The organism is Pseudomonas sp. NBRC 111124, assembly GCF_001320245.1.
GTDB lineage: Bacteria > Pseudomonadota > Gammaproteobacteria > Pseudomonadales > Pseudomonadaceae > Aquipseudomonas.
Genome location: NZ_BCBA01000007.1, coordinates 111,939 through 168,669, shown reverse-complemented (window position 1 = coordinate 168,669; position 56,731 = coordinate 111,939). Strand labels below are relative to the sequence as shown.

53 protein-coding genes and 1 pseudogene (1 of these 54 running past the window's edge) are annotated in these 56,731 nt (G+C 56.0%); 21 read left to right on the top strand and 33 right to left on the bottom strand.

Annotation, left to right across the window (positions count from 1 at the left end; all coding sequences use genetic code 11):
• A protein-coding gene (locus APH28_RS04420) for a heavy metal translocating P-type ATPase (protein ID WP_010951452.1) crosses the window boundary here: on the top strand, positions 1-1,287 show its 3' portion. It extends 711 nt beyond the left edge of the window; only the last 1,287 of its 1,998 coding nucleotides appear in the window; the start codon falls outside the window, past its left edge; its stop codon occupies positions 1,285-1,287.
• A gap of 92 nt (positions 1,288-1,379) precedes the next feature.
• Here the strand turns inward: APH28_RS04420 and APH28_RS04415 are convergent, their stop codons facing one another.
• The 4 genes from APH28_RS04415 to APH28_RS04400 form a co-directional block, all read right to left on the bottom strand.
• Complete coding sequence (locus APH28_RS04415; RefSeq protein ID WP_010951451.1) at positions 1,380-1,604, bottom strand: hypothetical protein; 225 nt, start codon at positions 1,602-1,604, stop codon at positions 1,380-1,382.
• Positions 1,605-1,731: 127 nt separating this feature from the next.
• Entirely contained in the window at positions 1,732-2,757 is a 1,026-nt protein-coding gene (locus tag APH28_RS04410; RefSeq protein WP_011953109.1) for a hypothetical protein, read from the bottom strand.
• Between the two features lie 298 nt (positions 2,758-3,055).
• Positions 3,056-4,363, bottom strand: coding sequence for an OprO/OprP family phosphate-selective porin (locus APH28_RS04405; RefSeq protein WP_009395904.1), 1,308 nt, complete (start codon positions 4,361-4,363; stop codon positions 3,056-3,058).
• Positions 4,364-4,573: 210 nt separating this feature from the next.
• Complete coding sequence (locus tag APH28_RS04400; RefSeq protein ID WP_011953108.1) at positions 4,574-5,542, bottom strand: LysR family transcriptional regulator; 969 nt, start codon at positions 5,540-5,542, stop codon at positions 4,574-4,576.
• Positions 5,543-5,799: 257 nt separating this feature from the next.
• On the opposite strand from APH28_RS04400, the gene APH28_RS27795 reads away from it, so the two are divergent.
• Genes APH28_RS27795 through APH28_RS04390 form a run of 3 tightly spaced genes read left to right on the top strand, consistent with a single transcriptional unit; the run spans position 5,800 to position 8,616 of the window.
• Positions 5,800-6,219: a GtrA family protein gene (locus tag APH28_RS27795; protein WP_010951446.1), complete on the top strand. Its 420-nt coding sequence runs from the start codon at positions 5,800-5,802 to the stop codon at positions 6,217-6,219.
• Complete coding sequence (locus APH28_RS04395) at positions 6,185-7,168, top strand: glycosyltransferase family 2 protein (RefSeq protein WP_010951445.1); 984 nt, start codon at positions 6,185-6,187, stop codon at positions 7,166-7,168. Before APH28_RS27795 ends, APH28_RS04395 begins: the two co-directional genes overlap by 35 nt.
• A complete protein-coding gene (locus tag APH28_RS04390; protein ID WP_010951444.1) occupies positions 7,162-8,616 on the top strand; it encodes a phospholipid carrier-dependent glycosyltransferase in 1,455 nt (484 codons plus the stop codon). Before APH28_RS04395 ends, APH28_RS04390 begins: the two co-directional genes overlap by 7 nt.
• A gap of 82 nt (positions 8,617-8,698) precedes the next feature.
• Here the strand turns inward: APH28_RS04390 and APH28_RS04385 are convergent, their stop codons facing one another.
• Positions 8,699-8,920: a hypothetical protein gene (locus APH28_RS04385; protein WP_010951443.1), complete on the bottom strand. Its 222-nt coding sequence runs from the start codon at positions 8,918-8,920 to the stop codon at positions 8,699-8,701.
• A gap of 266 nt (positions 8,921-9,186) precedes the next feature.
• On the opposite strand from APH28_RS04385, the gene APH28_RS04380 reads away from it, so the two are divergent.
• The gene (locus APH28_RS04380) at positions 9,187-9,774 is read left to right on the top strand and encodes a hypothetical protein (RefSeq protein ID WP_010951442.1); all 588 of its coding nucleotides are present in this window, start codon (positions 9,187-9,189) and stop codon (positions 9,772-9,774) included.
• A 57-nt stretch (positions 9,775-9,831) separates the two neighbouring features.
• On the opposite strand, the gene APH28_RS04375 is transcribed toward APH28_RS04380, so the two are convergent.
• Positions 9,832-11,250, bottom strand: coding sequence for a heavy metal sensor histidine kinase (locus APH28_RS04375; protein ID WP_011953107.1), 1,419 nt, complete (start codon positions 11,248-11,250; stop codon positions 9,832-9,834).
• Complete coding sequence (locus APH28_RS04370) at positions 11,247-11,921, bottom strand: heavy metal response regulator transcription factor (protein ID WP_003253457.1); 675 nt, start codon at positions 11,919-11,921, stop codon at positions 11,247-11,249. The genes APH28_RS04375 and APH28_RS04370 overlap by 4 nt, the downstream gene beginning before the upstream one ends.
• A gap of 689 nt (positions 11,922-12,610) precedes the next feature.
• On the opposite strand from APH28_RS04370, the gene APH28_RS04365 reads away from it, so the two are divergent.
• Positions 12,611-12,937: a DUF2790 domain-containing protein gene (locus APH28_RS04365; RefSeq protein ID WP_011953106.1), complete on the top strand. Its 327-nt coding sequence runs from the start codon at positions 12,611-12,613 to the stop codon at positions 12,935-12,937.
• 32 nt (positions 12,938-12,969) lie between these two features.
• On the opposite strand, the gene APH28_RS04360 is transcribed toward APH28_RS04365, so the two are convergent.
• From APH28_RS04360 to APH28_RS27790, 3 genes are all read right to left on the bottom strand, one after another.
• Positions 12,970-13,320 carry a DUF3147 family protein gene (locus APH28_RS04360; RefSeq protein ID WP_011953105.1) on the bottom strand — a complete coding sequence of 117 codons (351 nt, stop codon included), beginning with the start codon at positions 13,318-13,320 and terminating at the stop codon, positions 12,970-12,972.
• A gap of 157 nt (positions 13,321-13,477) precedes the next feature.
• Entirely contained in the window at positions 13,478-14,383 is a 906-nt protein-coding gene (locus APH28_RS04355) for a cation diffusion facilitator family transporter (protein ID WP_010951438.1), read from the bottom strand.
• 54 nt (positions 14,384-14,437) lie between these two features.
• Complete coding sequence (locus tag APH28_RS27790) at positions 14,438-14,776, bottom strand: zinc ribbon domain-containing protein (protein WP_071890582.1); 339 nt, start codon at positions 14,774-14,776, stop codon at positions 14,438-14,440.
• A 490-nt stretch (positions 14,777-15,266) separates the two neighbouring features.
• On the opposite strand from APH28_RS27790, the gene APH28_RS04345 reads away from it, so the two are divergent.
• Both APH28_RS04345 and APH28_RS29100 read left to right on the top strand, forming a co-directional pair.
• Positions 15,267-16,964: a phosphoethanolamine transferase gene (locus tag APH28_RS04345; protein WP_003298414.1), complete on the top strand. Its 1,698-nt coding sequence runs from the start codon at positions 15,267-15,269 to the stop codon at positions 16,962-16,964.
• 122 nt (positions 16,965-17,086) lie between these two features.
• A complete protein-coding gene (locus APH28_RS29100) occupies positions 17,087-17,215 on the top strand; it encodes a hypothetical protein (RefSeq protein WP_003253468.1) in 129 nt (42 codons plus the stop codon).
• Positions 17,216-17,358: 143 nt separating this feature from the next.
• On the opposite strand, the gene APH28_RS04340 is transcribed toward APH28_RS29100, so the two are convergent.
• From APH28_RS04340 to APH28_RS29090, 7 genes and pseudogenes are all read right to left on the bottom strand, one after another.
• The gene (locus tag APH28_RS04340) at positions 17,359-17,565 is read right to left on the bottom strand and encodes a hypothetical protein (RefSeq protein WP_011953104.1); all 207 of its coding nucleotides are present in this window, start codon (positions 17,563-17,565) and stop codon (positions 17,359-17,361) included.
• Positions 17,566-17,579: 14 nt separating this feature from the next.
• A complete protein-coding gene (locus tag APH28_RS04335) occupies positions 17,580-17,789 on the bottom strand; it encodes a hypothetical protein (RefSeq protein WP_015268418.1) in 210 nt (69 codons plus the stop codon).
• A gap of 220 nt (positions 17,790-18,009) precedes the next feature.
• Positions 18,010-18,933: a hypothetical protein gene (locus APH28_RS04330; protein ID WP_011953102.1), complete on the bottom strand. Its 924-nt coding sequence runs from the start codon at positions 18,931-18,933 to the stop codon at positions 18,010-18,012.
• Positions 18,934-19,243: 310 nt separating this feature from the next.
• On the bottom strand, positions 19,244-19,477 hold the full coding sequence (locus tag APH28_RS04325; RefSeq protein WP_156867445.1) for a hypothetical protein: 234 nt from the start codon (positions 19,475-19,477) through the stop codon (positions 19,244-19,246).
• A 417-nt stretch (positions 19,478-19,894) separates the two neighbouring features.
• Entirely contained in the window at positions 19,895-20,149 is a 255-nt protein-coding gene (locus APH28_RS29420; protein WP_128337688.1) for an STAS-like domain-containing protein, read from the bottom strand.
• 174 nt (positions 20,150-20,323) lie between these two features.
• Positions 20,324-21,343, bottom strand: a complete 1,020-nt coding sequence (locus tag APH28_RS28980) for an ATP-binding protein (protein ID WP_015268415.1) — start codon at positions 21,341-21,343, stop codon at positions 20,324-20,326.
• Between the two features lie 422 nt (positions 21,344-21,765).
• A pseudogene (locus APH28_RS29090) lies at positions 21,766-22,101 on the bottom strand (helix-turn-helix transcriptional regulator); the annotation flags it as partial.
• A 47-nt stretch (positions 22,102-22,148) separates the two neighbouring features.
• Between APH28_RS29090 and APH28_RS28815 the strand changes: the two are divergent.
• The 7 genes from APH28_RS28815 to APH28_RS04280 all read left to right on the top strand — a co-directional run bounded on the left by APH28_RS28815 (position 22,149) and on the right by APH28_RS04280 (position 28,244).
• Positions 22,149-22,307, top strand: a complete 159-nt coding sequence (locus APH28_RS28815; protein ID WP_011953098.1) for a hypothetical protein — start codon at positions 22,149-22,151, stop codon at positions 22,305-22,307.
• A 43-nt stretch (positions 22,308-22,350) separates the two neighbouring features.
• A complete protein-coding gene (locus tag APH28_RS04305; RefSeq protein WP_012269848.1) occupies positions 22,351-24,867 on the top strand; it encodes a heavy metal translocating P-type ATPase in 2,517 nt (838 codons plus the stop codon).
• A gap of 337 nt (positions 24,868-25,204) precedes the next feature.
• Complete coding sequence (locus APH28_RS04300; protein WP_004575963.1) at positions 25,205-25,405, top strand: heavy-metal-associated domain-containing protein; 201 nt, start codon at positions 25,205-25,207, stop codon at positions 25,403-25,405.
• 265 nt (positions 25,406-25,670) lie between these two features.
• Positions 25,671-26,693, top strand: a complete 1,023-nt coding sequence (locus APH28_RS04295) for a cytochrome D1 domain-containing protein (protein ID WP_011953096.1) — start codon at positions 25,671-25,673, stop codon at positions 26,691-26,693.
• Positions 26,694-26,831: 138 nt separating this feature from the next.
• On the top strand, positions 26,832-27,287 hold the full coding sequence (locus APH28_RS04290; RefSeq protein ID WP_011953095.1) for a hypothetical protein: 456 nt from the start codon (positions 26,832-26,834) through the stop codon (positions 27,285-27,287).
• Between the two features lie 25 nt (positions 27,288-27,312).
• Entirely contained in the window at positions 27,313-27,588 is a 276-nt protein-coding gene (locus tag APH28_RS27780; RefSeq protein ID WP_011953094.1) for a DUF2933 domain-containing protein, read from the top strand.
• Positions 27,585-28,244: an isoprenylcysteine carboxylmethyltransferase family protein gene (locus tag APH28_RS04280; protein WP_011953093.1), complete on the top strand. Its 660-nt coding sequence runs from the start codon at positions 27,585-27,587 to the stop codon at positions 28,242-28,244. Before APH28_RS27780 ends, APH28_RS04280 begins: the two co-directional genes overlap by 4 nt.
• 414 nt (positions 28,245-28,658) lie before the next feature.
• On the opposite strand, the gene APH28_RS04275 is transcribed toward APH28_RS04280, so the two are convergent.
• The 6 genes from APH28_RS04275 to APH28_RS04250 form a co-directional block, all read right to left on the bottom strand.
• Positions 28,659-29,006: a copper-binding protein gene (locus APH28_RS04275; RefSeq protein WP_011953092.1), complete on the bottom strand. Its 348-nt coding sequence runs from the start codon at positions 29,004-29,006 to the stop codon at positions 28,659-28,661.
• Positions 29,003-32,161: an efflux RND transporter permease subunit gene (locus APH28_RS04270; RefSeq protein ID WP_011953091.1), complete on the bottom strand. Its 3,159-nt coding sequence runs from the start codon at positions 32,159-32,161 to the stop codon at positions 29,003-29,005. Before APH28_RS04270 ends, APH28_RS04275 begins: the two co-directional genes overlap by 4 nt.
• Positions 32,158-33,624 (bottom strand): efflux RND transporter periplasmic adaptor subunit, encoded by a 1,467-nt coding sequence (locus APH28_RS04265; protein WP_011953090.1) that lies wholly within the window; start codon positions 33,622-33,624, stop codon positions 32,158-32,160. Before APH28_RS04265 ends, APH28_RS04270 begins: the two co-directional genes overlap by 4 nt.
• Positions 33,621-34,874 carry a TolC family protein gene (locus tag APH28_RS04260; protein ID WP_011953089.1) on the bottom strand — a complete coding sequence of 418 codons (1,254 nt, stop codon included), beginning with the start codon at positions 34,872-34,874 and terminating at the stop codon, positions 33,621-33,623. The genes APH28_RS04265 and APH28_RS04260 overlap by 4 nt, the downstream gene beginning before the upstream one ends.
• A 470-nt stretch (positions 34,875-35,344) precedes the next feature.
• Positions 35,345-36,751 (bottom strand): heavy metal sensor histidine kinase, encoded by a 1,407-nt coding sequence (locus APH28_RS04255; protein ID WP_011953087.1) that lies wholly within the window; start codon positions 36,749-36,751, stop codon positions 35,345-35,347.
• Positions 36,751-37,428 (bottom strand): heavy metal response regulator transcription factor, encoded by a 678-nt coding sequence (locus APH28_RS04250; protein ID WP_011953086.1) that lies wholly within the window; start codon positions 37,426-37,428, stop codon positions 36,751-36,753. The genes APH28_RS04255 and APH28_RS04250 overlap by 1 nt, the downstream gene beginning before the upstream one ends.
• Before the next feature lie 166 nt (positions 37,429-37,594).
• On the opposite strand from APH28_RS04250, the gene APH28_RS04245 reads away from it, so the two are divergent.
• The 6 genes from APH28_RS04245 to APH28_RS04220 all read left to right on the top strand — a co-directional run bounded on the left by APH28_RS04245 (position 37,595) and on the right by APH28_RS04220 (position 42,571).
• Positions 37,595-37,801 (top strand): co-regulatory protein PtrA N-terminal domain-containing protein, encoded by a 207-nt coding sequence (locus tag APH28_RS04245; protein ID WP_011953085.1) that lies wholly within the window; start codon positions 37,595-37,597, stop codon positions 37,799-37,801.
• 182 nt (positions 37,802-37,983) lie between these two features.
• Positions 37,984-39,894 (top strand): copper resistance system multicopper oxidase, encoded by a 1,911-nt coding sequence (locus APH28_RS04240; protein WP_023377932.1) that lies wholly within the window; start codon positions 37,984-37,986, stop codon positions 39,892-39,894.
• Between the two features lie 14 nt (positions 39,895-39,908).
• Complete coding sequence (locus APH28_RS04235) at positions 39,909-40,232, top strand: hypothetical protein (RefSeq protein WP_012269845.1); 324 nt, start codon at positions 39,909-39,911, stop codon at positions 40,230-40,232.
• Entirely contained in the window at positions 40,222-41,337 is a 1,116-nt protein-coding gene (locus tag APH28_RS04230; RefSeq protein ID WP_011953082.1) for a copper resistance protein B, read from the top strand. The genes APH28_RS04235 and APH28_RS04230 overlap by 11 nt, the downstream gene beginning before the upstream one ends.
• Before the next feature lie 9 nt (positions 41,338-41,346).
• Complete coding sequence (locus tag APH28_RS04225; RefSeq protein ID WP_011953081.1) at positions 41,347-42,126, top strand: cytochrome c; 780 nt, start codon at positions 41,347-41,349, stop codon at positions 42,124-42,126.
• Positions 42,116-42,571 carry a DUF411 domain-containing protein gene (locus APH28_RS04220; protein WP_011953080.1) on the top strand — a complete coding sequence of 152 codons (456 nt, stop codon included), beginning with the start codon at positions 42,116-42,118 and terminating at the stop codon, positions 42,569-42,571. The genes APH28_RS04225 and APH28_RS04220 overlap by 11 nt, the downstream gene beginning before the upstream one ends.
• 97 nt (positions 42,572-42,668) lie before the next feature.
• Here the strand turns inward: APH28_RS04220 and APH28_RS04215 are convergent, their stop codons facing one another.
• The 10 genes from APH28_RS04215 to dnaA all read right to left on the bottom strand — a co-directional run bounded on the left by APH28_RS04215 (position 42,669) and on the right by dnaA (position 56,378).
• Positions 42,669-43,001: a DUF2790 domain-containing protein gene (locus tag APH28_RS04215; protein ID WP_011953079.1), complete on the bottom strand. Its 333-nt coding sequence runs from the start codon at positions 42,999-43,001 to the stop codon at positions 42,669-42,671.
• Positions 43,002-43,372: 371 nt separating this feature from the next.
• Positions 43,373-43,732 (bottom strand): histone-like nucleoid-structuring protein, MvaT/MvaU family, encoded by a 360-nt coding sequence (locus tag APH28_RS04210; protein WP_010951431.1) that lies wholly within the window; start codon positions 43,730-43,732, stop codon positions 43,373-43,375.
• 56 nt (positions 43,733-43,788) lie between these two features.
• Positions 43,789-45,705 (bottom strand): TniQ family protein, encoded by a 1,917-nt coding sequence (locus APH28_RS04205; protein WP_010951430.1) that lies wholly within the window; start codon positions 45,703-45,705, stop codon positions 43,789-43,791.
• A gap of 75 nt (positions 45,706-45,780) precedes the next feature.
• Entirely contained in the window at positions 45,781-46,740 is a 960-nt protein-coding gene (locus APH28_RS04200; protein ID WP_010951429.1) for a TniB family NTP-binding protein, read from the bottom strand.
• Positions 46,737-48,695, bottom strand: a complete 1,959-nt coding sequence (locus APH28_RS04195) for a DDE-type integrase/transposase/recombinase (RefSeq protein ID WP_011953078.1) — start codon at positions 48,693-48,695, stop codon at positions 46,737-46,739. Before APH28_RS04195 ends, APH28_RS04200 begins: the two co-directional genes overlap by 4 nt.
• Positions 48,676-49,314 (bottom strand): TnsA endonuclease N-terminal domain-containing protein, encoded by a 639-nt coding sequence (locus APH28_RS04190; protein WP_011953077.1) that lies wholly within the window; start codon positions 49,312-49,314, stop codon positions 48,676-48,678. The genes APH28_RS04195 and APH28_RS04190 overlap by 20 nt, the downstream gene beginning before the upstream one ends.
• An 837-nt stretch (positions 49,315-50,151) precedes the next feature.
• Complete coding sequence (gene gyrB / locus APH28_RS04185) at positions 50,152-52,572, bottom strand: DNA topoisomerase (ATP-hydrolyzing) subunit B (RefSeq protein ID WP_060507770.1); 2,421 nt, start codon at positions 52,570-52,572, stop codon at positions 50,152-50,154.
• 4 nt (positions 52,573-52,576) lie between these two features.
• Positions 52,577-53,680 (bottom strand): DNA replication/repair protein RecF, encoded by a 1,104-nt coding sequence (gene recF, locus APH28_RS04180; protein WP_060507769.1) that lies wholly within the window; start codon positions 53,678-53,680, stop codon positions 52,577-52,579.
• A gap of 15 nt (positions 53,681-53,695) precedes the next feature.
• Complete coding sequence (dnaN, locus tag APH28_RS04175) at positions 53,696-54,799, bottom strand: DNA polymerase III subunit beta (RefSeq protein WP_060507768.1); 1,104 nt, start codon at positions 54,797-54,799, stop codon at positions 53,696-53,698.
• 40 nt (positions 54,800-54,839) lie between these two features.
• Positions 54,840-56,378 (bottom strand): chromosomal replication initiator protein DnaA, encoded by a 1,539-nt coding sequence (gene dnaA, locus APH28_RS04170; protein ID WP_060507767.1) that lies wholly within the window; start codon positions 56,376-56,378, stop codon positions 54,840-54,842.
• Positions 56,379-56,731: the final 353 nt, after the last annotated feature.

Genomic DNA, 56,731 nt, shown 5'->3' with positions numbered 1-56,731 from the left:
ACCCGGCGCTCTACGGAGAGTACCTTGGCGCGGGTCATCAAGATGGTCAGTGAAGCCGAAGTCAGGAAGTCACCGACCCAGCGATTCACGGACCGCTTCCAACGCATATTCGTCCCGTTGGTTTTACTGCTGGTAGTCGGGCTGCTATTTGCCGGCATTTTCCTTGACGAGCCGTTCCGTGACTCGTTCTACCGGGCGATGGCCGTACTGGTTGCAGCCAGCCCCTGCGCGCTCGCGATCGCTACACCAAGCGCCATTCTCTCTGGCATCGCCAGGGCAGCCCGAGGTGGCGTGCTGATCAAGGGCGGTGCGCCACTTGAAGAGCTTGGATCATTGAATGCCATGGCATTCGACAAGACCGGTACCCTGACCGAAGGGCGCCCACGTATCACCGATGTAATACCCATAGGCGGCACGCAGATCGAGGATCTGCTAAACGTCGCCATCGCTGTGGAGTCGATGAGCGACCATCCGCTGGCTGCGGCAATTGTGCGTGACGGTGAAGAGATGATTGGCACACGGCGCCGATTCCAAGCCAAGAACATGAGCAACATGATTGGCCGCGGCGTGCGTGCTGAGCTTGATGGGCAGTTCGTCTGGATTGGCAAGGTCGAGATGTTCGGTACCAATGGTATTCCCGCACTCAGCAAGGCAGCCCTGGAGGCTGCGGAGCGTCTACGTCAGTCAGGCCGTACCACCATGGTGGTACGGCGTGCTGACAAGGATCTGGGCGCTATCGGGCTATTGGACACACCCCGGGAGGGGGCCAAAGAGGCACTCCAGAAGCTTAGAGAGATGGGCATCGAACGCATGGTCATGATTTCTGGAGACCACAACCGCGTTGCAGAGGCTGTAGCCAAACAAGTTGGCTTAGATGAAGCGTGGGGAGACCTGATGCCGGAAGACAAGGTCAAGGCCATCAAAAACCTGCGCCTTAGCGCCAAGGTGGCCATGGTGGGTGACGGCGTCAATGATGCCCCTGCCATGGCCAGTTCGAGCGTTGGTATCGCAATGGGGGCTGCTGGATCTGATGTTGCCCTGGAAACGGCTGATATCGCGCTTATGGCTGACGACATCAGGCAACTCCCATTTGCGGTGGGGCTGAGCCGTCACACGCGATCGATCATCCACCAGAATCTGTTCGTCAGCTTGGGGATTGTGGCCATCCTGGTTCCGTCCACCATCATGGGCTTGAGCATTGGTGCCGCTGTTGCGATCCATGAGGGCTCCACACTGTTGGTCGTCTTCAACGCCTTGCGCCTGTTGGCCTACCGCAGAAGCACCTGATCCCTGAGCTTCAATCATGAAGCTAAGCAGGGAAATGACCTGAAGTAGAAGTACGGGTCGTGCGCGATCAGCGCACGACCCGTACTTTTCTCTCACTCGTCGATCCCGATGCGCTTGAGGCTTTCAAGGGCCTTTCCGCACTCAGGTGAGCCATGCCGTAAGCCGCAGGCCAATGCAGCTTTGAGGCTCATGACACCGGCTACGAAACCGACTTGATTGCCGACTCCGTGTCCGTCCGCAAATCCCTGATCATACGCAATCTCGACAAGCGCATTGATCGCCGCCAGGGTGTCCTGTTTGTTTTTACTCTTTTGCATATCTACTCCGCGAGCATTCAGCTCATATCGCTCGGTTAGGTGGCGGCGCCTTCAGGTTTGGGGTGAGCGAATCCCGCTCCCATAGCCAATCCCTAACGGGGGGCTCAGCCCGCCACCGTAAGGAAAATCAGCTATTGAGAGCAGATGACTCGTTTTGGTCACCCGTGCTGCTCGCCTCACCGCATTGGCACTGAGTGGGTACATCCGGGTAGTCGCTGTGATTCTCAATGAACAGCGTTCGGCAGGTTTCGCACCCATAGATCCGGGGCAGGGATTTAAGGCCGCTCGGAAGCACGTCACTCAGAGGCTCGTTATGCCAAGGAGCCCCGTCAAGGATTCTTGAACGCAGGATGTTTCCCAGGCGCCAGGTGTCACTTTGTGCGCGCCAGGACCACATCGGCGCAGAAAGCGAATACTGGATGAAGGTCTCTTGTGACTGCCTGGATAGCGGGTACTTGGGGCGGGTCCAGCCGGAATCGATGATGCTGAACCCCATGCCCATTTCTGCGCTCGGGTGGGTCTTTTCACCAAAGAAACGGTCATGCGTCGCTGGAGCCGTCGCATGATGGTCAGTCGGTGGGAATACCCACAGATAACACTCATCCCGGTTGACCATGCTGATGAGCTCGCTTGGCCCCCGCATGGGGGAATTTGCAGCCAGGGCGAAGCGATCCTTCCACGACATTTTGGGAGGCGGCGCAATACCAGCAGCGATGGCCAACGTGGCAGTCTTGGGGACGAAGCGATCGCCTAGCTCGTTCAGATCCAGGTTCTTGCAGAGAGCCTTGAAGGCCTTTTTGCGAGTCTTCGAGCTGAAGGAGGGGTCAAGGAGCAGGCGAACCTGGTTCACGCCGATTCCCGCAGTTCGTAGCACCTCAATGACTTCTTCAGCCACACCGACTGCTTGAAGATCGGTCAATCCTAAGCACGTTTTCGCCCGCTCGACCGCCGCGTAGAGGTTGTACTGCCGTGTCTCGTTGTCACGACAGACCTGAATTGGCAGCTTGTCTTGGATGGCAACTTGCGGTGCAACGGAGCCGATGGCCGCGTGGAACAGCTGGTGGAGGTGCAGATGAGAGTACGGGCGGCCAGAAGCCGAGAACGAGGCGTGCAGCTGAGCAGCGAGAGGTTGAAGCAGCTTTTTTGCAGACATGACTATCCCCTAATGAGCGACGTTGGGGTAGCTGCGCTTGTAGGGCCGTTAGACGCGAAGCTGGACGTCGAATCAGGTTCAATCATGAATAGGAGTCAGGTTTGATTTGCTTGCACGGCCACCATGCAAAGCCCGACGCGGCAATCACATCAGATTCGCCGAGCTTTGGCAAGAGCGGTCATCGGTAAGCGAAAGCAGGTAGGAGGAGGGCGCTCCATGCTTGATCACCTCCAGAAACAGGAAAGCCGGAAGCACGTTGAGCGCTTCCGGCTTTCTCACGTCAGACTGATGAGAGGGATCAGAAGACGTATTGCAGGCGGGTCACGATGGCATTGCCGCTGTCGTCGCCCACGGTGTTCTCGTTGTTGTCGGTGCGCACGTTGATGTAGTTGGCACTGACTTTCACCGCCTCGTTGACGTACCAGTTCACACCCACCGTGTGGCTCTTGGCCTTGCGCTCGTTCGATTGGTCCGCCGCGGTGACCAGGTTGCCGTCTTCGACCTTGATATCGTCAAAGCGGTAGAAGACTTCCCAGGCCCCCAGTTCCTTGTTCTCTGGTTTGATAGTGTCGAACTTGGCACCATCGAGCTTGTAGATACGCGGCTCGCCGGTCAGGGTGTAAGCCATCTGGGCGTAGTAACCGGAGGCCTTCATGTCGTTGTTGGCCTGGTCAGCTTTCAGCTTGCGGCGAAGGTATTCCGCTTGAACCGAGAACGGGCCGGTGGCCCAGGCACCTTCGAGACCCCAGACCGAGTCGTCCTTCCACAGGCCATCTTGTGCAGCAGCACCGCCAAACAGCATGCGGTTGCCGTTGGTGCCGGCATCGCCGCCGCCATTGGTATCTACACCGCGGACGCCCAGACGCGAACGAATCCGGGTATCGACCGCACTGTTTTTGAGGTCGCGGTAAGCGTACTGAGCACCGACGTGCAGGACGTTGCCATCACTGTGCAGCGGTGCGAACACGCCACGTACGTTGTAGCGCTTGGTGCTGTCGCCATCCGAGTTGTTATTGGTTTCGCTGAAAACGCTACCGGAAACATAAGCCATGTCAGCGATGGTGCTGGTGGCTTGAACACCCATGCCGGCGTTGTCGTTGATCCAGTCCGCCAGGTCGTACGAGAGGTTCCGCTCCATGGCGGTGGTCCACTTCGAACTGGTGGCTTTCTCAAGACCGAAGTCGGTGTAGAAACGGCCAAAGCGCAGTTGCACCGGCTTGAAACCCGTGTAGGTCAGGCTGGCTTCGTCGAAGTAGCCGTCGGAGTCGTTGCCCGTGTTGCGGGAAAGGTCGTAGTTGAGCTGATACTTCCAGTCGCGGTACAGCACGCCACCGAGCTCAAGGTAGGCGCGACGGAAGTAGCCTGCGTCAGCGGTATCGCCATTCTTGGTGAAGACACCATCGAAACGGCCGTAGTCGGCCTGAACTCGGCCGCCCAGTTTGAAACTGAATTCCTTGTCAGAAGTCGATACTTCAAGACCGCCCTTGGTCTTCAGAACGATGTCAGCTCCGTCAGTGGTTACTGTTCCGGAGAATGCTTGCGAGGAAAATGTGCCTATTATTGCGGCAGCCAACAGCTTTTCCCGCATGTTCGAAGAACGGATCATTGCTTGCCTCTCGTATGTTAAGTGCTTAGCTACCGACGTTATATTTCGCCCTGCGCCGGCCTAAATTTATCTTGCAGATGGGAGCAGGCCACGGTTGTCACCCGCTGTAACAAGATGCCTTTGTTCTAAGCACTCTGACTAGGTTGCAAGCGAATATGACAGTTGTGTTTCTGTAGTGTTAACGGAGGAGTTTGAAACCTAACAAAACTGTTACCGAACAAGCCAGTCCTTCTTATCAAAGAAGCTCTTCTTGATCAATCTTCGAATTTCCAAAACCTGCGGATTGCGGACAAGCTTCGTTTTGATAACAAGATAGACATCTTTCTCCTCCAGGTCGTCCAGGAAACCCGGCACGGGTAGGATATTTCTCTCCAGTTTTCGGCTGTAGTCGGGCAGCACTCCAATACACGCACCGCCAACGACAAGGCCTCGTGATAGGTTGTAGCTCTTGACCCGAGTGGTACCGCCCTGATGCTCAGCCATTATCGATGCCCACTTTCGTGAGCCCGCCAAGATCTCTTCATCCCAAGGGACAACGAGCATGAAGTTGTGCAAATCCAAGCTCTCCACTGGAAGGGTGACGCTTCTTGAATAGCGGCTGGAAATGAACAGGGCGTGCCCAATCCGGCCAAGCCTTTCAAACCTATACGTAGGATGGCGATCAAGCGCGCCTTTATCATCTGGGCTCACCAAAGCGATACCCACATCGACTTCACACTCAGAAAGCATCTGCGTTGTGCATTCTGAATGGATTTCCAGCTGCATTTCGGCATGATCACGCACGTAGGCGACTAGATCGCGGTTTACGATGTCGTTCAGCACTGGCTCTGTGATCGCGATGGTAAGCCTGGGGACTTCCTTTTCACCGGACTTGCCAAGGCCGTCTGGGCCGAAGAGCTGGCACAGGTAATGGCTGACCCTCTCGCCTGTGCGGGTCAGGGCAAGCTTGTTGTGTTTGTAGACAAACACGGGAGCACCAATGTGCTCTTCCAGTTTCTCCAAGCGTTTCCGCAGGCCTACCACTGGCACATTGAGCCCTCGGGCAGCCTGTTTGAAACTGGCACAACGTGCTGTTGCGAAAAACTCTACGGCCAGCTGATCATCAATTGGCAAATCATCCAATATGTCAGGGCTGTAAGGAACAACGCTGCTTGTATATGTTTCATTTTGTGTAACCATTAGGTCCCCCTTAATTCGGGGAATCTATCTCAATGCCACCCGGTGTTTCCTTATCTTGTCAACATTGTAATCCACGGGTCATGCATGCGTTATCGGAAGGCTTTTATTTCGAAAGCGTAATTTTCAGGCAATCCCTCTGATATTGTAGCGTGCTAGCCTAGTGCGCCGACTTGTTACTTACCATATATAGATTCGGCTAATTACGCATTTACATTTAGTTCACTATTTTTTCACCTTTGCCTCCATAGGCTTTGGGCATGGAAAATCAAACCCCACCTCTTACTACCTTACTGATTCGTTATCTGGGGATCGGCTTCATAGCAACGGGAGTCCATTATGCGGTGTTCCTATTGCTGGTTACGACAGAATTCGTTACTCCGTTACTGGCCAGTATCTGTGGCGGCATGGTTGGCGCAATCGCGAGCTTCATTGGAAATAGGGCGCTCTGTTTTGTGGCAGATGGCTCTCGTAAGTTTCAGCCTGTCAGGTTTGCACTGGTCGCGTTAACCACAAACTTCGGCAATGGCGTGGGTATGTGGTTCCTCATCAAGTCGAATCTGTCACCGCTCATCTCCCAAGTCGTAGTGACCTTAAGCCTCACTGCACTTGGATTCATTGCACATCGTTTTTGGACATTCAATCATGCAGACATTACATCGCTTTCCCGAGCGCCCTGATCCCTTGTTAACCATCGTGGTCCCTTGCTTCCAGGAAGAGGAAACCATCCCCGAGTTCCACCAGCGAATCACCCGCGTGGTGAAGCGCTTACCCGTCTCCTGCGAAATCCTCTATGTCGACGACGGCAGTAATGACCGGACGGCCGACATTCTTCGCCACTATCAGGATGGGTCATCTGTACGTTGCCTGTCCCTGAGTCGCAACTTCGGCAAAGAGGCTGCACTGAGCGCCGGGATAGACCATGCCCGTGGCAGTGCGCTGATCTTCATTGATGTCGACCTGCAGGATCCACCAGAGCTCATCGCGGCCATGGTGGACTACTGGCAACGCGGCTACGACGTGGTGAACATGCAGCGCAACCTGAGAATCGGTGATTCGTGGTTCAAGCGCATGAGTGCCCGGGCTTACTACTGGGTCATGCAGCGCCTGGTGGAGAAGGTGGACATGCCGGCCGATGTCAGCGATTTCCGATTGATTGGGCCTGCGCCGCTGGCAGCCCTGCGGGCCCTGGATGAACGCTCCAGGATTCTCAAAGGCATGATCGGCTGGGTAGGCTTTCGTACCATCGAACTCCCCTACAATCGCACTGTTCGCCATGCCGGGAGCACCAAATGGAATGCAGCTGGCCTGTTCAATCTGGCCATCGAGAGCATCGTCAGCTTCTCTCGCAAACCACTGCGCATTTTCAGCCTCATCAGTTTCGGTCTTTTCGTCTCCAGCATCTGCTACATGCTTGCGTCGCTTGTGGCAGGCAGTTTCGACATCCATCACCTGATCGTCGGAATGGCTTCATTCATGTGCGTCGGTGTCGCCATGGTGGGGGAGTACCTGGGCGTGACACTCGCGGAAGTGAAGCGCCGGCCTCTCTATTTCCTGAAGCACAGCAACAAGGCAGATCCCGTGTCACTCCACCCTTCGATGGCTTCGATCGAGGGTAAGAAATGCTGAACCTGAAGAACGAGAGGACGCTGTGGTGGGTCCTGGGTTCGATTTTGCTATTGCGTTTGGTGGGGCTGGGCATCTACCCGCTGATGGACACATCTGAGGCCCGTTACGCTGAAATGGCTCGCAAGATGGTCGAGTTGAATGACTGGATCACGCCCATGTTCGACTACGGGGTACCGTTCTGGGGCAAGCCTCCGTTGTCCTTCTGGACCCAGGCCGCGAGCATGACGGTCTTCGGCGTTAACGAGTTCGCTGCGCGCTTCCCAGCGTGGCTACTCCACCTGGCAAGCTGTTTCATCATCATCAAACTCGGCACGCAGCAGATTTCTCGTAACGCCGGCATCTGGGCTGCCATTATTTTTTCCAGCACCACACTTGGCCTGGTCTCCAGCGGTGTTGTGCTGACTGACCCTGTTTTGTCGTTCTCGATTCTGCTGGCCAGCTACGGTTTCTGGCGTTGGATGAAGTGCGCCAGCAAGGCGGATGCCTACCTGATGTTCGCAGGTCTCGGGCTGGGCTTGCTTGCCAAAGGGCCGCTGACCCTGGTGCTTATGGGGGCGCCGGCATTCGCCTGGTTCGTTATCTACAAGGAATGGGGACGGGTACTGAGGCTTCCCTGGATTAGCGGCCTTGTACTCATGTTCGGTATATCCGTGCCATGGTATGTCGCGGCCGAGATGAAAACGCCCGGCTTCATGGAGTACTTCTTCGTTGGTGAGCACTGGAGCCGCTACGTCGTCAGTAACTGGGCAGGGGACCTCTATGGTAGTGCTCATGCCAAGCCGTACGGCAGCATCTGGATCCAGCTCGGATTGTCGCTACTGCCATGGGCCTTGTTTCTACCACTGTTGATCCGCAAGCGTGGATCGATGCAGCGCTTCAAAGCCTACCTCTGGCTGTGGGCCTTGGCGACACCGGTCTTCTTCACATTTGCAGGCAACATTCTGTGGACCTACCTGCTACCCGCGCTGCCAGCGTGGGCATTGCTGCTGTCTGCACGGGTCAGCGAAGTTGGCCCGAAGACCACCTGGGCTGCCGCTGCGAGCGCATTGGTGTTGCCAATCATCGGTGCGGGCATCATCTACGCCGGGGTACTAGAGGAGCGCCCTCAGAATCAGCGGGATGTGGTTCAAGCCTGGCTCAATGTGCAGTCTGCTCATTCCGCTCCCCTGATCTATCCTGGCCGCCGCTCATACTCGTCGGAGTTTTACAGCAGCGGGAAGTCCGAGAACATCAAGGATCCTGCCAAGTGGCCGCGGGATGGCTCGTTCTATCTGTCCAGGCGCTTGCGAGACAGCAAGGATGGTCTGCCCGCTGATCTAGCTTGCACATCGATCACCGAAGCGAACGCCAGCCAGCTCCTGCTGTGCCATTGGAAACGCCCCGCACAAGGTGCCGAGGGTCTGGCCGGAGAAAGCAATGCGGAAACGCCTCGCAAGAACGAAGGCTAAATTCCAAGCACAAAAAAGCCAGGTTTTACCCTGGCTTTTTTGTCGATTTCTTTCGTCATTTGAAGTCCTATTTAACCGCCGATTAATTGTCGGCTTGTTCCTTACCATCCTTGCTTTCTTTCTTTTGCTCTTGAGCGACTTGTTGTTTGTTCTGGTCCGAAGAGTCATCGCTCCATAGGCGAGCCTGTTCGGTTCGGAAGTTCTCGTTGAACTGTTTCGTTCGCTCGAAGCCGCCTTCAGCGTAAGCGGTACCCATGAGACCCAGCAGCAGGCTGCCAATAGCGATAGATTTGACAAATTTCATTGTGAACCTCGGTTCATACTAGGCCAACCTGATTAGCGGCCTTTGTTGGTTTGTAGTTTAGGAACGCGAAGCTAACGACAAGGTGAGTCAATAATTACAATTCCGTAATTTTGGCTGCAGATAGGATGCGTTAAATCTTCAAATCTGGAAGGATCATGTCTATCTCGGCACTGTCGAGGGCGACTTCGAATTTTCTCTTAAATTACAATTTTGATATCTAGCGCGTTAATTCAGCGCGGCGTTGTTGGCCGCCCTAGGAGATAGCCATGAATGACATAGAGCCCTGGGCAGTTGCTATCGGTGACTTTCGCCGCTGCACTGAAAAACTCACTGTCCAGCTCGATGAGCTGACCTCGCAGACGCGCACCTCCAGCGCTGTTCTGGAGAGGTCGAACGAACTGGTGGAGCAGGTGGACGCTGTCGGCCGGCAGATTCAGGAGGAGGTGCGAAAGGCGGAGAAGGCTTGGTCGAACGCGGAGGAGGTTGCCTTGCGCGCCGCTGCATCAGCGTATTCAGCTGCATGCCGCGGAGTCGACACCGCCATCCAGCCACTGATCTCGGAGCTTACAGCAGCGACAAAGGCGGCGGACGCCTCTATCCAGGAGCTCAAGCGGGCACCGGTGCTGGCCAAGCGTTATGTGATGGTGGTCGCCACGGCGTTCTTCATTCTGGCGCTGATCTGTGTCTACTCGACCATGCGCCTGATCGATGCCGCCGGCAGCGTAAGTGCTCAAGAGAAAGTGAATGCTCAGTACTTCTCACACCTGTGGAAAAACGCCAATCCTGACGAACAGAAGATTATTAAGTCGGTGATTCTGCGGTCGCCCATGGACCCTGTGGTCCTTCGGCACTGATGCATTGAGGCAAACAAAAGGCCCGTCGATTGACGGGCCTAATCGTGTCTGCGCAATTTAAGCGGCGGTCATTGCCGGCTGCATTTGCTGGGCTTCCGGAAAGTGAAGGTGGAACCAGGTGAAGTTTTCTTCGGTCACCTCCACGCTCGCCGATCCCTGGTGCAGACTCATGATCGACTGCACAATGGCCAAGCCAAGACCGGTACCGCCTTCGCTCCGTGCTCGGCTCTTGTCCACACGGTAGAACCGCTCAAACAAGTGCGCGTGGTGTTCCTTGGCAATACCACGGCCGGGGTTGCCGACACTCAACGTCGTACCGCTCGCACTATGCTGCACCTTAACGTAGACCGTGCGGCCGCGAGGGCAGTAACGGATCGCGTTCGAGACCAGATTCGAGACGGCACGTTGAACCATCAGGCGATTCCCGCGCACCACGTCATCACTGCCGGAGATCTGCAGCTGAATCTCGCCTTCTTCTGCTGAAATGCTGAAGAGCTCGCACACTCGCTGAACCTCGTCGACCAAGGAGACGGATTCGAACTCCACCATTGATGCTGGATGACTGACCTGGGCCAAGAACAGCATGTCGGAAACCATGCGGCTCATGCGGTCCAGCTCTTCTGTGCACGACTCCAGAACCTCCCGGTACTCGGAAAGCGATCGTTCTCTGGTCAAGGCAACCTGGGCCTTGCCCATCAGGTTGGAAAGCGGTGCTCGAAGTTCGTGAGCAAGGTCGTCAGAAAACTGCGAGAGCTGCTGAACCCCATCATCCAGGCGAGCCAGCATGATGTTGATGCCGTCGGCGAGCATTTTGAGTTCTGCCGGCATCCCATCAGTTGGAAGGCGATGGTCGAGGCTCTCGGTTGAGATTTTCGAGGCGATCTTGAGGAACTTGGTCAGTGGTAGCAGGCCTCTGCGCACAGTCCACCAGCCAATGGCCAAGATCAGTGCGAGGATGACGGGGGACATCATCAAGGCCCAGGTCAGCAACGCATCGAGCAGCGCCTCACTGGATGACTGGTCCATGGTCATATAGACGCTGACCTCTGTTCCATCGCCCAAACGCATGATTCGAGAAGCACTCAGCAGAGGACGGTCCTGCGTATCACGCCATTCGTGCTCTTTGGGCTGGGCCGCCGGCTGAAACTTGTGCACCTCCAGATTGACCTGTTTCGAGCCAATCGAGAGCAGGGGAGTCTGATTCTGTGAGGTATCGAATATGCTCACATACAGGTTGTTGTGGCCCATGACCAAATCGACAAGCTGATGCGCATCCGCGTTGACGCCGGAGATGTCCGGGATGGTGGACAGGTTGTGAGCCATCCCCGCCATCTTTACTTCCAGGTCTGCTCTGGCATTTCTTTCCAGAGCCTTGCCTACCATCAGATAGCCAAAGGTGGCGAACAGAAGCAGCAACGCTGCGCTCATCAACCCAACTTTTAACCCCAGCTTTGCAGCCAGGCTGAATGGCCTCATGCGCGTTCCTCAAAAACGTACCCAACGCCACGAAGCGTGTGAATGAGCTTGGTTTCAAACGGGTCATCGATCTTCGAGCGCAAGCGCCGGATGGCTACATCGATGACATTGGTGTCGCAATCGAAATTCATATCCCAGACCAACGAGATGATCTGAGAGCGAGTCAGCGCTTCGCCCGTTCGGCTCATGAGCAGGTGCAGAAGCGCAAATTCCTTGGTGGTGAGATCGATGCGTGTGCCACCGCGGAAGACGCGATGGCGGACGGAGTCGAGTTCCAGATCGGCAATTTTCAGCGAGCTCTTCTCGACTAACTCATCACCACGGCGTTGCAGCGAACGGATGCGAGCAAGCAGCTCAGGGAATTCGAATGGCTTCACAAGGTAGTCATCCGCGCCGCCGTCCAAGCCCTTGAGCTTGTCATTGATGCGTCCGCGGGCGGTCAGCATGATGATGCGGACCCGGCTGGTCTTACGGATGGTTTCCAGCAGGTCCCAGCCGTCGATACCCGGGAGGTTCACGTCCAGGAGGACCAACGAATAGACATTAGTGTTGAACAAGTGCAGAGCATCTACACCGTTGTGCACGATATCTACGACATACCCGCTTTCGGATAGGCCCTGCTGAAGATATTCGGCAGTTTTAATTTCGTCTTCCACAACTAGAACGCGCATAACTTATCTCAAGGTGTGAGGAAGGAGTTGGCCTAATCCGCCAAGATTATGGTTGCAGGCTGTTCGAAAGTTTGGCTGAGGGTATGGCATGTGGTAGTCGCTACCTCTGTCCATACGCCGGGTCACCTGAGGACGCTTGAATCTTAACGCGAAGAAGCTGGCCGCGGCGAAATCCTACAAATTTGTAATGTAGCCGCAAGATTTCTGACAGTCATGCAGGCTCCACCCCTAAGCATAGCGGATTCTGGGGCCTGCGGCGGTGTATGACAGATTCGCCTGGCAGGTGGAATCGGCCAGGACAGGCAGCATTTCGGTCGTTAGCTTGCAAGGACTGGTACTGGCCTTGGATCGAGGGCGCCACGCAGGCAGACCCCATGCACGGCCGCAAACCGCAGCGCCTTTCTGCAAATTAGTTCACGTGGCGGCTCGATATTCTCTCGAATAATTATCTTACAATCTATTACATGTCCAAATTGTAATTGCCCGATCATCTTGGTGTTAGCCTCCTTTGCTAGTTTAAGGGCAGCGGAAGAGGCATCGCTGCTTTGGAAATTGTCTCATTTCAAAGCAGCTTGGCAAGAGCACCGAGCAGTTGTTCGCGCCAGTGCATTCACCTGTAAACCATACGCTCCTTTGGTAGGTGAATTTTAGCGCCCCCCTACGGGCGCTTTTTTATTAAGGGACTTCTTATGAACACTACTGTATCAGCGATCGCCGTGTTTTTGCTCTTTACATCACTAACAGCCAATGCCCAAAGCGGTATGGAGATCAATAAACGCATCGAGCGTACTGCTAGAGAGGCTACAGCGGATTATGCTCAACGCGTAAAAAAGCCCATGCCTCAACTAGAAGACTACGCCTATGGCATGGACCTGGACGTTGGTAAGTTGGTGTATGTATCACCCAGTGTGCGGTACTGCGGTAATGTAAGAAGCATGATGACCTACGAAGACTCGAAAGGCGAACTGCACATGGTTCGCTACCTGGTGAAGGGCGAGTGTGTTAATAGCCGTTAAGACTCATCAAGATGATCCCTGCGGCCACCGGATCATAGAAGCTCAATGCCGAACCGGCGCAGCAGTATGGCGAAGCCTCCGAAGCTGGCCATTGTGATGAGGATGCTGCTGATCAGTGTCGGCCAAAAGCCGAGCTTAGGTAGCAGCAATGGAAAAGCAATAAACATCGGTAGGGTCGGAAGCACGTACCAGAACGTGTACCAAGCATGGTTGGAGATCTTCTCCATGCTCTGGTTCTCTAAATAGAGCCAGACCAACGTCACGACCGTGACCAAGGGTAGGGCGGCGACCAAGCCGCCCAGCTTGTCGCTGCGTTTCGCCAGCTCTGACACGAGAATCACTATACCGGCAGTGAGTAGGTACTTCGTGATGATCCAGGCCATCGCTGAGCCTTCTGGAGGTTGTTGACGAGGGCAGGCGAAGCCATTCACCAACCCCCTTGAAGCGCTCCTGCCGTTTACGGCATCCCTCACCGCATTTTTTTTGCAACATCACCCTCAGCCAGGAGGGTGATGTGTTTGCATGGTGTTTACCGATCGGTCAGTGCGAGGGTGAGGGAACGCTCTCGTGGAAAGCTGCCCGCTCGATCTGGATGGTGCAGTGATGGATTTCGAATGCATCGCTGACAGCATCCACGACGGCCGCCAACACAGCATCCCCATCTGCAGAATCCCGAACCACTACGTGCGACGTCATCACGTTACTGCCACTGCTGACAGCCCACACGTGCAAGTCATGAACGTCCGTCACGCCATCTACTCCGAGGATGGTGGCCTCGATTGCCGTAACGTCGAGCCCCCTCGGGACACCCTCCATGAGGATCCCCAGGCTTTCGCGAAGCAACTGCCACGTCCGCGGCAGAACCCAAAGGCCGATCGCCACAGCGACAATCGTGTCGACCCAGGTCCAGCCGGTGAAGCGGATGATAAGTGCCGCGATGATTACGCCAAGCGAGCCGAGCATGTCGCTCCAAACTTCGAGGTAGGCTCCTTTGACGTTGAGGCTTTCGTTGCTCGCAGATGCCAGAAGGCGCATCGAAATTAGGTTGATGATCAGGCCGGCGATTGCGATCCACATCATCGCTCCGGTAGCGATCTCCGCCGGCATGAAGAAGCGCTGGTAGGCCTCATACAAGATGTACATCGCCACCAGGAAGAGCAGCACGGCGTTGAACGTCGAAGCCAGAATTTCCAGGCGCGCATAGCCGAAGGTTCTTTTCTGATCCGCCGGCCGCTTGGCTATCTGAAGTGCAATCAGTGAGATCGCCAAGGCGGCAGTATCTGTGAACATGTGAGATGCGTCCGACAGCAGCGCCAGGCTGCCGGTAATCCACGCACCGATCACTTCTGCAATCATGAAGCTGCCAGTCAAGCCGAGCGCCATGATTAGCTTCTTCTGATGCCCCTCGCGTACTGCAGCGCTGCCATGGTCATGATTTGAACCCACGTATTTCTCCTTGCGCAGGGTTGTGGTCTCGTTGGCCTTCCTGTCTACCTAGCCTTAGAGCGTCGCTTGGCCACAGTGACTGCAAAATCTTGCTCCTGCACTCAGCAGCGAGCCGCAGGCGGTGCAACCACTCGATAGCGGTGTTCCGCAGTTTAGACAAAAGCGTGCTGACGGATCGTTGGCCGTCCGGCACTGCCTGCAGCCCTGCAGATCTTTGATGGGGGCAGGAGTGGGAGGGCGCCCGCCGTCATACACCTGATTACCGCCGTCGCAGCCCTGCTGCCGGCCATGGCGATCATATTGCTCGGCCCCATGTCCCCCGCTGTGGTGCTTGCCTCCACCGTGGTTTCCACGGCCATGGTGCCCGCCCAGGATGTTTTTGAAAAAGCTCATGGTATTCGCCCCTCATTGATGGGTGACATATTAACGAGCAAAAGTTGAAAATAATATTCTGCTCGCGAGAAAGACTTGTAAGTTGAATTGAAAGTTCAAAATTAGCCTACGACAAAACGAAACCGTTTTGTTTGTGAAATTAAATTTATCTAGCTGAGCGGAGCATTGCTTTTGGTGGGTAGTATCCCCCTAATTTTGATCATAGCGTGATCAATGACAATCAAAACAGCAGTAATTGGATTTCTGTCAGCATTGTAATCCCGAGGTCATCGTGTCGTTATCAGGTCCCGGAAATAATGCGCTCAGCGAGATTCATTTCTCTTTTTATCCCTATGCCTCACACATACTAAGCGTCCCCAACGCCTAGGGGCCTAAGGCCTCTGACGCTCCGCACATTGCGCAATCGCTCAGCATCTGTCGACGGTTTGCCTTGTAGCTCCCGCTAACTCCATAGCTACCGCCATGGATAAGCAGCTTCCAGAGTTTGATAATGACACCTTCCAAATCCATTGTTCACACCCTGTTAAGCAAATGGATCTTTGCTATTCGCAATGCGCGGCAGAAAGGCATCAGTACTAATTTGCTAATCGGCCTGGTGACTTTTTGGTTACTGCTATTCGCGAACGCTGAGCTCTGGAACGTGCTCTGGAAGCTGGTATTCAAAACCGATGAAGTGAACTGGCAGCTAGCGGCTAGCCTCCCAGTCATAGTATTCGCATGGGTGTTTACCGTTCTGAGCTTGCTGTCATGGGGGCGGCTGGCCAAACCCATACTGTGCCTGGTACTGATCAGCGCGTCTTTTGCGAGTTACTTCATGAATGCCTACGGCATCGTGATCGATTACACAATGTTCACCAACGTTGTGGAGACCGACGTCGCTGAGGCAACCGAGCTGCTGAATTGGAAGCTCGGTCTTTGGGTCGCAATGGTTGGGGTGTTGCCCGTCTACCTGATTGCCCGGGTTCCCCTCCGGCGCAAGCCTTGGGCCAAAGCTTTGGTCAGCAGGTTCATTGCTCTGTCGCTCGCTCTGTTGACCTTATCTGGCATCGCGTTGAGTCAGTACCAGTCGTATGCCTCCTTGCTGCGCAACAATCGGGAGATCCGGCTGATTCTGGTACCTACCAACTTGTTTGCGGCTGGCCATGGGTACCTGAAGCGTCAGCTGGCCTCACCTAAAACGCTGACGGCCATTGGTACTGATGCGGTAGTTAATCGACAGGGTGCGGCTCGTAAACCCAGGCTGCTGGTACTGGCAGTAGGAGAGACCGCTCGCTCCGCCAACTTCTCCCTCAACGGCTACTCCCGTGAAACGAATCCGGAACTAGAAAAGCGAAATGTCATTAGCTTCACGAACGTGAGCTCCTGCGGTACCGCTACCGCGGTCTCGCTGCCATGCATGTTCCTGGACGTGGGTAAGGCCCAGTACAAAGATGGCTTGGCCAAGAGCCGAGAAGGGCTGCTCGACGTGCTTCAACGCGCTGGCATCAGTGTCATGTGGACTGACAACAACTCGGGGTGCAAAGGGGTCTGCGACAGGGTTCCCAACCACAAGGCTGCCTCTCACGCGGATTCCCAACTGTGCACCAGCGAGGAGTGTAAGGACGGGGTGCTGCTCACGGAGATGCAAGACTTCATCAAGCGCCAGGAAGGCGATGCTGTCCTGGTGCTCCACTACAAAGGCAGTCACGGCCCGGCCTACTACAAGCGCTACCCCTCGCAATTCAAGAAATTCGCACCGGTGTGCGAGACCAACGAGCTCGACAAATGTAAGCAGGAGGAGGTGGTCAATGCCTACGACAACTCAATCCTCTACACCGATTATGTGACTGCAAATCTCATCGATATCCTGGCGGCCAACACCAAGTTCGACACTGCGCTGATGTACGTTTCGGACCACGGCGAATCGCTGGGGGAGGGTGGGCTCTATCTACACGGGCTGCCTTACGCGATGGCTCCTGACGAGCAAACAAAGGTGCCGTTGGTACTTTGGATGTCTGACTCGCTCGCGAAGAGCGAAAAGGTCAACGTGGGTTGTTTGAAAGCTCAAACCACGTCACCGCTGAGCCACGACAACCTGTTCCACACCGTGCTCGGCATGATGAACGTCCAGACGTCTTCGTATCGCTCAGCGCTGGATTTCACTGCCCCTTGTAAGCCCTTTGTCGGAGGCTCTTATTCTGGCCTCTGAATGTTCGATGTGGACCGGATCATCGGCCAGGCGGTTCTGCACCAGCCTGCTTTGACAGCTGAGAGAAGCTGGACTAATTACATAGCTGCATTCAACAACCCAAGCGGAAAAGGAAGTTTTGCATGAGCATCAAGCCAGGCCCAAAGCGCACCAATGAAGATGGCACTCCGGACAAAAGGCAGCGAGTCACCCCTGAAAAGCAGAAGGACCATCCGGACCTGAAACCCCACAAGCACAAAAAGGGGGAGTAAGAAAAAAGCAGCTCTCGGGAGCTGCTTTTTTTTTGGGGCTGTGTGCAAACCCTCCCGACCGTCTCGCTGATCAATCGGACCGCGTCGTGAGTCTTCCGCTTGGCTTGATGGATTCTGAAGCTACCTCCGGATCGGTTATCCCTTCAGTGCGGACGACGAGACTGATATCCCAGAGCGTTGAGCTGATACTCGCTGACAGCCCGAAATTGTGATTCTGCGATTTGACGCAGGCGCTCAACCTCTTCGGCAGATGAGCCAGAAGCCTGCGCCTCGTGGTATTGCTTCATCGCATCCACTGCGTCGGTATACATGGGGTGGTCGGGGAGAAGAGCTGGTATCTTTTTCGTCATGTAGCGGCAGGTCCTCACTGGATAGTCGACGGTGGTTTACCTGCTTTGAGGAGCTGAAAATCAATGACCGCCTGATAGAGCGAATCTGCCAATAGGTGAAGACGCTGTACCTCAAGGTCTGGCAATCCAGCAGCCTCCGCTTCGTGGGCCTGTCGGATAGCTTCAAGCGCTTGCCTCATCAGTGGCTCACCAGCCTCGACCATTCCAATGAATGTGCGCTTCACAACATTTTGCTCCACTCAGCTGAAGATGAATTATAGGACACCGCGGCGTGGCAAGGCCCCGAGCAGCACAGGTGTTCGACGTCCGGCTGAACGAACCAATGAGGAGCGCGCTGGCCTGGGGAGTGGCCAGGGCGCGTGTCATAGCTACGTTGTAAACCACTTTTTTCACTGTAAACCACTGTGGTTTACAGTGAAAAAAAGTGGTTTACAGCAGGCCTCCTCAGGCCTGAGTCAGCTCCAGCAGATCGCCCAGTTCCTCCCGGGCCATCTTCACTCTATCCATTCTGCGATAAGGATGATCAACCGGCATCCGGATAAGAGATTCGAACCAAGCCGAATCGAATTTGATGACTTCCTTGTGAATGTGCTCAAGCTCACCTCCGCGAGGCTGTGACACTACAAACTCCATGCTTTCAACCAAGCCAGACGCTTCACTGTCTTTGACGATTCGATGGCGGATGAAACTCATTTTGAGATCAAAATATGCCGCCTTCGAACCAGGCACCTTCTTCGATTCCAGCCGACCAGTGCTGCTGATTTCCGCCCCCGGCACCTCAGCGGCAATAGCTTTCACCAGCTCAGCATTTCCACTGACCTTCTGGCCAAACAGGCGGGTGGCGTCCGACATGTAAGCAAAGATCCATGGCACATTGCGAAGCGTCGCGCCGGTATAGAGGTAGCCACGCTCTCCCTTGTAACGCTGCAGCATGCCTCTCAACGCGTTCTCGGAAAGGACCAGTTGGGTCTCTTTCTCCAGGATGTAAACCACGCGATCGAACTGTTCGATCAATAGCTTGAGAATCTTCCGCGGGACGCCGTCAAACCTGGTTTTTCGTTCTGTTTTCTTATGCTGGCGAGGCTTGAAGTACGGGCAATCGTTACGGGCCTCACTATCAAATGGAGCGATGCCGCGAATGCTCTTAGTAGCATGTTTCCCGAATGGGTTCTTCACGTTAGGCGGTAGCTCATACAGCCCAACCAGCTGGACAGGGTTGTCGCATGCCGGGCATACAGCAAACTGAGCTAGCTTGCCCGCACTTCCAGGCTGGTACCACGGATCTCTGCGGAAGGTCTCGGCCTCGAAACCTTCCTTGTCGATGATCTTGCTTTCTGTGTCTTCGATGCGGAGCTTATAGACATCCATCTTTGCTGAAACCGTATCAATAGAGGGTTTCTGGATGGTAACGAGCGAGGATAGGCAGCAGTAGGCCTAACTGACCCTTTTGGTGGTCACCCACTGGTTTGAGGCCAGCCCAAAGCATGCCTGATCGACCTGGGCGGGCCCTAGAAACAACTAACCCCCTGATGCGCAGTACAGGTCTGGGACCTGCCCGAGGCGTGGGGGCTATTCTTGGAGCGACAGTGACACCGGCTCCGGAGAAAATCAATTGGTTTGTAGAGCAGCCGGTCAGCTAAGGTCAAACCCAGATCCTAAAGGGGAGGCCGATAGCAGCTCAGTCAGCATCATCGGCACCTTCTTCATCTTCATCGGTATCCCCAACACTGAGCCAGTCGTGAAGGTTGTACCGCACGAAGTCTTCCGCATCGAGCATGGTAAAGTCTTGTAGCACCGTGACGTCTGCTCCACCGAAGTACAGCCCATCGTTGAGATTTCTGGCCACCCCGAGCACTTCATTCAGCTGGTCGTGCAGCTCATTTGCGCGCCTGGCGTGCTCTCGTTTGGTCAAAAACCGGAACACCACCTCGTAGGGCTCAGGGGTGGTATTACCCGCTTTGCTTCAAGCCGCAGGAGTTGCAGGTCCGTTGCAGCTTGATGGTTTTACTTAAGGAGCCAAGCCAGCTCTCCAATCCGCAGATGCTGTGCACATTTTTTTGCACATATCTCACGCCACGATACCCCAGTAGATTCAGGCTTTTCGCAGCCTTTGCATAGGTGAGTCGCGATGGATTTCTACACATCTCAATGAGGAAACCTAAGCTCCGTTTTCCACGTATTCCTCCGCTACAGAACGCTTTTCTGCGGTGTGTCCCCTGACATTCGCTTTTCAGGGCGAGCTATGGGGGCCACTCAAGACGGCTATCTTTTGCCTGGCACCAATGAAAAGGCCCTCAATATTGAGGGCCTTAAATTCAATGCGGATCCGTCACGCGGGCATTTTTTGCAGCTGTCGAACTCGATCATGGACCACAAATTTAATGATTCCTTTGACATCGTTGGTGCAGTTTTCAAAGGCAAGGCGCGATACCACCTGGCGACCCTCCTTCAGAATCAGCGCCCCGATCAACTCGTCGACGAAGGACTGAGTGACATCGTTCCCAGCGAAATCTATGACAACGCTCTCACCACTGCTGAGCGAGCGTTCGATTTCGGTACGGTAGGGGATCGCTGAAGCTCGCATTCCGTACGTTCGGATAGAACTATCCCTACTTAATCGAATTTGAGTTTGCATGTCGTAACCCCTTGTATTGCATAATCCTTTTTTGCAGCCCGAGAGTTTCAGTTGACGCTGAATCTCCCATTTACCGCTCCTTGCATGATCGACTCTAGCCCTCGAGCTATCAAAAAGCCAGAGCTAGCGGAAATTCAGATCTAGGTCGAGATCGTCGTCAACCTGTCCTGCATCGTCCTTCGGCAGCAAGTCACTGATCGAAATGGTGGGCAGCAGCTCACGGGTACAGCTAAACGCGATCGATACACCATTCCACAGCGCATCATGCAGCTCCTGAGACTGCCGACGCTTTGTGTCATGTATGCCATTGCCGCTCACGATGATCAAACCACCGCCCGCCGCGTCTGCAATTTTTGCGGTAGTTGTTAACCCGATACCTTGGTTCTCGCTACCCAGGATCTGGGCCATCGCACCCCGGTTGCAGCTCACTCGCGGTTTGAGTGCCGCCTCGATCGCGTGCAAATGCGTGCGGTCATGAAGCTCAGGGTGATTCCTCAGTGTCGCGAGAAACCCACACCCATTATCGACGATGGCCATGCGTACAAGGTTCAATTTTGGATAAAACTGACAGGTCAGCCAAACGGCGGCGTCACCACGTCCCTCTCTGCGGGCGTGAGTAAGCGAGTTTTCCAATAGCTCCTTGAGCGAATACTCCAGAGGGCCCCGGTAGGAGTCAAACTCATTCCGTCCCGTGTGCTCGTCGACTGGGGCATCCGGGTCCGATTGAGTCAACCTTCCCGTAATAGCTCTAGCGAGGCGAGAGGCTGCAGCCTCTGCTTGATGGTGTTCGCTGATTTTGGTGATTTCCACCAACGAGGTGCTTCGGTCGTTTCGACGTCCTACCCCCGATAGATCTACACCCTCTACATCAATGTCCTTGAAAAAATCCATCCTGGCCAGGTAGGAGGTCAGGTCTCTGCTCAAAAACTGCATCGAAACTCGCTTCTGGACCAACTGGTTTTCAAACAACGCTCGCAGCGTGGCCATCCCTAACGGATCGATATACGAGAGGTTGCTAGCGTCTAAAACGATGTCACCAGGGCAGTTAATGATTTCTGCGCACACAGAAAACAGGTCATGGGGCGATCTTGAGCCAAGCCCCCAAGGAAGAACGATCGCGTTTTCAATATCGATGGCCTGCATGCAATTCCCTGGCAACGGAGCTAACCCTTTCGGATAGATATAGGGCTCGATAGTAGCCCATTGCCTGCCGGGTAAGCACTCACCTATTTTTTGACGAGTAGTGCCGGCATAGAATTGGCGCGCGGCAGTAGCGGCCTGTGGATGGTGGATCGCGCTCGCCTTGGGCTCAACACGCACGAAGAAAACACGGCCAACGCCCTGCCACGGGTCAGCCATTCAAGCAAAGATGGCCAGATCAAAGCCTTGTGCGAGAGCACTGGAGCAGGTTTGTGAGTCCGCCGAGCAGTTTCATCTCCGACGTCTGCTGTGGCAAAGGCAAAGCTGGAAGGGGAACAGCGAAGAGTGACCCGATCAGCGCTGTACCGCACCGCATGTATCAGGTCTGGGGCTTGAGCTGTTAGATCGCATAAGGCTACCTTGGCCGGCAACTGGAGAACGAACTGCTCCTCGTCTTCCAATGCGTTGGCGTGGAAGTAACTGAGGAAGTACTCGCTTTGACGGAACTGGTCAGAAGCGATCTCCTCCAGGCGTTACAGCCCACTGGGCAGGCCTTCCTGACAGGCCTGGTAGAAGGGGTCGAGCAAGTATAGGCCGTCCAGGCAGGAAAGCATGGACGGCGTTCCCCACCGGGAGCCGGCGTCGTACTCCTCCAGCGGCTTGGGCACTCCCTCGCCGGGGTACAAGGCAGCCAGCGCATTGTCGAAGGGCAACCACTGGTGCAGCAGCAGGATCAGCAACCTCCAGAAATGATCTATGCCATGACGCTACACCACAACAATAATCGACACGCTTACAGGAGCATTGATTGGCGTCACAGCTGTTCAAGGAGATGTTGTCTAGGCTGGACAATACGGCAGCGGCCGATATTTCCCACCCAGCTTGGGAGTTGATCATGATGGAGCCCATCGCCGTGGTACAGATCTGGCAATACCTTTTTGGCGGACTAAAGGCGGTATTGCACTGATCATGCTGGCCATATTTGGCCTGTTTTATGTGGCTCGTGCACTATGGCCACCTGTCACAGGCACTACAGTTATTTAATTTTGTTGCTCTGTCCGCTGACGCAACTCTTCGGGCACAACCATGGCGGGTATTCTCACCAGAAGGGTGAAAACTCGTCCAAACCGGACAACAAAGGGAACTACTTCATGCACACCGAATCGTGCCAGCATGACCATGACCATGACCACTCGCACCCGTATGAGCAACCGGATGGTAGTCAGCGCGATTTGGTATGCGGTATGACGGTGCCACCGGATAGTCGCTACTTCGAGCTATACGAGGGAAGGACATACCGCTTCTGCAGTGAAAAGTGCCTGACGAAATTCCGCGCAGCGCCTGTGCATTATCTTAGCCCTCCCCAGGACCAAGAACACGCGGGCCATCTCCACTCGGCTGCCCCGCAGCCAAGCAACGCGGCGGACGCCGAATACACTTGCCCGATGCATCCCCAAATCCGCCAGCGTGGGCCGGGCAGTTGCCCAATCTGTGGCATGGCCCTAGAGCCGGTAATACCGGAGCTTGAGGAAGACGAGAACCCGGAACTCAAGGACTTCTCCCGCCGCTTCTGGTGGACCTTGCCCCTGACGGTCATCGTGACCGTGTTGGCCATGACTGCCCACCAACTCCAATTGCTGCATGGTGCCACACAGAATTGGGTGGAGTTGATTCTGGCCACTCCCGTGACACTATGGGCTGGCTGGCCGTTTTTCGTGCGTGGGGTCGCATCGATTCGTAATCGCAGCCCGAATATGTGGACCCTGATAGGTTTGGGAACGGCTGCGGCGTACCTATACAGCGTTGCGGCCACAGTGTTCCCGCAGGTTTTCCCGACGACTTTCATGCAGGATGGCCGCATCGGTGTCTACTTCGAAGCGGCTGCAGTCATCATCTCATTAACGTTGCTCGGCCAAATGCTCGAGCTCAAGGCGCGCTCACAAACCTCCGCCGCCATCAAGTCGCTCCTGGGTCTTGCCCCCAAGACGGCCCGTCGCATCGGGGCCGATGGTCAGGAGGAAGATATTCCGCTCACCCACGTGCATACGGGCGACCACCTGCGCGTTCGCCCTGGCGAGAAGGTGCCGGTCGACGGGGTGGTCCTGGAAGGCGAAAGTGCTATCGATGAATCCATGCTGACAGGCGAGCCCGTGCCAGTGATGAAGAAAGCTGGGGATGCACTCATCGGTGCCACGCTGAATACCCACGGCAGCCTTGTGATGGCGGCGCAGAAGGTCGGCGCCGAGACAGTGCTCTCGCAAATCGTGCAGATGGTCGCGCGGGCTCAGCGCTCGAAAGCCCCGATGCAGCGGATGGCGGACACCGTGGCCGGCTATTTCGTCATGGGGGTGATTCTGGTCGCGCTGGTCACGCTCTTCGGCTGGGGGCTTTTCGGACCGGAGCCTGGCTGGGTCTTCGGCCTGATCAATGCGGTCGCGGTCCTGATCATTGCCTGCCCCTGCGCGCTCGGCCTAGCCACTCCCATGTCGATCATGGTCGCTACCGGGAAGGCTGCCAGCAGTGGCGTGCTCTTCCGAGACGCCAGTGCTATCGAGAACCTCTGCAAGATCGACACGCTGATCGTCGACAAGACCGGGACCCTCACCGAGGGCCGGCCAGTGTTTCATAGCGTGGTCGGTACCGGGCAGTTCATGCCACCCGAAGTCTTGCGCCTTGCCGCCAGCCTGGACCAAGGCAGCGAGCATCCGCTGGCACATGCGATTGTCGATCATGCGCGAGCGCATGGACACAGCTTGTCCAAGCCAGAGGCGTTTGAGTCGGGCTCTGGGATCGGTGTACGTGGCCAGGTGAACGGCAAACGGCTGCAGCTTGGCAACACGACCTTGATGGAAGAGGCTGGCCTCGACACCAGTCCGTTGCGAGACCGCGCCGAGCAGCTGCGTCTGGAAGGCATGAGTATCATGTACTTGGCCGTCGATGGCGTGCTCGCTGGCCTGCTAGCGGTGTCCGATCCGGTCAAACCCACCTCCAAGGAGGCGGTAACCCGGCTACAGGCAGAAGATGTGAAGGTCATCATGGCCACCGGCGACGGCCTGACTACGGCACGTGCGGTCGCGAAACAACTCGGCATCGAGGAAGTCCACGGAGAAGTGAAACCCGAGGACAAGGAGCAACTGGTGGCGCTCCTGCAGGGCGATAAGCGCCGGGTTGCCATGGCAGGAGATGGGATCAACGATGCCCCTGCGCTGGCCCGGGCTGATGTCGGGATCGCCATGGGAACTGGCACCGATGTTGCCATGAACAGCTCCCAGTTGACGCTGGTCAAGGGCGACCTGATGGGCATCCTGCGGGCCAGAACACTATCCGTGGCCACGGTGAAGAACATGCGTCAAAACTTGGGCTTCGCATTCTTCTACAACGCTATGGGCATACCGCTGGCGGCAGGTTTGTTCTACCCGCTTACCGGCCATCTATTGTCACCGATGATTGCGGCATTGGCCATGAGCGTAAGTTCGGCTTCCGTGGTATTCAACGCACTGCGGCTGAAGCGCGTAGTCACAGACTGAAATGGGCACACCGCAACCTATGAGAGGAAGTTCCGCCATCAGCGTTTCAACGCCTGATCCATATGACTGACTGTCTAGGGCTTTGGCCTTAGCGGGTATGTCCGCGAGTTCGGCGCCAATCTGGTCCTGATGGAGGACATCGGGCAACTGCGACGTCCGCCATCTTCTGCCAAGATCGTAAGGGACAATTGTGATGCAGCAGGGGCCGCCGCCAGAGGAGTTGGACAAGATTTCAGGGCGAAGATAAATCCTTTGACCGGGCCTTGACCTTGTCATCGTGTCAAGGTTGAAGCTGTAAATGCGGCGAGAAAAGCCGTACCAGCATGAGAGGCCCGCTATGTTCGTTTTGGAAGTTTCCGGTATGGGATGTGGCAGTTGTGTCAACAAGATCACCAAGGCCATCCAGGCTGCCGATGGCGACGCGAAGGTGATCGTTGATCGTGCTGCCGGTACAGTGAGTGTCCAAAGCAACATCGAGGCGGAACGCGTCGGTGCACTGGTCCAGGCGCTTGGTTACCCAACCAAAGTCAGTCGCTAAGTCTCGTTACCGCTCAGATGGCAAGCCGCCGTGCCATGTTTCATGGCGCGGTTTCTTCATATACAGCCTGATGTCGACTGACTCCGGGTCGGGATAGCCAGCAATACTCCCCAAGAAATGGACGGCCTTCGATCACCCAGTGCCGAGTCAAGCTGTGGACGTTGACGCTGATCAAGAAAATGCTTCGCGATTGGTGTTTATCTTGAGTAAATGTATAGGCCAGCCTGGCTCACATACCCCGGCCCCTCGTTGGAGCTCATTCACAATGATGACTGCCAAGCGGTTTAGTTCTATGGCCTTGGGGATATCCCTGCTCATCCCTCTGGGGCTGGTCATGGCAAACCCTACGGGTAACGTCTACACGGCCAATGAACGGTCCGCTTCCATTAGCCAGGTAAATCTTGCGACAGGTGATGTGAGCACGGTCGCCTTGCCGATCGCACCCCACAACCTACAGGTTTCGCCCGACGGCAGCTTGCTTCTGGTTGTTGGAGTGGCTGGACATGCGGGGCATTCGAGCGGTGAAAAGCCCGGTGGGCAGTTGCTGGTGTTCAGTACCAGCGCGCTGGACAGGCCACCGTTCAGCTTCCCGGCAGGCGATCACCCGGCTCATGTGGTCACCGACGTCACCGGGCTGCGAGCTTTTGTGACCGATTCCGCTGCCAACCAGGTGCGAGTATTTGACCTTGAGCAGCGAATCGAGTTGCCCGGTATTCCAACTGGGCGTTATCCCCATGGGCTGCGCTTGAGCCCTGATGGCCGGACACTCTATATCGCGAACATGAAGAGCGACAGCGTATCGCTTATCGATGTCGTCACACTCAAAGAAACCGCGCAGATTCCCGTGGGCAAAGGCCCTGTCCAGGTCGGCTTTGCCCCTGACGGTCGCCTGGCATTCGTCTCGCTCAGTGCGACAAATCAGCTTGGCATCATCGACACGGCCAGACGCAAGGTGATCAGCAAGGTTGATGTCGGCCGCACGCCAATCCAGATGATGGCCACCGTTGACGGTCGCCAGGTCTATGTCGCGAATCAGGGCAGTGGCCAGAATCCGGACGACCGAGTCTCCATCGTAGATCTCCAGACGCGTAGCAGCCTGGGCACCGTGACCACCGGCAAGGGTGCCCATGGTGTGGCCATCAGCAGCGACGGCGCTTATGTGTTTGTCAGCAATATTGAAGCGGGCACCGTATCTGTCATCGATACGAGCAGCCGAAAGGTCGTTGCTACCCATAAGGTTGGCGCCGGGCCAAACGGGATCAGCTTCGAGCCGCCGAGTGCCCAATAATAGCCCGTCGGTGTACAACCCGAGCACGACGCGAAAAATGAGCATTCACGCCGGCGCAGTAATTTGCTTGTCGTGCCAGGTGAGGCCTAGCGCCCAGACCAAGGCATCCGGCTTTAAAACAGTGCTAAGGAGATGATGATGAACAACGTTCGAAATTTACTGATCGGACTTTGTTTGGCCGCAGCGTCCGTGGGCGCCATGGCGCAAAACACCGATGAACACTCGACACATCACCCGGCCGATGCGCCAAGCGCGGCGGCTACCGAGAAGACGCCTTCTCAGCCAATGGACAAAGGGCAAATGGCGGCGATGGACCAGCAAATGAAGGCCATGCAAGCCATGCACGAAAAGATGGCTGCAGCCAAAACGCCGGAAGCCCGTCAGGCGTTGATGGCCGAGCATATGGCGCTGATGAAAAATGGCATGGCCATGATGAAGTCCATGGAGGGTGGCATGCCTGAAATGGGGGGCATGCATGGCGGCATGGGCGGGGATATGGCCGCCCGCCACCAGATGATGGAAAAGCGCATGGACATGATGGAGTCGATGATGCAGATGATGATGGACCGCATGCCATCTGCTGCATCGAAGTAACCCATCTCCTTTCCCAGGAGTCGCTATGAACCCTCACTTCGATGAAAACGGCTCACCACACAGTTTCTGGCGTTCACGCTATGCAATCGGCCTGGTGGTAATCGGTGGGATCGCCGTCTACTTCCTGCTCACCGAGCACCTTGCCCATGTCGTTGGAGCCCTGCCTTATCTGTTGTTGCTCGCCTGTCCGCTGATGCATGTCTTCATGCATCGAGGACATGGGGGACACCATCACCAGGGCCAGAGCAAACCGGCCCCCTCCGATAAGGCTGATATCCATAAGCCGGGAGATCCATCATGAATCATGGTGAAAGCGCGTATGGCCTCTGGTCGCTGGTTTTCATCAACTCCGCGATCTTCATCATGTTTGCCTTCAGTTTCTTCAAGCCGGCAACGGCGAGAGACTGGAGGAGCTTCGGTGCATTCTCGGCCTTCATCGTTGCCCTGTTTGTGGAAATGTATGGCTTCCCCCTGACGATCTATCTGTTGTCAGGCTGGTTGCAGGCCAGGTTCCCCAACCTCGATCTGCTTTCCCACGAATCCGGCCATCTGTGGTCGACGTTGCTCGGTGACCAGGGCAACCCACACTTCAGTGTTTTGCACATTGCCAGTTACCTATTCCTGGGTTTCGGCTTCTATTTGCTTTCTGCCGCCTGGAACGTGCTATATCACGCGCAACGCCGCCGTTCACTTGCAACGGTCGGGCCCTATGGCTGGATCAGACATCCGCAGTACGTGGCATTTGTGCTGATTCTTCTGGGCTTTCTCCTTCAGTGGCCGACGCTGCTGACGCTGGCAATGTTCCCGGTGTTGCTGGTGATGTACGGGCGTTTGGCGGTTTCCGAAGAGCGGGAAATGCACAAGCAGTTTGGCGCTGCCTACGAAGCTTATACCCGCGTTACGCCTAGGTTCGTTCCGCACCTGCGCGAAAGGTTGGGTGGGGGTCATAGAGGCTGAAGCGTAGGACGAAGGAGCTACATGCCAGGAGGGTTTCAGCGGCAGTGTTTCTAGCGGGAATAGGGTATCCAAAGTCTGTTTGCTCGGATAACACTCTGAGTTGTCGCGGGTTTTCTTGTCGACAAGCTCGGTGGAATCCTTGTTGGCGTTCGGATAACTCAGGCAGTTGGATGACTTTGCGATGCCCTGTCCGCTTTCGACCCATATAGATCGTGATGCACGAAGATCTCTGCTCAAACGTCAGCTACTACTCTGATCTGAATGCATCCCGGCTACAGAGCGCAAAGACCAACTAGCGTCCCGAGGCACAGAGCTGAAGGCGGCGCGGTCAGGAATTGCGGCAGCACTTTTTCCAAAGTTTGGCTAAATGACCCTGCCTATCAGCTCTAATAGGCAGGGTTAGAAGTCAATCCGTCACTGCTTGCGAATGCCTACGATCGTCGCTGTGCCCCCATTCATTCGGAAATCGAAGCTGACCTTGTCGCCTACCTTGAGTCCCTTGAGTTGCTGCTCGGTAGCGCTGAAGCCCATGGTCATTGCCGGCCATTTCAGGGCTGATACTGGTCCATGCGCCAAGGTAACTTTACCTGGTTCCAAAGCTTTGATGGTTCCCTCAGCCGATGCAGTCGGAGCCGCCTGGCTGCCTTGGGTCTCGTTGCCTTCCATGGGCATATTCTTCATATCCGTGCCATACATGTCTTGGGCCTGCACCGCCGCCGCAACGGCGAACACCAGGCCAGCGCTGATCAGTAGCTTCTTCATCGGGTTACTCCTGTTTGGGGGTTATCGTGTACAGCGAGTCCGCGGCGCCTGACGAGCCAGTAAGCCGCAGGGATTACAAATAGTGAGAGCAAAGGCGCGGTGAGCATGCCGCCGACCATGGGTACAGCGATCCGGCTCATGACTTCGCTGCCGGTACCGCTACTCCAGAGGATTGGCATCAAGCCTGCGACGATCACTGCTACGGTCATGGCTTTGGGGCGGATGCGCTGCACGGCCCCTTCGCGGATAGCATCCAGAAGCGCAGGTTGCCCCTGCGTACCGTTGCCGTTTCGTTCAGTCCAGGCATTGTTGAGGTAGATCAGCATGATGACTCCAAACTCTGCTGCGACCCCAGCCAAGGCGATAAAACCGACACCCGTGGCCACCGACAGGTTGTAGCCCATCATGTACAGCAGCCATACGCCGCCGGTTAGCGCAAATGGCAAGGTAGCCATGATCAGCAGCGCTTCACCGAGGCGGCCAAACGTGAGGTAGAGAAGGACGAAAATAATGGCCAGCGTCGCCGGTACTACCCATGCTAAGCGCGCATTGGCGCGCTCCAGGTATTCGAACTGCCCGGAATAGCTCAAGCTTATGCCAGGATCGAGCTTCACCTGCTGATCGACTAGCCGGCGCAGGTCGGCAACGACGGAGGACAGGTCCCGTCTCCGCACGTCGATATACACCCAGCCCGAGGGGCGCGCGTTTTCACTCTTGAGCATGGGTGGACCGTCCGCAATACGCACCCGTGCCACGGTTCCCAGTGTGATTCGCCCCCCTTGGCTGGTGTAAATCGGTAGCTGCCGCAGGGCATCAACAGAGTCACGCCACTCCCGTGGGTACCGAACACTGATGGGATATCGCGCCAGGCCTTCTACGGTTTCGCCGATGTTTTCGCCCCCAACGGCGCCGGCAACAATCGCTTGGACATCAGCAATGTTCAGGCCGTAACGCGCTGCGAATTGGCGGTCGATATCCAGATCGATGTAGCGTCCACCGGTTAATCGCTCGGCGAGGGCGGAAGTCACCCCTGGAACCGTTTTGGCCACCTTCTCGATAGCCAGAGTCACCCGGTCGATCTCATTCAAATTGCTGCCGGCAACCTTTACGCCGATCGGGCTTTTGATACCGGTTGCGAGCATGTCGATACGGTTTCGAATCGGTGGGATCCAGATATTGGTTAGCCCAGGTACCTGCACGGTACGGTCCAGCTCTTCGATCAGCTTCTCAGTGGTCATCCCTGCTCGCCACTGATCCTTCGGTTTAAGTCGGACAGTCGTCTCGAACATCTCCAGCGGGGCCGGGTCGGTCGCTGATTCAGCCCGGCCCGCTTTACCGAAGACACTGGCGACCTCCGGTACCGTTCGGATCAGCCGGTCCGTACGTTGCAAAAGCTCAGAGGCTTTCTGCGCCGAAAGACCTGGCAGGGCAGTCGGCATGTACAGCAAATCGCCTTCATCCAGTGGCGGCAAGAATTCGCCGCCGAGCTGGCTCAGGGGCCAGACACTGCTGAGCAAAATCAACAGTGCACCCGCCAACGTGAGCTTTGGCCGGCGTAGAACGATCTCCAATGCTGGGCGATAGAGCCGTATCAGGGTTCGATTGAGTGGGTTGCGCTCTTCTGCCGGTAAACGACCCCGAATCCAGTACCCCATCAGCACGGGTACCAGGGTAACCGAAAGGCCCGCTGCTGCTGCCATTGCATAAGTCTTGGTGAATGCGAGGGGCGCAAACAGCCTTCCCTCCTGAGCCTGCAAGGTGAATACCGGTATGAAGGACAGCGTAATGATCATGAGGCTGAAGAACAGCGCAGGCCCGACCTCGACTGCTGCCTCAGTCATCACTTTCCAATGATCTTCGCCACGCAACGACTTTCCAGGGTGCCACGTATGCCAAGCCTCAACCCGTTTGTGCGCGTTCTCAATCATCACCACAGCGGCGTCCACCATCGCACCGATTGCAATGGCTATGCCCCCAAGCGACATGATGTTGGCGTTGATGCCCTGGTGGCGCATGACGATCAGGGCAATGAGGACACCAACCGGAAGCGAGACGATGGCGACCAACGATGAGCGCAGATGCCAAAGAAATGCAGCGCACACCAGTGCGACCACGATGAACTCTTCAATCAGCTTCTGGCTCAGATTTTCCACAGCACGATCGATCAACTGGCTACGGTCGTAGGTAGTGACCAGCTCGACCCCGGCAGGCAGGCTTTTTTCCAGCGATTCAAGCTTGGATTTGACGTGAGCGATGGCATCTTTCGCATTCTTGCCACTGCGCAGAATTACTACGCCGCCCACCGCTTCGCCCTGTCCATCAAGCTCGCCGATGCCGCGACGTGCCTCAGGGCCCAGCTGTACAGTGGCTACATCGCCCAGTGTTACGGGTATACCCTTCGCAGCCAGGCGCAGGGGAATGGCTCGGAAATCATCGAGTGACTTCAGATAGCCGGAAGCCCTTACCATGAACTCAGCTTCGCCTTGTTCGAGCACGCCGCCACCGGTTTCCTGATTGGCCTTGGCGATGGCGTCCGAAACCTCAACTTGAGTGATTCCCAAGCTGGCCATGCGCAGCGGATCGAGCACTACCTGGTACTGCTTGACCATCCCGCCTATCGTCGCCACTTCGGCAACGTCCGGAAGAGTTTTCAACTCGAAGCGCAGGAACCAGTCCTGAAGGCTGCGCAGCTGTGCCAGGTCATGGGTACCACTGCGGTCCACCAGCGCATACTGGTAGATCCAGCCTACACCAGTGGCATCGGGTCCGAGCACTGGCTTAGCGGACGCCGGTAATCGAGACTGAACCTGGCTTAGGTATTCGAGCACCCTGGACCGCGCCCAATAGAGATCTGTGCCGTCCTCAAACAACACATATACGAAGCTGTCTCCAAATGCTGAAAAGCCCCGCACTGTCTTGGCTCCGGGTACGGAAAGCATTGTGGTGGTCAGGGGATATGTCACCTGATTTTCCACGATCTGCGGTGCCTGCCCTGGGTAGGAGGTGCGGATAATCACCTGCACATCTGACAGGTCAGGCAACGCGTCGATCGGCAAACTGCGCAGAGAGAAAACGCCCCAAGCTACGGCAAACAGTGTTGCCAGCAGGACCAGGACGCGGTTGCCAACCGACCAACGAATCAGGTTCGCGATCATGGCTGGTTCTCCTGCTGGGTTATTTGCTCGATGACCATGCCTTCATCGCGCTCGCGCACTCCAAACCGGATGCGTTCGCCAACCTTGAGTCCGGCAATCAAGCGGGGATCTGCCACAGGGAAAGTCATCGTCATACCAGGCATGCCCAGCGTCACGAACGGTCCATGAGCGATGGTCAGCTGATTACCTTCTATTTGAACGATGCGCCCATTGGCCTGATGTAGAGCCGGCTGTACAGGTTGCGCAAGTGGAGCATCGCCAGCAGTAACGGCCTCGATACCTTTCAAGCTCGCTTCGGAGTCCAGCAGAAACTGCCCGGACGCCACAACGCGCTGGCCCGCCTGAAGGCCTCGCAGCACGACCACCTGGCCAGCACTTTCCTGGCCGAGCACTACTTCCACCGGCCGGAATCGACCTCCGTCTTCTGACACCATTACGAGATCGCGTTTCCCCGTCCGAATGATCGCCTCGGCTGGCACCAGTAGGCTGTCATCCTGTTGCCCGGACGGATGGAGGGAAACCTGCGCGGTCATGCCTGGGCGCAACCGGCCGCCGGGGTTGGGCAGTTCTATACGAAGCCGCAAGGTGCGGCTTTGCAGATCCGCATCAGCCAGCAATGCGGTCAGCTTGCCGGGAACAGGTTCGCCTGGGAACGCTGCCAGATTCGCCTGCACTGCCTGTCCTTCCTGTAGGCCTTGGGCTTGCGCTTCAGGTACTGCGGCCTCAAGCCAGACGTTCGCGATACCATTGATCTTCGCCAACGTTGCACCCGGTGTCATTGTCATGCCTGGCCGCAATTCCAGAGCCTGAAGGACGCCTGCTGTTGGGGCCAAGAGCGTTACCGAATTCTGGACCCTTCCCGTACGGTCAATCCGGTTGATAAGATCGGCAGGCATACCCGCCAGCAGTAGTCGTTGCCGAGCTGCAGCGCGCAATTCATTGTCCCCAGATCGCTGAAGCGCCAGGTACTCTTCCTGCAAGCCCGCCCATTCAGGCGTCAACACATCTGCCAATGGGGCGCCCTTGGCAACCACGTCGCCTGTAGCGCGGCCATAGGTGCGTTCGACGTAGCCACCGGTACGAGCCTGCAGAACGCTAAAATCCCGCTCATCGAAGGTAAGCACGCCGCTCACCTGGAGGGTTCGAGCAAGCTGCCCTTTCGCTACGGTAGCCAGACGGACCCCCAGGTTTTGTTGGAGCCCCTGTGAAACTTGAACTGCGGGGCTCACCTCAGCAGCGGTGCTTTCCTGGTACTTCGGCACCAGTGGCATGTCCATGAAGGGCGACTTGCCCGGTGCTGGAAAGTGCTGCTGGGGGTACATCGGGTCATACCAATACAGCACCTTCTGTAGCGTTTCAGGGGAGGCAGTGGACACCTGCCCACGCTTTGCTAGCTGATAGCCAACGCCACCGCCGATAGCCAACGCGGCCAATACCACAAGGCTGATAGTTGAATTTCTCATGCGCGCACCTCTCCATACGCGAAGTGCAGCCGTGCAGCTGTCGCGGCCAACTGTCCTTGCAGATCGATGTCTTGCAGTCGTGTTTCAACCCGCTGACGTCGAGCGGTGAGAACCTCACTTAAGGGTGATTTACCGGCTCGATAGTCAGCAAGGGCGAGGCGGACTCGATCCTCCGCTAGCGGTAACAATGTTTCACGGCTGCGCTGCACTGCTCGCTGCAATCGCTGGTAATCCGCAAGATCTGTCTCCAGCTGCGCTTTATGCTCACGCAATGCCGCTTCCTGTTCGTCCTCCAGTTGCCGGACTTGTGCGCGACGTGCCGCGATCATCGGGTCCTGCCGTGAGCCAGCGAACAAGGGCAGTTGGAAACTTACCTGCAGGCTCACCATATTGCTGAATTCAGGCCCGCGCCGCTGGTAATCCACCTGCCACCCCCAGTCCGACTTCTTTTCTGCCAAGGCTTGGTGCACTTGAGCTTGTGCTTCCCGCGTAAGGGCGTTGTAGGTCGCCAATTCTGGATGTGCATGTATAGCGTGTAGATAGTCCGGCGCGCTCACTGGCCAGCGCGGAAATGCTTGAGCTTGCGGATCAGCATCCTCTCCAATCCATCGCTTGAGTGCAGCCCGTGCCTGAGCGGCCTGTGTGAGCAGAACATCTTTTTGCTCATCGAGTTGCGCAGCTTCCTGGTCAGGAGCAAGTGCGTCGGCCGTCGCGCCGGTACCGCCGGCCAGGCGTGCGCGGATTGCTGCGGCCAACAGACGGTTTTCTTTGTAGAAGTCCTCAAACTGCTGCAGTTTCCGTTGAACGGTGTACGCCGCGACCCAAGCTTGGGCTGTGGCAGCACGCACTTTTAAGCGCTCGAACACCGCCTCTGCATCGGCTCGCTCAACGCTCGCTCGTGCCGTCTCAACTCGTGCCTCCCGCTTGTCCCGGTTTGGTACTTCCTGGGAGAGGCCGACAACCTGCATCGTCATGAAATCGCGGTTCATGCTCCAACGATCACTGCCGTCAACAGGAAGGTTCTGCACTCCTAGGTTGAGACGTGGATCAGGCAGCTCGCCTGCTGGGATCACAGCGTGTCGAGCGGCCGTCATTTGCTCTTGCCTGGCCTGGAGGATGGGGGCATTGCGTTCGGCAAGTTGAAGCGCTTCCTCCAGAGACAACGGTGTAGCCTGAGCCGGTAACGTCGACAACAGGCTGATCAGAGCGGCCAGACATGCCATCCCTAATCGGTAACGTGGGGGAGTCATGGAAATGATTCCTCAAAAAATCAGCGCGCAAGCGCATGCCATCATCCGGCTGCAAAACAGGACGATGGGGTGAATTTAAGAGGTAATCAGGCGCGGGGTGGCCGCCAAGGGTCAGGAGGCGCCCTGTTTACGAGGCTCACCGCATAGGTATCTACTGGCCTAGGCGCAGAATAGGTGAGCGTGGGGTTAATTATTTCGACCTGAACTGTGCTCGCGGTTCTACACTCCTGGCCCACTTTGCAGGCTTTGGAGTGGTCGGCAGCTGATCCTGGATCAGTATCCTGGCAACAATCGTGATCCATCCCCGCCATCATCTCCATCCCCATGGTTTGCATGGGGCATGGTTCAATGGCTGAGTCGACTCCCGCCATGCCGTTGAGAGGAAGCGATGCGATTAGAAGCAGGATGGTGAACAGTCGTAGGAGCCGGTTCATGATGGCCGAGTATAGGTTACACGCATGAAATGAGCATTAAGCCGTTTGAGGCTTGGAAGTGGATTGTTTGGCGTGCGGCAGAGCGATGTGAAAACTCGTCACGCCGTCAGCGGAGGTACACCAAATTCGCCCACCATGAGCCTCGATGATCGAACGCGTTATGGCCAGACCCAAGCCGGCGTTGCTTGGGCTTCCTTCCCGCCTTGCAGGGTCAGCGCGATAGAACCGGTCGAAGATTTTGTTGATATGTTCCGGATCAATCGTGGCCCCATTGTTCTGGACGGACAGGTTCACTTGATCAGCCGCCTCGACAATCCGGACGGCGATATCGTGGCCTTCGGGGGTATAGCGCAAAGCGTTGGATAGAATGTTGGAAACCGCCCGGTCAATCATTAGCCGGTCACCACGGATCGTACCTTCGCCTTGAAGGGCAAGCCGAATGCTTCGGTCTTCGGCTGCAAGCTGGTAGTACTCAATCAGTCTGGACACTAGCCCGACCAGATCGATATCAACCTGCTCGGGGATGATCAAGCCGTTATCAGCTTTTGCCAGGAACAGCATGTCATCGATCATGCGCGACATGCGCTTGAGGTCTTCAAGATTGGAGTAGAGGTTGTCTTCGTAGGCATCGAGGTCGCGTTTTTTGGTCAGAACGACTTCGGTATGCGTCAGAAGATTACTTACCGGAGTCCGCAGCTCATGTGCGATGTCGGCTGAGAAGTTTGATAGCCGGACGAACGCGTCTTCCAGGCGTGCAAGCATTCCGTTGAAGGAGAGGATCAGCTCCTGCAATTCAAGCGGCACGGGCTCCAATGGAATTCGCTCGCGAAGGGACCGGGCAGACATGGATGTCGCCACCTTGGTGATCTGCCCAACCGGCCGAAGACCGCTCTTGGCCACGATCCACCCCAATCCTGCACTAACCAGAGCGCTGATGACCAAGCCAATGCCGAACCACCATTGCAGCGTCTTGAAAAAGTGGGCATGGCTGGTGACATCCAGCATCAACATGACTGTTACCGGCGCCTGCGCCTGCGCTATAGCCAGTTGAGAGGTAATCCCCCGGAAGTTCCGCGAGTCGATTTGCCAGTCCCAAACGGCGCCAGAAGAGGCCTGCTTAAAGCGCTCAGGGATGCGGGATGCCTTGGAGTCCGAGAACAGGACAGTACCGTCAGCATCAAGAATCTCCGCAGAAAGGTCCTGATGAGCCCCCAACAAAGCACGCAGTTGAGGCTCCTGATCCTCAAGTTCATCACGTGCTGCTGAAAGTGAAAGGATGTGCCGGGTGGATTCGAGTTTCTCGGCCAGGGCTTGCTCATCCAGCATCTGGAAATGGTGCTGACTGAGCATGTAGAAGCTCACGCCGGCAACGACCAATACGGCGATGACCGCGAACATGAACATGAGGGTAAGGCGTTTAACGAGCGACGATTGGGCGCGCATTACTCGGGAACATCCATCAGATAGCCCATGCCACGAACTGTATGTATGAGCTTGGGGGCGAAATCGTCATCAATCTTGGCCCGCAACCTACGAACAGCAACCTCGATCACGTTAGTGTCGCTGTCGAAGTTCATATCCCACACCTGCGATGCGATCAGGGACTTCGGCAGTACCTCGCCGCGTCGGCGCATGAGTAGTTCCAGTAAGGAGAACTCCTTGGCTGTGAGGTCGATCCGCTTGCCATTTCGGGTGGCCCGGCGCTTAAGCAGGTCTACCTCCAGGTCAGCCATCTTCATAGTGGTCTGAGCATAGCCACTGCTGCCTCTTCGCAGCAAAGTGCGCACACGCGCTAGCAGTTCCGAGAATGCAAAGGGTTTGACCAGGTAATCGTCAGCCCCGAGTTCTAACCCTTTCACGCGATCGTCCACGCCATCACGGGCCGTCAAAAACAAGACTGGGACCTCTTTCCCTGCCGCACGTACCATCCGCAGCACCTCCCAGCCGTCTAGCCCCGGCATCATTACATCAAGAATCAGCAGGTCATACGCCTCGCTCAAAGCGTATTGCAGCGCGTCGGTCCCTGTGACCACACGATCGACGGTAAAGCCTGCCTCCGTCAGCCCTTGCTGCAGGTAGGCCCCGATTTTTGGCTCATCTTCGGCTACGAGTAATTTCATCTGCTGCGCCCCCTTGGATGCCCTTCAGTGTGCAGCAAAAAAGGCACCCAACCAGAAGCTGACGGAAAAGTAATGTCGGGCTCAGCTTGCTGACAGTGCCGGGTAGCTAGCTTGAGCACTGTGAACGGCGCCAATCAGGCGAAACTGACCCTTAGAGGAAACGCAAATGAACATGATCAAAGCGATTGTGATGGTAGTCACCTTCGGCATGGCGAGCCTCGCCCTGGCTGAAGGCGGCGCGGATCGCACCTTCGCCAGGATGGAAGCTGCACGTGCATCTTCCATGCAGGCTTACCAGGTTGCTCAGGAGAAAAAAGCAGAGGCTCCTGTTACCGCCCAAAGCCAAAAGCACCCCGGCCACGAGAGCTGCTGAGCTTAGCTTACAGAAATGTAATCACCCCGGAATCTGAACTATGTCAGCTTTCGGGGTATTGCCTCCCGCAATCCTTGTGCTTTGGCGAAAGTCTACGAGGCTTGGGGGAGCTCAATTGAAACCAGATGGCTGCGGATCCCGCAGTCTGGATATCAGCGATCTACCTGATTGGACGCAACGGCATGCAAAGCAAAACCACGAGACGTTCATTCGTCAAAGGCCTGGCTGCTACCGGACTACTGGGTGGGCTGGGCATGTGGCGCGCGCCGGTCTGGGCCGTAACCAGCCCTGGCCAGCCTAACGTACTGACCGGCACCGATTTTGACCTGTACATCGGGGAGCTCCCGGTGAACATTACCGGGGCAGCTCGAACGGCGATGGCCATCAACGGTTCGCTGCCAGGACCAATACTCCGTTGGCGCGAAGGCGACACGGTCACGCTACGGGTTCGCAACCGCTTGAAGCAGGACACGTCCATCCACTGGCACGGCATCATCCTGCCGGCGAATATGGACGGCGTGCCGGGTCTAAGCTTCCATGGCATCGCTCCCGACGGCATGTACGAGTACAAGTTCAAGGTCCACCAGAACGGCACCTACTGGTACCACAGCCATTCGGGCTTCCAGGAGCAGGTCGGTGTTTACGGTGCGCTGGTGATTGATGCCAAGGATCCAGAGCCTTTCACCTACGATCGTGACTATGTCGTCATGCTGAGTGATTGGACCGACGAAGACCCGGCGCGGGTTATGTCCAAGCTCAAAAAACAGTCGGACTATTACAACTTCCACAAGCGCACCGTTGGCGACTTCGTCGACGACGTGAGCGAGAAAGGTTGGTCTGCTGCTGTGGCCGATCGAAAGATGTGGGCCGAGATGAAGATGAGCCCAACCGATCTCGCTGACGTGAGCGGGCACACCTACACCTACCTCATGAACGGCCAGGCGCCAAATGGGAACTGGACGGGAATCTTCAAGCCAGGGGAGAAAATCCGGCTTCGCTTTATCAATGGCTCGGCGATGACCTATTTCGACGTGCGGATCCCCGGCTTGAAAATGACGGTTGTCGCAGCCGACGGTCAGTACGTTAAGCCAGTGTCGATCGATGAATTCCGGATTGCCGTTGCTGAAACCTACGATGTCATTGTCGAGCCTGAAAACGAGCAGGCTTACACCATCTTTGCTCAATCCATGGATCGCACCGGCTATTCAAGGGGTACCTTGGCTGTCCGTGAGGGCCTGCAGGCACCGGTGCCGGCTGTAGATCCAAGGCCTCTCATCTCCATGAGTGATATGGGGATGGACCACGGCAGCATGGGTGGCATGGATCACGGCAGCATGGCCGGTATGGACCACAGCAAGATGGCTGGCATGGACCACGGCAGCATGGCCGGTATGGACCATAGCAAGATGGCTGGCATGGACCACGGCAGCATGGCCGGTATGGACCATAGCAAGATGGCTGGCATGGACCACGGCAGCATGGCCGGTATGGACCATAGCAAGATGGCTGGCATGGACCACGGCAACATGACCGGTATGGACCAAAGCAATATGGCCGCCAGCGGTGCCATGCAGAACCATCCCGCCTCCGAAACAAACAACCCTCTGGTCGATATGCAGACCATGACCCCTACGCCAAAGCTGAGCGATCCGGGGATCGGGCTTCGCGATAACGGGCGTCGGGTTCTCACGTATTCGGATTTGCGTAGCACCTTCATCGACCCTGACGGCCGGGAACCTGGCCGGACAATCGAACTGCACCTTACCGGGCATATGGAAAAGTTCGCTTGGTCCTTCGATGGGATCAAGTTTTCTGACGCAGAGCCGCTGCGGCTCAAGTACGGCGAGCGCCTGCGTATTACCTTGGTCAACGACACCATGATGACTCACCCCATCCATCTGCACGGCATGTGGAGTGACCTGGAGGATGAGGACGGCAATTTCATGGTGCGAAAACACACGATCGATATGCCGCCTGGCTCGAAACGAAGCTATCGCGTAACCGCAGATGCACTCGGGCGCTGGGCCTATCACTGTCACCTCATGTACCACATGGAGATGGGCATGTTCCGAGAAGTCCGCGTGGACGAATGAACTGGAGATACGAGATGAGCAAACCAATGAAACGAAGCGCCTTTTTCCTCTCTGCCGCGATGGTTGGCCTGCTCGCGGTGTACGCCCCGTCTTCCTGGTCCAGTGACAACCATGATCAGCACTCTCAAAAGTCGTCCAACGCGGCGCAATCGAACGGCTCGAAGAGCAAGCAAGCCCAGGGCATGAACCATGAAGGCATGGATCACGGCTCCATGAAAGGCATGGATCATGGCTCTATGGAGGGCATGGATCATGGTTCCATGGAAGGAATGGATCACAGCAAAATGATGGAATCGCATGGCAGCGACAAAGCTAAGGCAGGGAAAAATGGCCAATAGCGTTGCACGACCATCGCTGCTGGCATTCGCCGTTTCTTTAGGTGTGCTGGGCGTTTCGCCCAGCTTCGCCGCTGAAATGGATCATTCCGGAATGGACCACTCGGCAATGGGCCACGGTGCCATGCAGATGGACCACGCCTCATCACAGGCTGCGATGCCGGGCATGGACCACAGCCAGATGGGCGCGAGCAAGCAACCCACGCAACCTGCACCCGTTGATCACAGCAAAATGGGCCATGGCCAGCCCAAAGCGAAACCCGCCTCGATGGACCACAGCAAGATGGACCATGGAAGCATGAAAGGCATGGATCACGGGTCCATGGAAGGCATGGATCATGGCGCGATGGGTCATTCCACGATGGGAAACGGGAACGCTGATTCGCCGACCCCGACCAGCCGTACGCCAATCCCGGTGCTGACTGATGCCGACCGGCAGGCTGCCTTCCCCCCGCTTGACGGGCACAAAATGGATGACAGCGGGTTCAACAGCTTTTTCTTGCTAGACCAACTGGAATACCAAGATGCCGATGAAGGTAGCACGCTTGCTTGGGATGCATCCGGCTGGGTGGGCGGCGATATCAATAGGCTCTGGATTCGCTCGGAAGGTGAACGAACCAATGGTGTGACTGAAGATGCTGAGCTGCAGCTCCTCTATGGCCGCTCGGTAAGCCCGTGGTGGGATGTTGTCGCCGGCGTCCGGCAGGATTTCAAACCGGAGGATCCGCAGACCTGGGCTGCGTTCGGTATTCAGGGCCTGGCCCTGTATGACTTCGAAGCTGAAGCCACCGCCTTTATCGGCGAGAACGGTCAAACCGCTGCCCGTCTGGAGGGCGAGTACGACATCTTGCTAACCAATCGTTTAATTCTTCAGCCAACCGCTGAGGCCAACTTTTATGGCAAGAACGACCCGGAACGCGGCGTCGGCTCTGGCCTGGCAAACACCGAAGTCGGGCTGCGGTTACGGTACGAGATTGTTCGCCAGTTCGCGCCATACATAGGTGTCACCTGGAGCCGTTCCTACGGCAAAACCGCCGATTTCATTCGGGATGAAGGCGGGGACGTGGACGAAGCTCGTTTTGTGGCCGGTATTCGGATGTGGTTTTGAGAACTCAACATGAAAAAAACAATTACAACGCTGGTGGCGGCAGGTGCTGTTACTAGCGCAGCAGTGCTAGGTGCTGCTTACTTCGGTCTCGTGAACGTTGGTGCGGACGACCCACACTTCCCCGCTGTGCATGCGTTTTTGGCCATGGCGCGGGATCGCTCGATTGAAGTCCGAGCAAGCGACATTGAGGTGCCAAACCTTAAAGATCCTGCTCTCATCCAAGCAGGGGCAGGCAACTACAACGCCATGTGTATCGGTTGCCACCTCGCGCCAGGGGTGGAGAAAACTGAACTCAGCCAAGCCCTATACCCATCCCCACCAAACCTCACCGAGATAGGTGTAAGCGGTGACCCTGCTGCTGCGTTTTGGACCATCAAGCACGGTATCAAAGCGACAGGCATGCCAGCCTGGGGTAAGAGCATGGACGACCAGTACATCTGGGGAATCGTCGCGTTCCTGGACCAGCTACCGCAACTCAATGCTGAGCAGTACCAGATGATGGTCGCTTCCAGTGGTGGTCACCAACATGGCGGTGGCGAAAGCGATATGCATAACCATGAAGGCCAACACGGTGGTGCGAAATCAGGTCATGGAAATCATGATGATTCCGCAGCAAACGGCGTGGCTGAGGAAAGTCATGATCATGGCAGTTCGCATTCGGAGTCTTCATCAGTAGCGGAGCACCACGGTGAACACGAGTCCGGCGAGGCGCACTCGGACCACCACACAGGTTCTACTCCCAAAACCCATGTGCACAAAGACGGGAAGGAGCACACTCATGACAAGTAAGCGCCGCTTCCTCGGTTTAAGTACCGCAGCGTCACTTCTAATCGCCTCAGCCGCCTTTGCTGCGGAGCCCCTGACTATCGATGTGCACCGGGACGCTAATTGCGGTTGCTGTAAGAAATGGATAGCGCACTTGGAGGCAAACGGCTTCAAGGTCGTCGACCACGTTGAAACGGACATGAGGGCGGTGAAGCAAGAGCTAGGAGTAGCTCCGAGGCTGGCTTCGTGTCACACCGCGGTTATCGATGGCAAGTTTGTGGAAGGTCACGTCCCCGCAGCCCAGGTGCAGGAGCTCATAAAGCGCAACGACCTGGCAGGCGTCGCGGTACCTGGCATGCCCGCTGGCTCACCAGGTATGGAGGTTGATGGCATGAAACACGCCTATCAAGTCATCGGCCTCACCAAGAGTGGGGACGATCAAGTAGTTGCCAGTTATCCTGACACGTAATGCAAGATGCCCCGGGGGAAGGGCTTCTGCCGGCCAGCCGACCAGCTGCAGCGCTGGTCGTGGTCAGCTTACTCCAAGACTTACCCTGTCCCTTCGGTCAGTTTTGACCTCTACAGTTAATTCCAGCAGAGCGATATTCGAGGATTTTCAACTCACCTGTTGAGTCCTCGTAATTCATCTGTGTCGGCATCACGTCGCAGCTACCTTTGAGCGAAGTCATACTGATAACTCTCGCCACATCCAGTTTCATTCCGTAGCGATAATGGATCACTTCAGGTGGTTTTTTTCCATTGGCAGCGGCGTAGGCACGCATTGCTTGCTCATTTGCCTGAATCATCTTTCCGTGTAAGCGATCAGATCCTCCTTCAGCTAAAGCGGATGAGGAGGCGATTACGAGCATGAGGGCGGCAATGCTTTTAGCGGTGTTCATTTCTGTTACTCCATGAAGACATGAGTGAAGCTTACCGACTGGGAGCTGTCATCCACGTGATCCAGGAATTACATGTTTGTAAGCAGGCTATCGATAATGATGGCTCTGAATACACGTGAAAGCCGCGTCGTTTCAGGCTGCGACAGTTTTAATTCTCTAGCGAATCAGTCTGAACCGGCGTTTTGGGTGATTGCGACAGTTTTGCGTTTCCTCTCCAAATGGCTGCAGGCCGCGAAAGACGGGACCCTCTAGCGACAGTTTTAATTCTCTAAATCCACCACCCGCAGAAAATTTCGTCACGCCCCAGAATGGGAATTTGCATTCGGGGCGCACCACGATTCATCTCGTGCCAGAAGCCGCCTGCAGTGCAATCAATTGGCGAGCCAAGACTCGACTACCTCAGCGCCATACTCGTTTTTCCAGGCCTTAAGCGTACGCTGATTACCACCCTTGGTCTCAACAACCTCTCCGCTGTGTGGATTCTTGTAGACCTTCACTTCGCGTGGTTTCCGAGAGGTTTTTGGGGCCATATCAGTGGAAGCCACCGCTTGCGGATCGAGGATCAGCACCACTTGGCGCAGGCCGTAGCCATACTCGTTGAGCAAACTGCGCAGCTTCGTTTCAAATTCCATTTCCTGCTTCAGGGCAGAGTCATTTTTCAGCGCTTCCAGCTCCGCCAGTTGGGCTGCGAGCTGTTGTTCGAGCAGGCGGAATTCAGCGAGACGGGACATAAGATTCTCCAAAATGGGTTCGATGATTTTAGCAATCAAGAAAGAAAGCGTGCTAACTATCTTGATCCCACATGCCTGAATCGGCAATCACGAGGCTGAGCGATCGGTGTGGATAAAAACGTGATGGCTTCAGGATCGTCGATCTGGGCGGCTTCACTTGCGAGGTAATCGATCAGCTTTTTGCTTCTTACCCAAACGTACTGCCGGCAAGCCGCGTTTGGAATGGATGGCCCCGCAACGGGGCGAAACCTGGCCTCCCAAAGGTGCTTGAACGCCTCCCTGGTCGACTTCCCCAAATACACCGCAATCTCCGGTCCCAAGATATAGCCACGCCTGAATCTGTCGATGGCTTGAGGCTTAACCATCAATTGCGTACGCCGGCCTCGTTCGACAGCAGTGCTCCATAGCAGACCCAGTCGAACGAACGCGTATGCGCATTGTTCTTTGACGCCTAACAGCGCAGCAGCCTTGACTACCGACAGGCCGGGAAAGACCGGACTCTTGTTCTCAGCTCGGGCTTGTTGCCACGCTGCAAAATCTTGCGGCTTGAGTAACCACGCCCCTACCGCAACCGAGCCATTCTCAGCTGGGCCGTAAGCGCGAAGTTCACCTGCACGTATTGCCTGAACCAACTCGACCAACCCACCCCCCTTGGGCAGAGAATGCTTGGCCAAGTAGTTGATCGACACCAGGCTCTGGTCAGAGCTGGTAGGCAGCTTCTCATCAATCAATTCGTTGATCGAGCGGCAGTCAATCAGCCACCTTTCGCCTGGGCGCGGTTCTCCACCAAAGAACTGGAGGGTACCACCAGCTAGCAGCTGCCTAACCCGATTGCGACAGAGGCTTAGCAAAGTCGAGGTTTCTTTCATATCAGCCACGCCCTGGAGATGCTGCGAGATTGCCTTCAAATGATCCAGGTCCACGACCGTAAAGACTCGATCTTCATGGACCTTCTCCCGATAGGCGATTTGTCCCTCCTGATGAAGGCGTTTTATGACTGATACCCCGAGACCACAAGCTTCAGCAGCAGAATCGAACGACACCCAACGATGTCTCTCAATCGTCTCCTCACTCAAATTGCGATTTCGCTTCGCTAACGGTGCTTCCCACGCATGCTGCAGAAATGATTCGAACTCTCGACGAAGAAAGTCAAAACAAGAGTCATCCAGATCACGGTGGATGTCGTGGTATATCGGGCCGAACGATCTGCTGAGCGTCCAATGTTCGTTATCGGAATGGACTGCCTTGAGGCCACTCAGCAGTTCTCTGAATGCGAGAGGCCAGTTCATGAGAACCACGCCCGCCGCGTTTGCCATAAGCCGCGATATCTCTAGCGAACCCGAATCAGCAACCTTCAGCGGCTGGGTTCTTTCCGTAGGCAAACTTCTGACAGCGAGACGCGATGACAACTCGTGAAACTGTTCGTAGGTGAGGGCCGCCAATCCCGCGTCAGCTGGCAACGAGTCGGCGTAAAACCTATCTTCAAAGCCAGAGGTGAGCCAGGCGGCCGTATCACTCGCCGGCGCGATCTCAAAATTGGTCCCACTCAATGAGGTGCCACACGCTTGGCAACTATTCGCACTCATTGCGCTTGGATCGGTTTCCTTCAGACAGTTGGGGCACCGCCCGTGGAGTTCAGTGCCGTGGACAGAACACGTCGTAACCAGGGTCAAGCCCCAGCTTTCTCTCCAATAACCGGCTTCGCCCAAACAGATCGGACAGTAACGAGCGTGATGAGTCGTCCATAACTTGACCCCCTTGGGCCTTGGATCACGAAACTCAGCAGATACCGCAGGCCAGCTCAGTGGTCCTTCCATCATCTGCAGCCAGTCCGCAACATCGGTCTCGTCGGCTCGTGCAAAGGCGGTGAGCAGTTCCTTTCTGGGTAATCCGTTGGCTTTCGCCAGGCGCTGCAGGTACCCCAAAAGACTTTCGTCTTGGTGTGGTCGTGGGTTGATTAAAAGACCAAACATTCCTACACATCCATGAAATCGAAGACATAAAAATCAGGGGAGTAGAGCCGGGCCGATAAGCCCGGCCCTTGGCCGTCAGGTACTGCTCTCTTCGAACGTCTCAAACGGCTCCCGCTTCCCGAACAGAGGCTGGAAATTGAAGCTCGCACTGAAGGGGTTTCGATCCTCGGTGGCGTAGCTCCAAACCTCGTCTTCAAAAGCCTGGGCCAGCACAGGAAGTTCAATCCCGACAAGGTCCTGGACTTGAACCAGCCAAACAGCCCTGTCCACAATCTTGATGAGGTAGTCGATCAATCCATAGGAAGCCAGGTAGAAGCGTTTAATCATCGCTGGCTCTACAAAACTGATGGTTTGAACAGGCAGTTCGCCCTCGATTGCCTGCAACAACATCACGAAATGAAGAGACGTATTAGCGGAGAAGGTGAAGCGATCGTATGCCACCGTGGCCGAAAACCTGCGTCGCAGTTGCTCGTTTGCTAGCAGGAGATTTTCGGTGCGCTTCAGCCCAATCAGAACAAACGCGATACTGGTTTCATTCATCAGACTCTTGATCCAGTCTGCTGCCTCATACGCACCATTACGACGATAATCGACCAGGTGCTGCGCCTCATCGAGGACCAACATCTCCACGCCAAGGTTCTTCAGCAGCAGGACTACTCGCGCAAATTTAACCTCTGCCGAATGTCCTCGTGCCTCTGCGAAGGGATCCTTCAGCTCTGCCAAAATGGCTGCTGCCAGGTTCTTTTTGGTTGGAGACGAAGGCATCTCGACGAACAGAACTGTCCGCTTCTGTGGGTCATGGCTCTCCAATTCCTCCAATGACCGAATGTACTCCTTGACCAATGTGCTCTTGCCCACTCCGCTTGGACCTTGGATCAGCAACCCTTTACTTGCTCTGGTACGCCGACTATCGCCGTGGATATCGCCTAGTCGCGTCAACGCTCGCTCGACTTGAGGGCTGTGAATAAAACGATCGCGGAGCGTAAAGCTGTATTCACCATGCTCGTAGCATTCGTACAGATTGATGGCGTTCATGGCTTAGAACTCCCAGCAGGGCGACGAACCGAGACCTTGAAGGCTGCTGGCGGAATGTTAGGAATAGAGTCACCGGTCCATTCCACTTCAGCGAGTACCTTGGGTGGAGGCGTGCTTTCGGTCACTCGACCCTCCTTGTCGATTTTCGCTATGGCAGCTGCGCGTCGTTTTCTGAGCGTCTGCGAACGGCGGGCCTCGTCTGCATCTTCCATAATTTCCTGGTAGCACCTGTGCGTAGCCTCGAAGCTAGGCTGCTCATTATATTTTTCTCGCAGCGCTTTCTCGGCAGCCTTCCACACCTCCCTGCTCTTACCGGCCATTCGCTCATCTTTGGCGGGCACTTTGAAGAACAAGTTTCTGAAGCGGTCGTGAACCCAAACGTGCCCGGCTTCGTCTCGATAGCGGACGTTTACCTTTTCTCCGTCTGCCAAACGCATACGGAGCTCAGCAAGTTCCGTAGAGTGGTAGCCCACTTTGGCAACCTCGATGCCGTAATGGTGAACCTTCACCGAGGCCCGCTTGGCCAGAATGCACTCCAACGAGTCCAGGTCGACGGGAAGGCTGATGACATGGTTCGCCTCGCTAGTCCCCCAGACTTGAGCCGGTGTTCTGTTGTCCAGCCCCCGATGAGGAGTCTGGTGGTAACCATCGACGATCCATTTCACTACCACCGCCTCCAATTGAGGGAGCGTGAAACATGCATTCTTCTCCGAGTCGTAATCGCCACGCTGCTGGATATTCGAGAAGGTGGTACCCGGGAGGTTGTGGATAAGCCCCAGGTTCTGTGTGCTGAAAAAGCGTTCGACGGCACCTTTCCTTTGAGGGGCCCTTGAAGCGGGATACATGATCTCGATACCCAACTCGTTGAATCCCATGATGAGATCGCCCGCGTGAAATTCCGCTGCGTTGTCTGGGACTATTCGAGCCGGCAGCCCACGTGCCCACCATTCATTTCTCACTTTCGGAAAGCGCTTCAGCAATTCGGCTTTTGGACGGATTGAGCGTTCGATCACACGAAGCACGGTTTCCGTATTTGGCGCCGACAGGTGGAGCAAATATCCCATCACCATTCGAGAGAAGCGGTCGAGGACGATCGTCAGATAGGGGCGCCCAATGCACAGCCCCGAGGTTTCATCCACAAGCTGGACGTCCAACAAGGTGTGATCAATTTCCCAACGTTCCAAAATCTCATGGACACGTAGGACACCCGCCGCAACACGGTGCTTCTTGTCTGCTGCGTGTTTTCCGAGCCTCTCCTTATCCACAAGGTACGGATCCAGCTTGGCGATGTACCTTCGGACAGTCATTCCGCTTGGGATCTTGAGCTGATCCGAAGGCAAACGACTTTTGTTCCTCTCTTTTATCTGATCCTCGAATTCTGAAACGACCACGCTGACCGCTGGAATCGTATCCTGCAGGTAGGTTTTATTAATCACCCCTTCAAGAATAACTTCGAGCTCTCCCTGTATCGCGGCAGCCCGACCCTTTTTGGCATGCTGAGGGATAAGCTTTACTACGTTCTGGCCAATGTATTTGGCTGCCCAACGTCGAATAGTGGAAACCGAGGGTGCGCACGCATCCCCAATCTTTTTGGCGATATCTCTAAGCTTCTTGATCATGTCTTCGTCACCCGGTAGCTTGTATTTACCGCGCTTAGTTAGGTCGTCCAGATACTTGCGTCGACGCAATGCCTCATCTCCATGTTTTTTGGGGAAGCATGAAATATCTGGAGGGACGTTCCGCACATACGGAACCCTCCCAAGGTATGGCTGATCAGCGGAGATCTCGATCTCGCGCTTCTCGTAGGCCTCATAGAACTCCTTCTCGGATAGCTTCGTGGGCTCACCAAGCTCATCGAAAAAGAGCAGCTTCCGGTCAATAAGCCTCTTCTCAAGCACCATCAGTACGCCACGAACGATGACGACCAATTTCACCCTAAGGGAAAAGGTTTGCATGACGGTGCCCCCCTTGCAGGAAGACCGGGGAGTCAGTGTCAATTGACCTATCAAGGTCAATGCCCACCACCCCAAGGCCTAACAAGCGCCAGGCTTTCCCCTCACCAACCACGTAGAGCAGATCTGCAACGGTCATAGGCGGCCATTCGTTGAAGGTCGCCATTACCTCCTCCAACGCCTGATGCGAAAGCTCTGGACCGCGCCGGTGATACATCAGCCTTCTAAGATTGGTAGCCAGGGGTTCAGCTTCAATTAACTTTTCAGTGATCACCGAAAAGTTACGGGCAGTGGCGTTGAAGTAGCGCTCAGCGGCATCCAGTCGCTGCCTGACGCTGGCAATCTTCAGTCGGTCGTGAGGCTTCACTTCAAACCACCACTCGCGCCCATCCGCGAGGAAAACCTGTACGTCTGGGTAATATTTGAAGTAGCCCTGGAGCGATGGAACACGTTCCTCACTGGGCTGCGGGACGTAGCCGATGACCGCAGGAGACAGCTCAAGAAGCCGAAAAAGAGCGCCTTCGAGCTGGGACTCCCAGGGCACAGGCTTTTTATTTTTGAGCGATGGGAAGTAGCCGCGGTAATGGTTGGACCGCCGCGTGACCACCTTTCGTACTGTCATGAAACACCTCCGAAAATCTCGAAACGAGCGCCGACGCTGCGCCAAAAAATCAAGGCGCAGGGCGGGCGAAGTGAGGCCTTTCGACAGGCAACACTGTGCCGTCGAGTAACCTCGCTAAGGTCGAAAAAATGGGAGAGGATTGACAGTCGCTTCGAAAAAGCAGACATTGCGGGTTCTGAGGACGCAAGTCTGCTTCGCTAAGCGCGGTCAGTCCTCTCGGGATTGATCGCGTTTTTCTACATTTTCAGGTCTCCTTTTCTCTCATTGGTCATGACTCTCATGACTGATCAGAATCTAAAGCAATCGGCTTGCTCTCTTTATTTCTAAACGGCCACTTCGTGATCGCTGGAGCAATTTGGATCAGGTCTGAAGCTCTCGCTTCAAACAGCTGATTTGGCTGAAAATCTTCAGTGCAAAGCGGAAAAGTTGGTCATAGATCTTATTCCAACATCCCTTCGAAATCTACAAAAAATCCAAAATGGCAACTTCCACCAAATTCCATTTCCATACTAAATTGTTCAAATTAATACTTAACACGTACGCTTAATTAACTATTAAGGTGTTCAAATATTAGTTTTAAAGTCCTCTCAATCTCTCTGCTGCTCAGATCCGCCCGCCGACCCTCTCAGCACTTCCAGCGCCCCATCAAATCACTTCCTCAAATCCCCCCATCTGCATCATTTTCCAATGAGCGGAGTAGGGCGCCCCGGCAGGAATTCCAGGCAAAAAAAAGCCCGCGAAGGCGGGCTTGATGGTGACCGACAGGGGCCATGGTTGAAGCCCGGCCGGTCATCTATTTGTGAAAGCGTGCAGCTTTTCTGTGAACCTACAACCAGATCAGAAGTCCAGGTTCGACACCGACAGGGCATTGCTTTCGATGAAGTCACGGCGTGGCTCCACCGCGTCGCCCATCAGGGTGTTGAAGATCTGGTCGGCGGCAATCGCGTCTTCGATAGTGACCTTGAGCATGCGGCGGACGGTTGGGTCCATGGTGGTTTCCCACAGCTGCTCTGGGTTCATCTCGCCCAGACCTTTGTATCGCTGGATGGTATGGCGCTTGGTACTTTCATTCATCAACCAGTCGAGCGCTTCCTTGAATTCGGTGATCGCCTTGCGACGTTCACCGCGTTGCACGTAGGCACCTTCGCCGAGCAGGGTAGACAGCTTGTCACCCAGGTTGACCACCGAGCGGTAGTCGTTGCTGCCGAAGAAGTCGCGGTTGAAGGTGACGTAGCTGGCCAGGCCGTGGGAGGTGACTTCCACTTCCGGCAGCCAGACATTGCGCTCCTTGTCTTCGCGCAGACTGGCCTGATAGGTCAGGCCCGACTTCTGGCTGTTGCTCAGGCGCTCCTGGAACTTCACCAGCCAAGCTTGCATCACGGCGTGGTCGCCCAGTTGCTCCAGGGTGACTTCCGGCAGGTAGATGAAGTGCTCAGTGATGTCTTCCGGGTACAGGCGCGACAGGCGCTTGAGGGTCTTCATCACGGCGCGGAATTCATTTACCAGGGTTTCCAGCTGTACGCCGGAAACGGCTGGCGCCGACTCGTCCAGGTGCAGGCTGGCATCTTCAAGTGCCGATTGGGTCATGTATTCTTCCATGGCCTCGTCGTCCTTGATGTACTGCTCCTGCTTGCCCTTCTTCACCTTGTACAGTGGTGGCTGTGCGATGTAGATGTAGCCGCGCTCGACCAGCTCCGGCAGCTGACGGAAGAAGAAGGTCAGCAGTAGGGTACGGATGTGCGAACCGTCGACGTCAGCATCGGTCATGATGATGATGTTGTGATAACGCAGCTTGTCGATGTTGTACTCTTCGCGGCCGATGCCGCAGCCCAGTGCAGTGATCAGCGTGCCCACTTCCTGGGACGAGATCATTTTATCGAAGCGTGCTTTCTCGACGTTAAGAATCTTGCCCTTCAGCGGCAGGATTGCCTGGGTGCGACGGTTACGGCCTTGCTTGGCCGAACCACCCGCAGAGTCACCCTCCACCAGGTACAGTTCGGAAAGGGCAGGGTCCTTCTCCTGGCAGTCCGCCAGTTTGCCCGGCAGGCCGGCGATATCAAGCGCGCCTTTGCGCCGGGTCATTTCACGGGCTTTACGCGCCGCTTCACGGGCACGGGCAGCGTCGATCATCTTGCCGACCACGGCTTTGGCTTCGTTCGGATTTTCCAGCAGGAAGTCGGCGAAGTACTTGTTCATCTCTTGTTCCACGGCGGTTTTCACCTCCGAGGAGACCAGCTTGTCCTTGGTCTGCGAGCTGAACTTCGGATCCGGCACCTTAACCGAAATGATCGCAGTCAGGCCTTCACGGGCATCGTCACCGGTGGTGGCGACCTTGTTCTTCTTGGCCAGGCCTTCCTGCTCGATGTAGCTGTTCAGGCTACGGGTCAGCGAGGAGCGGAAACCGACCAGGTGGGTACCGCCGTCACGCTGCGGGATGTTGTTGGTGAAGCACAGCAGGTTTTCGTTGAAGCTGTCGTTCCACTGCAGTGCAATCTCGACACCCACGCCATCGTCCCGCTGGACGTTGAAGTGGAAGACCTGGGAGTTGACCGGGGTCTTGTTGGTGTTGAGATATTCCACGAAAGCCTTCAGGCCACCTTCATACTTGAAGAACTCTTCCTTGCCCGAACGCTCGTCCTTCAGCAGGATGCCGACACCCGAGTTGAGGAACGACAGTTCGCGAATACGCTTGGCCAGGATGTCCCAGCTGAAGTGGATGTTCTTGAAGGTTTCAGCCGAAGGCTTGAAGTGGATGTGGGTACCGGTGGTTTCGCTGTCACCGACAATGGCCATCGGCGCCTGTGGAACACCGTGAACGTAGGTCTGTTCCCAGATCTTGCCGCTGCGGCGAACGGTCAGCACCAGTTTCTCGGACAGTGCGTTTACCACCGACACGCCTACACCGTGCAGACCACCGGATACCTTGTAGGAGTTGTCGTCGAACTTACCGCCGGCGTGCAGCACGGTCATGATGACCTCGGCTGCGGAAACGCCTTCTTCTTTATGCACGTCGACCGGAATGCCGCGACCGTTGTCGCGCACGCTAATGGATTCGTCCGTGTGGATGATGACGGTGATGTCATCGCAGTGACCGGCGAGGGCTTCGTCGATCGAGTTGTCGACCACCTCGAAGACCATGTGGTGCAGGCCGCTACCATCATCGGTGTCGCCAATGTACATGCCGGGACGCTTGCGTACGGCATCCAAACCTTTCAGCACCTTAATGCTGGAGGAGTCGTACGTTTGATTTTCGCTCATGCCTTCACTCCCGATGGTCGTGGGTCTGGGTGATACGGCCTTGTTCCACGTGGAACAAGGCAACTGGCGTTTCCGTCTGCCAGCCTTCCCTCAGTAATTCGTGATCTACACAGGTGATGAACACCTGGCAGCGTAATTCTTCAAGCAAGCGGCACAGTGCGCGGCGATGCTGGTCATCCAGTTCGGACGGCAGGTCGTCAACGAGATAAATACAGTGGCCACGGCGCGCCTGACTGACGAGGTGGCCCTGGGCAATGCGCAGTGCGCACACCACCAGCTTTTGCTGACCACGCGACAGGATGTCAGCTGCGTTGTTGGCAGCCAGACGAAGACGCAGATCAGCACGCTGAGGGCCGGCTTGGGTGTGGCCCATCTGCTGATCGCGAAGGAGTGAGGAGGCGAGTACTTCTTGCAGTTCCCGGTCCTTGTCCCAGCCTCGGTAGTAGCTCAGGGTCAACCCGTCCAGCTCGACCAGCTCGCTCAGGGTTTGCTCGAAGACGGGCTTCAAGGCCTTGATGTAGTTGCGACGGTATTCATCTATTTCCGCGCTGGCCAGGCATAACTCCCGGTCCCAGGCGGCTTGCGAAGCTGGGTCAAGTGTACCATGCCGCAACCATGAGTTCCGCTGCCGCAGCGCCTTCTGCAGACGCTGCCAAGCAGGCAGAAAACGAGGTTCCACGTGGAACACTCCCCAATCGAGAAACTGTCGACGGATTTTCGGTGCGCCTTCCAACAACCGGAAACTGTCCGGGTTGATCAGTTGCAGCGGCAGCATTTCCGCCAGCTGAGCCGCGCTCTTGGCGTTCTGCCCGTCAATGCGGATAGTGAATTCGCCCGCCCGCTCCCTTGAGACGCCCAAGTTACTGGTGCCTCCTTCCGCCAGCTGAACTTCGCCAAACACGGTACAAGCTGGCTGCTCATATTGAATGACCGGGTTCAACCGAGTACTACGGAATGATCGGGCCAAGCCAAGCAAGTGCACAGCTTCGAGCACACTGGTCTTGCCACTGCCGTTGGCGCCGTAGAGGATGTTGATGCGGGGGGAAGGTGAGAGCGTCACCGGGTGCAGATTGCGCACCGCGGTGACCATGATACGTCGAAGGGACATTTCGCCTGCTACGTATTACAGACGCATCGGCATGACAACGTAAGAAGAATCGTCATTGCCCGCTTCCTGCAGCAGTGCGCTGCTGTTGGAGTCGGACAGAATCAGACGAACTTGCTCAGTAGTCATAACGCCCAATACGTCCAGCAGATAGCTGACGTTGAAGCCGATCTCCAGCGAACTACCTTCGTATTCAACGCTGATCTCTTCTTCCGCTTCTTCCTGCTCAGGGTTGTTGGCCTGGATCTTCAGCTGGCCTGCAGCCAACTGCAAGCGAATGCCACGGTACTTCTCGTTGGAGAGAATCGCCGTACGGCTGAACGCTTCGCGGAGCGCTTGACGGTCACCGACCACCAGCTTGTCACCGCCCTTGGGCAGTACACGCTCGTAGTCCGGGAACTTGCCATCGACCAGCTTGGAAGTGAAGGTGAACTCACCCGTGGTCGCACGGATATGGTGCTGACCCAGAACGATGCTGACCATGCCTTCCGGATCAGTCAGCAGGCGCGCCAGCTCCAGAATACCTTTACGCGGAACGATGACTTGGTGCCGGTCGTCCTGCTCGATCGCAGCGCTCATTGAGCACAGAGCCAGGCGGTGACCGTCCGTGGAAACCGCACGCAGGGTGTTGCGCGACACTTCCAGCAGCATGCCGTTGAGGTAATAACGCACGTCCTGCTGGGCCATGGCGAAGCTGGTGCGTTCGATCAGGCGGCGCAGTTTGCTCTGCTCCAGGTTGCAAGTCAGCGAACCCGGGCCTTCTTCAACGGTAGGGAAATCGTTGGCAGGCAGGGTCGACAGGGTAAAGCGGCTACGGCCAGCTTTGACCAGGAGCTTCTGCTCGTCGACCTTGATATCGATCAGAACGTCGTTCGGCAGGCTCTTGCAGATGTCCATCAGCTTGCGCGCCGGGACAGTGATCTCGCCTGGCTCAGCCGGCTCTTCCAGTTGCACGCGGCCAACCAGTTCGACTTCCAGGTCGGTACCGGTCAACGACAGCTGCTGGCCTTGCACGACCAGCAGGACGTTGGACAGCACCGGCAAGGTCTGGCGGCGCTCGACGACACCGGCGACCAGTTGCAGGGGTTTCAACAGGGCTTCGCGTTGAATGGTGAAATGCATGGTCTAGTCCCTTGCCTTCAATTAGCTGCGCTGGCGACCATCACGTCGTCAGCGTCCGCAGCAGGTTCTTGTAGTCCTCGCGGATGTCCGCGTCGGATTCCTTCAATTCGTTGATCTTGCGACAGGCGTGAAGCACGGTGGTGTGGTCGCGACCGCCAAACATGTCGCCGATCTCCGGCAGACTGTGGTTGGTCAGTTCCTTCGACAGCGCCATGGCGACCTGACGCGGGCGCGCAACGGAGCGCGAACGGCGCTTGGACAACAGATCGGCGATCTTGATCTTGTAGTACTCGGCCACGGTGCGCTGGATGTTATCCACACTCACCAGCTTGTCCTGCAGCGCCAGCAGGTCTTTCAACGACTCGCGAATGAGCTCGATGGTGATGTCACGGCCCATGAAGTGCGAGTGTGCGATCACCCGCTTCAGGGCGCCTTCGAGTTCACGTACGTTGGAGCGAATGCGCTGGGCGATGAAGAACGCAGCATCATGTGGCAGCTCGACCTTGGCCTGGTCGGCCTTCTTCATCAAGATTGCCACGCGGGTTTCCAGTTCTGGCGGCTCAACGGCTACCGTCAGGCCCCAGCCGAAGCGCGACTTCAGGCGTTCTTCCAGGCCTTCGATCTCCTTCGGATAGCGGTCGCTGGTGAGAATGACCTGCTGACCACCCTCGAGCAAGGCGTTGAAGGTGTGGAAGAACTCTTCCTGGGAACGCTCTTTACGGGCGAAGAACTGGATGTCGTCGATCAGCAGCGCATCCACGGAGCGGTAGAAGCGCTTGAATTCATTGATCGCATTGAGCTGCAGGGCCTTGACCATATCTGCGACGAAGCGCTCGGAATGCAGGTACACGACTTTGGCATTCGGATTCTTCTTCAGCAAGTGGTTACCCACAGCATGCATGAGGTGGGTTTTACCCAGGCCCACACCCCCATAGAGGAACAGCGGGTTGTAGCCATGCTTGGGGTTGTCGGCAACCTGCCAGGCCGCTGCGCGGGCCAGTTGGTTCGACTTACCTTCTACAAAGGTCTCGAAGGTAAATGTGCGGTTCAGGTAGCTGGTGTGCTTGAGCGCGCCTTCAACCTGGACAGTGCGCTGCTCGGTACGGCTGCCAGTGGCAGGTACCGAGGCGTTGTCGCCCATCGCATCGAAGCTGTCTCGCGAAGCCGATTCAGCGACGTCATTTACCTGTGCAGGTTCCGCTACCGGTACTTGAACCGGTTCGGCAACGGCAGCTACCGCAGGCGCATTGGCCTGTTGGGTCTGGTTGTGTGCAAGCGAAGCAGCGACTGCAGCGCTCACAGGTGCGTTAGGTGCTGCACGTGGAGCAGAGCTGCGACGGCTGCCTATTAACAAGGAAAGGGCTGGCGCCATACCGCTGCCGTTTTCACCCAACAATTCGAGCAGACGGCCAAGGTACTTTTCATTCACCCAATCGAGCACGAAACGGTTAGGCGCATAGACGCGCAACTCGTCGCCTTCGGCTTCGACCTGTAGCGGACGGATCCAGGTGTTGAATTGCTGGGCAGGCAGTTCATCGCGCAGAAGCTCCACGCACTGCTGCCAAAGTTCCACTGACACGGATATCCCCTGAGTTGAAAGCCGGATGAGGCAAAAACAAACCGCCATTGTACCGGTCGAGCGATCAGTTATCCACATGTGGAAACATTCCAAGCCATGACAAAACAGCCATTTAGCGGCAAAAACGTCTTCCAACCCATGTGAATAAGGTCTGTGGATAACCCGACATGAGGGCTATGCACAACCCTGAGAGCAGGCCTGTTGATAACTCGACTGTGGATAACGACCCATTCCATCCACAGGCTGTCCTCACCTCGGGCACAAGCGCAGCACCTGTTACCGACAAGGTTTTGAATCCCTGTACACCCCGATTTTTAAGGGCTCAGAGAGGTTATCCACAGAAGGTTATCCAC

What these genes read in the sequence shown, in the direction of transcription:
- APH28_RS04415 (WP_010951451.1), bottom strand. Translation starts at nt 1,604, where the DNA reads ATGCAAAAGAGTAAAAACAAACAGGACACCCTGGCGGCGATCAATGCG.
- APH28_RS04410 (WP_011953109.1), bottom strand. Translation starts at nt 2,757, where the DNA reads ATGTCTGCAAAAAAGCTGCTTCAACCTCTCGCTGCTCAGCTGCACGCC.
- APH28_RS04405 (WP_009395904.1), bottom strand. Translation starts at nt 4,363, where the DNA reads ATGATCCGTTCTTCGAACATGCGGGAAAAGCTGTTGGCTGCCGCAATA.
- APH28_RS04400 (WP_011953108.1), bottom strand. Translation starts at nt 5,542, where the DNA reads ATGGTTACACAAAATGAAACATATACAAGCAGCGTTGTTCCTTACAGC.
- APH28_RS27795 (WP_010951446.1), top strand. Translation starts at nt 5,800, where the DNA reads ATGGAAAATCAAACCCCACCTCTTACTACCTTACTGATTCGTTATCTG.
- APH28_RS04395 (WP_010951445.1), top strand. Translation starts at nt 6,185, where the DNA reads ATGCAGACATTACATCGCTTTCCCGAGCGCCCTGATCCCTTGTTAACC.
- APH28_RS04390 (WP_010951444.1), top strand. Translation starts at nt 7,162, where the DNA reads ATGCTGAACCTGAAGAACGAGAGGACGCTGTGGTGGGTCCTGGGTTCG.
- APH28_RS04385 (WP_010951443.1), bottom strand. Translation starts at nt 8,920, where the DNA reads ATGAAATTTGTCAAATCTATCGCTATTGGCAGCCTGCTGCTGGGTCTC.
- APH28_RS04380 (WP_010951442.1), top strand. Translation starts at nt 9,187, where the DNA reads ATGAATGACATAGAGCCCTGGGCAGTTGCTATCGGTGACTTTCGCCGC.
- APH28_RS04375 (WP_011953107.1), bottom strand. Translation starts at nt 11,250, where the DNA reads ATGAGGCCATTCAGCCTGGCTGCAAAGCTGGGGTTAAAAGTTGGGTTG.
- APH28_RS04370 (WP_003253457.1), bottom strand. Translation starts at nt 11,921, where the DNA reads ATGCGCGTTCTAGTTGTGGAAGACGAAATTAAAACTGCCGAATATCTT.
- APH28_RS04365 (WP_011953106.1), top strand. Translation starts at nt 12,611, where the DNA reads ATGAACACTACTGTATCAGCGATCGCCGTGTTTTTGCTCTTTACATCA.
- APH28_RS04360 (WP_011953105.1), bottom strand. Translation starts at nt 13,320, where the DNA reads ATGGCCTGGATCATCACGAAGTACCTACTCACTGCCGGTATAGTGATT.
- APH28_RS27790 (WP_071890582.1), bottom strand. Translation starts at nt 14,776, where the DNA reads ATGAGCTTTTTCAAAAACATCCTGGGCGGGCACCATGGCCGTGGAAAC.
- APH28_RS04345 (WP_003298414.1), top strand. Translation starts at nt 15,267, where the DNA reads ATGACACCTTCCAAATCCATTGTTCACACCCTGTTAAGCAAATGGATC.
- APH28_RS29100 (WP_003253468.1), top strand. Translation starts at nt 17,087, where the DNA reads ATGAGCATCAAGCCAGGCCCAAAGCGCACCAATGAAGATGGCACTCCG.
- APH28_RS04340 (WP_011953104.1), bottom strand. Translation starts at nt 17,565, where the DNA reads ATGACGAAAAAGATACCAGCTCTTCTCCCCGACCACCCCATGTATACC.
- APH28_RS04330 (WP_011953102.1), bottom strand. Translation starts at nt 18,933, where the DNA reads ATGGATGTCTATAAGCTCCGCATCGAAGACACAGAAAGCAAGATCATC.
- APH28_RS29420 (WP_128337688.1), bottom strand. Translation starts at nt 20,149, where the DNA reads ATGCGAGCTTCAGCGATCCCCTACCGTACCGAAATCGAACGCTCGCTC.
- APH28_RS28980 (WP_015268415.1), bottom strand. Translation starts at nt 21,343, where the DNA reads ATGCAGGCCATCGATATTGAAAACGCGATCGTTCTTCCTTGGGGGCTT.
- APH28_RS04305 (WP_012269848.1), top strand. Translation starts at nt 22,351, where the DNA reads ATGGCCACCTGTCACAGGCACTACAGTTATTTAATTTTGTTGCTCTGT.
- APH28_RS04300 (WP_004575963.1), top strand. Translation starts at nt 25,205, where the DNA reads ATGTTCGTTTTGGAAGTTTCCGGTATGGGATGTGGCAGTTGTGTCAAC.
- APH28_RS04295 (WP_011953096.1), top strand. Translation starts at nt 25,671, where the DNA reads ATGATGACTGCCAAGCGGTTTAGTTCTATGGCCTTGGGGATATCCCTG.
- APH28_RS04290 (WP_011953095.1), top strand. Translation starts at nt 26,832, where the DNA reads ATGAACAACGTTCGAAATTTACTGATCGGACTTTGTTTGGCCGCAGCG.
- APH28_RS27780 (WP_011953094.1), top strand. Translation starts at nt 27,313, where the DNA reads ATGAACCCTCACTTCGATGAAAACGGCTCACCACACAGTTTCTGGCGT.
- APH28_RS04280 (WP_011953093.1), top strand. Translation starts at nt 27,585, where the DNA reads ATGAATCATGGTGAAAGCGCGTATGGCCTCTGGTCGCTGGTTTTCATC.
- APH28_RS04275 (WP_011953092.1), bottom strand. Translation starts at nt 29,006, where the DNA reads ATGAAGAAGCTACTGATCAGCGCTGGCCTGGTGTTCGCCGTTGCGGCG.
- APH28_RS04270 (WP_011953091.1), bottom strand. Translation starts at nt 32,161, where the DNA reads ATGATCGCGAACCTGATTCGTTGGTCGGTTGGCAACCGCGTCCTGGTC.
- APH28_RS04265 (WP_011953090.1), bottom strand. Translation starts at nt 33,624, where the DNA reads ATGAGAAATTCAACTATCAGCCTTGTGGTATTGGCCGCGTTGGCTATC.
- APH28_RS04260 (WP_011953089.1), bottom strand. Translation starts at nt 34,874, where the DNA reads ATGACTCCCCCACGTTACCGATTAGGGATGGCATGTCTGGCCGCTCTG.
- APH28_RS04255 (WP_011953087.1), bottom strand. Translation starts at nt 36,751, where the DNA reads ATGCGCGCCCAATCGTCGCTCGTTAAACGCCTTACCCTCATGTTCATG.
- APH28_RS04250 (WP_011953086.1), bottom strand. Translation starts at nt 37,428, where the DNA reads ATGAAATTACTCGTAGCCGAAGATGAGCCAAAAATCGGGGCCTACCTG.
- APH28_RS04245 (WP_011953085.1), top strand. Translation starts at nt 37,595, where the DNA reads ATGAACATGATCAAAGCGATTGTGATGGTAGTCACCTTCGGCATGGCG.
- APH28_RS04240 (WP_023377932.1), top strand. Translation starts at nt 37,984, where the DNA reads ATGCAAAGCAAAACCACGAGACGTTCATTCGTCAAAGGCCTGGCTGCT.
- APH28_RS04235 (WP_012269845.1), top strand. Translation starts at nt 39,909, where the DNA reads ATGAGCAAACCAATGAAACGAAGCGCCTTTTTCCTCTCTGCCGCGATG.
- APH28_RS04230 (WP_011953082.1), top strand. Translation starts at nt 40,222, where the DNA reads ATGGCCAATAGCGTTGCACGACCATCGCTGCTGGCATTCGCCGTTTCT.
- APH28_RS04225 (WP_011953081.1), top strand. Translation starts at nt 41,347, where the DNA reads ATGAAAAAAACAATTACAACGCTGGTGGCGGCAGGTGCTGTTACTAGC.
- APH28_RS04220 (WP_011953080.1), top strand. Translation starts at nt 42,116, where the DNA reads ATGACAAGTAAGCGCCGCTTCCTCGGTTTAAGTACCGCAGCGTCACTT.
- APH28_RS04215 (WP_011953079.1), bottom strand. Translation starts at nt 43,001, where the DNA reads ATGAACACCGCTAAAAGCATTGCCGCCCTCATGCTCGTAATCGCCTCC.
- APH28_RS04210 (WP_010951431.1), bottom strand. Translation starts at nt 43,732, where the DNA reads ATGTCCCGTCTCGCTGAATTCCGCCTGCTCGAACAACAGCTCGCAGCC.
- APH28_RS04205 (WP_010951430.1), bottom strand. Translation starts at nt 45,705, where the DNA reads ATGTTTGGTCTTTTAATCAACCCACGACCACACCAAGACGAAAGTCTT.
- APH28_RS04200 (WP_010951429.1), bottom strand. Translation starts at nt 46,740, where the DNA reads ATGAACGCCATCAATCTGTACGAATGCTACGAGCATGGTGAATACAGC.
- APH28_RS04195 (WP_011953078.1), bottom strand. Translation starts at nt 48,695, where the DNA reads ATGCAAACCTTTTCCCTTAGGGTGAAATTGGTCGTCATCGTTCGTGGC.
- APH28_RS04190 (WP_011953077.1), bottom strand. Translation starts at nt 49,314, where the DNA reads ATGACAGTACGAAAGGTGGTCACGCGGCGGTCCAACCATTACCGCGGC.
- gyrB (WP_060507770.1), bottom strand. Translation starts at nt 52,572, where the DNA reads ATGAGCGAAAATCAAACGTACGACTCCTCCAGCATTAAGGTGCTGAAA.
- recF (WP_060507769.1), bottom strand. Translation starts at nt 53,680, where the DNA reads ATGTCCCTTCGACGTATCATGGTCACCGCGGTGCGCAATCTGCACCCG.
- dnaN (WP_060507768.1), bottom strand. Translation starts at nt 54,799, where the DNA reads ATGCATTTCACCATTCAACGCGAAGCCCTGTTGAAACCCCTGCAACTG.